Annotated in this window: 43 protein-coding genes, 6 pseudogenes and 1 riboswitch (1 of these 50 running past the window's edge); of the genes and pseudogenes, 44 read left to right on the top strand and 5 right to left on the bottom strand. The window is 35.9% G+C overall.

What is annotated here, in order from left to right; genetic code table 11:
* The 32 genes from C564_RS0105570 to C564_RS0105410 all read left to right on the top strand — a co-directional run.
* A protein-coding gene (locus tag C564_RS0105570; RefSeq protein WP_003203719.1) for a ribonuclease J crosses the window boundary here: on the top strand, positions 1–1,634 show its 3' portion. Its footprint begins 37 nt before the window's first position; only the last 1,634 of its 1,671 coding nucleotides appear in the window; its start codon lies beyond the left edge, outside the window; the stop codon is at positions 1,632–1,634.
* A 101-nt stretch (positions 1,635–1,735) separates the two neighbouring features.
* On the top strand, positions 1,736–2,485 hold the full coding sequence (locus C564_RS0105565) for a ClpP family protease (RefSeq protein WP_003203721.1): 750 nt from the start codon (positions 1,736–1,738) through the stop codon (positions 2,483–2,485).
* Positions 2,482–2,685, top strand: coding sequence for a YlzJ-like family protein (locus C564_RS0105560; RefSeq protein WP_018764693.1), 204 nt, complete (start codon positions 2,482–2,484; stop codon positions 2,683–2,685). Before C564_RS0105565 ends, C564_RS0105560 begins: the two co-directional genes overlap by 4 nt.
* 213 nt (positions 2,686–2,898) lie before the next feature.
* Positions 2,899–5,298 carry a DNA translocase FtsK gene (locus C564_RS0105555; protein WP_018764692.1) on the top strand — a complete coding sequence of 800 codons (2,400 nt, stop codon included), beginning with the start codon at positions 2,899–2,901 and terminating at the stop codon, positions 5,296–5,298.
* Positions 5,299–5,502: 204 nt separating this feature from the next.
* Positions 5,503–5,604: riboswitch (purine riboswitch) on the top strand.
* Positions 5,605–5,836: 232 nt separating this feature from the next.
* Positions 5,837–6,562, top strand: a complete 726-nt coding sequence (locus tag C564_RS0105550; RefSeq protein ID WP_000114183.1) for a GntR family transcriptional regulator — start codon at positions 5,837–5,839, stop codon at positions 6,560–6,562.
* Between the two features lie 88 nt (positions 6,563–6,650).
* Positions 6,651–7,727 carry a BMP family lipoprotein gene (locus tag C564_RS0105545; protein WP_018764691.1) on the top strand — a complete coding sequence of 359 codons (1,077 nt, stop codon included), beginning with the start codon at positions 6,651–6,653 and terminating at the stop codon, positions 7,725–7,727.
* A gap of 105 nt (positions 7,728–7,832) precedes the next feature.
* Positions 7,833–9,365, top strand: a complete 1,533-nt coding sequence (locus C564_RS0105540) for an ABC transporter ATP-binding protein (RefSeq protein WP_003199388.1) — start codon at positions 7,833–7,835, stop codon at positions 9,363–9,365.
* Complete coding sequence (locus C564_RS0105535; RefSeq protein WP_018764690.1) at positions 9,358–10,416, top strand: ABC transporter permease; 1,059 nt, start codon at positions 9,358–9,360, stop codon at positions 10,414–10,416. Before C564_RS0105540 ends, C564_RS0105535 begins: the two co-directional genes overlap by 8 nt.
* Positions 10,417–11,376 carry an ABC transporter permease gene (locus tag C564_RS0105530; protein ID WP_018764689.1) on the top strand — a complete coding sequence of 320 codons (960 nt, stop codon included), beginning with the start codon at positions 10,417–10,419 and terminating at the stop codon, positions 11,374–11,376. It begins immediately after the preceding gene.
* A 202-nt stretch (positions 11,377–11,578) separates the two neighbouring features.
* On the top strand, positions 11,579–12,853 hold the full coding sequence (yfmF, locus tag C564_RS0105525) for an EF-P 5-aminopentanol modification-associated protein YfmF (protein ID WP_018764688.1): 1,275 nt from the start codon (positions 11,579–11,581) through the stop codon (positions 12,851–12,853).
* Positions 12,854–14,140 (top strand): EF-P 5-aminopentanol modification-associated protein YfmH, encoded by a 1,287-nt coding sequence (gene yfmH, locus C564_RS0105520; RefSeq protein ID WP_003209671.1) that lies wholly within the window; start codon positions 12,854–12,856, stop codon positions 14,138–14,140.
* A 184-nt stretch (positions 14,141–14,324) separates the two neighbouring features.
* On the top strand, positions 14,325–15,038 hold the full coding sequence (ymfI, locus tag C564_RS0105515) for an elongation factor P 5-aminopentanone reductase (protein WP_006095666.1): 714 nt from the start codon (positions 14,325–14,327) through the stop codon (positions 15,036–15,038).
* A gap of 79 nt (positions 15,039–15,117) precedes the next feature.
* Complete coding sequence (locus C564_RS0105510) at positions 15,118–15,366, top strand: DUF3243 domain-containing protein (protein ID WP_003199403.1); 249 nt, start codon at positions 15,118–15,120, stop codon at positions 15,364–15,366.
* Positions 15,367–15,502: 136 nt separating this feature from the next.
* On the top strand, positions 15,503–16,288 hold the full coding sequence (locus C564_RS0105505; protein ID WP_016115921.1) for a DUF3388 domain-containing protein: 786 nt from the start codon (positions 15,503–15,505) through the stop codon (positions 16,286–16,288).
* Between the two features lie 12 nt (positions 16,289–16,300).
* A complete protein-coding gene (locus C564_RS0105500; RefSeq protein ID WP_081621448.1) occupies positions 16,301–17,212 on the top strand; it encodes a helix-turn-helix domain-containing protein in 912 nt (303 codons plus the stop codon).
* A gap of 64 nt (positions 17,213–17,276) precedes the next feature.
* On the top strand, positions 17,277–17,855 hold the full coding sequence (pgsA, locus tag C564_RS0105495) for a CDP-diacylglycerol--glycerol-3-phosphate 3-phosphatidyltransferase (protein ID WP_018764686.1): 579 nt from the start codon (positions 17,277–17,279) through the stop codon (positions 17,853–17,855).
* Positions 17,856–17,875: 20 nt separating this feature from the next.
* The gene (locus C564_RS0105490) at positions 17,876–19,114 is read left to right on the top strand and encodes a competence/damage-inducible protein A (RefSeq protein ID WP_018764685.1); all 1,239 of its coding nucleotides are present in this window, start codon (positions 17,876–17,878) and stop codon (positions 19,112–19,114) included.
* Positions 19,115–19,256: 142 nt separating this feature from the next.
* The gene (gene recA, locus C564_RS0105485; RefSeq protein ID WP_018764684.1) at positions 19,257–20,282 is read left to right on the top strand and encodes a recombinase RecA; all 1,026 of its coding nucleotides are present in this window, start codon (positions 19,257–19,259) and stop codon (positions 20,280–20,282) included.
* Positions 20,283–20,713: 431 nt separating this feature from the next.
* A complete protein-coding gene (rny, locus tag C564_RS0105480) occupies positions 20,714–22,282 on the top strand; it encodes a ribonuclease Y (RefSeq protein ID WP_016115916.1) in 1,569 nt (522 codons plus the stop codon).
* A 182-nt stretch (positions 22,283–22,464) separates the two neighbouring features.
* Positions 22,465–23,259, top strand: a complete 795-nt coding sequence (locus tag C564_RS0105475) for a TIGR00282 family metallophosphoesterase (protein ID WP_003199419.1) — start codon at positions 22,465–22,467, stop codon at positions 23,257–23,259.
* 149 nt (positions 23,260–23,408) lie between these two features.
* On the top strand, positions 23,409–23,669 hold the full coding sequence (gene spoVS, locus C564_RS0105470; protein WP_000404341.1) for a stage V sporulation protein SpoVS: 261 nt from the start codon (positions 23,409–23,411) through the stop codon (positions 23,667–23,669).
* Between the two features lie 23 nt (positions 23,670–23,692).
* Positions 23,693–24,655 (top strand): dipeptidase, encoded by a 963-nt coding sequence (locus C564_RS0105465; protein ID WP_026008473.1) that lies wholly within the window; start codon positions 23,693–23,695, stop codon positions 24,653–24,655.
* Between the two features lie 257 nt (positions 24,656–24,912).
* Positions 24,913–26,670: a 2-oxoacid:acceptor oxidoreductase subunit alpha gene (locus C564_RS0105455; RefSeq protein WP_018764681.1), complete on the top strand. Its 1,758-nt coding sequence runs from the start codon at positions 24,913–24,915 to the stop codon at positions 26,668–26,670.
* Positions 26,657–27,523, top strand: a complete 867-nt coding sequence (locus C564_RS0105450) for a 2-oxoacid:ferredoxin oxidoreductase subunit beta (protein ID WP_018764680.1) — start codon at positions 26,657–26,659, stop codon at positions 27,521–27,523. Before C564_RS0105455 ends, C564_RS0105450 begins: the two co-directional genes overlap by 14 nt.
* Positions 27,524–27,972: 449 nt before the next feature.
* The gene (miaB, locus tag C564_RS0105445) at positions 27,973–29,502 is read left to right on the top strand and encodes a tRNA (N6-isopentenyl adenosine(37)-C2)-methylthiotransferase MiaB (protein WP_003199427.1); all 1,530 of its coding nucleotides are present in this window, start codon (positions 27,973–27,975) and stop codon (positions 29,500–29,502) included.
* 3 nt (positions 29,503–29,505) lie between these two features.
* Complete coding sequence (locus tag C564_RS0105440) at positions 29,506–29,937, top strand: RicAFT regulatory complex protein RicA family protein (RefSeq protein ID WP_018764679.1); 432 nt, start codon at positions 29,506–29,508, stop codon at positions 29,935–29,937.
* A gap of 129 nt (positions 29,938–30,066) precedes the next feature.
* Positions 30,067–30,609, top strand: coding sequence for an outer spore coat protein CotE (cotE, locus tag C564_RS0105435; RefSeq protein ID WP_003199431.1), 543 nt, complete (start codon positions 30,067–30,069; stop codon positions 30,607–30,609).
* A 178-nt stretch (positions 30,610–30,787) separates the two neighbouring features.
* Positions 30,788–33,460 carry a DNA mismatch repair protein MutS gene (gene mutS / locus C564_RS0105430; RefSeq protein WP_018764678.1) on the top strand — a complete coding sequence of 891 codons (2,673 nt, stop codon included), beginning with the start codon at positions 30,788–30,790 and terminating at the stop codon, positions 33,458–33,460.
* An 8-nt stretch (positions 33,461–33,468) separates the two neighbouring features.
* A complete protein-coding gene (gene mutL, locus C564_RS0105425) occupies positions 33,469–35,400 on the top strand; it encodes a DNA mismatch repair endonuclease MutL (protein ID WP_018764677.1) in 1,932 nt (643 codons plus the stop codon).
* Between the two features lie 809 nt (positions 35,401–36,209).
* Positions 36,210–38,825 carry a phosphoenolpyruvate synthase gene (gene ppsA, locus C564_RS0105420; RefSeq protein WP_018764676.1) on the top strand — a complete coding sequence of 872 codons (2,616 nt, stop codon included), beginning with the start codon at positions 36,210–36,212 and terminating at the stop codon, positions 38,823–38,825.
* 600 nt (positions 38,826–39,425) lie between these two features.
* Positions 39,426–39,662, top strand: coding sequence for a DUF5105 domain-containing protein (locus C564_RS0105415; RefSeq protein ID WP_018764675.1), 237 nt, complete (start codon positions 39,426–39,428; stop codon positions 39,660–39,662).
* A 392-nt stretch (positions 39,663–40,054) separates the two neighbouring features.
* Positions 40,055–40,306 (top strand): SunI/YnzG family protein, encoded by a 252-nt coding sequence (locus C564_RS0105410; RefSeq protein WP_003203088.1) that lies wholly within the window; start codon positions 40,055–40,057, stop codon positions 40,304–40,306.
* Between the two features lie 261 nt (positions 40,307–40,567).
* Here the strand turns inward: C564_RS0105410 and C564_RS0105405 are convergent, their stop codons facing one another.
* Positions 40,568–40,765 (bottom strand): aspartyl-phosphate phosphatase Spo0E family protein, encoded by a 198-nt coding sequence (locus tag C564_RS0105405; protein WP_003203089.1) that lies wholly within the window; start codon positions 40,763–40,765, stop codon positions 40,568–40,570.
* Between the two features lie 293 nt (positions 40,766–41,058).
* Between C564_RS0105405 and C564_RS34415 the strand changes: the two are divergent.
* Together C564_RS34415 and C564_RS0105395 are read left to right on the top strand one after the other, a co-directional pair.
* A pseudogene (locus C564_RS34415) lies at positions 41,059–41,719 on the top strand (IS6 family transposase).
* Between the two features lie 256 nt (positions 41,720–41,975).
* Positions 41,976–42,605: a hypothetical protein gene (locus C564_RS0105395; protein ID WP_003203095.1), complete on the top strand. Its 630-nt coding sequence runs from the start codon at positions 41,976–41,978 to the stop codon at positions 42,603–42,605.
* A gap of 174 nt (positions 42,606–42,779) precedes the next feature.
* Here C564_RS0105395 and C564_RS33315 read toward each other — a convergent pair.
* Positions 42,780–43,337 (bottom strand): annotated as a pseudogene (locus C564_RS33315) (transposase); the annotation flags it as partial.
* A gap of 208 nt (positions 43,338–43,545) precedes the next feature.
* Positions 43,546–44,451, bottom strand: a complete 906-nt coding sequence (locus C564_RS0105385; protein ID WP_018764673.1) for a DMT family transporter — start codon at positions 44,449–44,451, stop codon at positions 43,546–43,548.
* A gap of 110 nt (positions 44,452–44,561) precedes the next feature.
* Here C564_RS0105385 and pdxR point away from each other — a divergent pair, with 110 nt between their 5' ends.
* Positions 44,562–45,953, top strand: coding sequence for a MocR-like pyridoxine biosynthesis transcription factor PdxR (gene pdxR / locus C564_RS0105380; protein ID WP_026008472.1), 1,392 nt, complete (start codon positions 44,562–44,564; stop codon positions 45,951–45,953).
* A gap of 305 nt (positions 45,954–46,258) precedes the next feature.
* Here the strand turns inward: pdxR and C564_RS34410 are convergent, their stop codons facing one another.
* Together C564_RS34410 and C564_RS31725 are read right to left on the bottom strand one after the other, a co-directional pair.
* Positions 46,259–46,360 carry a YjcZ family sporulation protein gene (locus C564_RS34410; RefSeq protein WP_018764670.1) on the bottom strand — a complete coding sequence of 34 codons (102 nt, stop codon included), beginning with the start codon at positions 46,358–46,360 and terminating at the stop codon, positions 46,259–46,261.
* A 284-nt stretch (positions 46,361–46,644) separates the two neighbouring features.
* The gene (locus tag C564_RS31725) at positions 46,645–46,965 is read right to left on the bottom strand and encodes a DUF4352 domain-containing protein (RefSeq protein ID WP_081621447.1); all 321 of its coding nucleotides are present in this window, start codon (positions 46,963–46,965) and stop codon (positions 46,645–46,647) included.
* Positions 46,966–47,102: 137 nt separating this feature from the next.
* On the opposite strand from C564_RS31725, the gene C564_RS0105360 reads away from it, so the two are divergent.
* The 9 genes and pseudogenes from C564_RS0105360 to C564_RS38380 all read left to right on the top strand — a co-directional run.
* A complete protein-coding gene (locus C564_RS0105360; RefSeq protein ID WP_018764668.1) occupies positions 47,103–47,828 on the top strand; it encodes a metallophosphoesterase family protein in 726 nt (241 codons plus the stop codon).
* A 1,219-nt stretch (positions 47,829–49,047) separates the two neighbouring features.
* Entirely contained in the window at positions 49,048–49,557 is a 510-nt protein-coding gene (locus tag C564_RS0105345) for a GNAT family N-acetyltransferase (protein WP_018764665.1), read from the top strand.
* Positions 49,523–49,687: an IS3 family transposase gene (locus C564_RS34405; RefSeq protein WP_081621452.1), complete on the top strand. Its 165-nt coding sequence runs from the start codon at positions 49,523–49,525 to the stop codon at positions 49,685–49,687. The genes C564_RS0105345 and C564_RS34405 overlap by 35 nt, the downstream gene beginning before the upstream one ends.
* Positions 49,638–50,162: pseudogene (locus C564_RS38385) on the top strand (glucan-binding protein); the annotation flags it as partial. The gene C564_RS34405 and the pseudogene C564_RS38385, both read left to right, overlap by 50 nt.
* Positions 50,163–50,621: 459 nt before the next feature.
* Positions 50,622–51,302, top strand: a complete 681-nt coding sequence (locus C564_RS0105330; protein ID WP_018764662.1) for a helix-turn-helix transcriptional regulator — start codon at positions 50,622–50,624, stop codon at positions 51,300–51,302.
* A gap of 62 nt (positions 51,303–51,364) precedes the next feature.
* The gene (locus C564_RS0105320) at positions 51,365–52,645 is read left to right on the top strand and encodes an L-cysteine desulfidase family protein (protein ID WP_018764660.1); all 1,281 of its coding nucleotides are present in this window, start codon (positions 51,365–51,367) and stop codon (positions 52,643–52,645) included.
* A gap of 448 nt (positions 52,646–53,093) precedes the next feature.
* Positions 53,094–53,627 (top strand): annotated as a pseudogene (locus C564_RS34400) (sensor histidine kinase); the annotation flags it as partial.
* A 754-nt stretch (positions 53,628–54,381) separates the two neighbouring features.
* Positions 54,382–56,608 (top strand): annotated as a pseudogene (locus C564_RS33305) (N-acetylmuramoyl-L-alanine amidase family protein).
* An 845-nt stretch (positions 56,609–57,453) separates the two neighbouring features.
* Positions 57,454–57,579: pseudogene (locus C564_RS38380) on the top strand (ABC transporter ATP-binding protein); the annotation flags it as partial.
* Positions 57,580–57,671 lie beyond the last annotated feature (92 nt).

Genomic DNA, 57,671 nt, shown 5'->3' with positions numbered 1-57,671 from the left:
CTCTTGGTGGAGTAGGTGAAATCGGGAAAAATATGTATTGTGTGGAAATTGATTCCGAAATTTTTATTGTGGATGCAGGATTGATGTTCCCGGGAGACGAAATGTTTGGAATTGATATTGTTATCCCTGACATTACATATTTAGTAGAAAATCAAGAGCGAGTAAAAGGTTTATTTATTACACATGGTCATGAAGATCATATTGGTGGAATTGTTTATGTGCTGCGCAAACTTTCCATCCCGGTGTATGCAACAAAGTTAACGGTAGGTCTTATACAAGAAAAACTCGGTGAAGCAGGAATGCTAGGCCGTGTAGACTTAAAAACAATTGATTCGAATTCGGCTGTAGAATTTAATACGACAACGGTTTCATTCTTTGGAACAACACACAGTATCCCAGATTCTGTTGGTGTGTGCTTCCATACATCACAAGGATCCATTGTATATACAGGAGATTTTAAATTTGACCAAACACCAATTGGCAACAGTGGGGCAGATCTTGGAAAGATGGCGCAAATTGGAAATGAAGGCGTTCTTTGTCTGTTATCAGATAGTACAAATGCTGAACGTCCTGGTTACACGGGGTCTGAAAAAGAAGTTGGTATAGAAATTTCAAAAGTATTTTATAATGCAGAAGGACGTATCATCGTTGCTTCTTTCGCATCTAATGTACATCGTATTCAACAAGTATTTGATGCAGCTGCTGAAACAGGCCGTAAAGTGGCCGTTGTAGGTCGTAGTATGGTAAAAGTGGTAGATATTGCAAGGCGTCTTGGATATTTAGACGTTCCAGATGGTATGGTTATTTCATTGCAAGAGGTAGATAATTTCCCGGAGAAGAAGGTAGCGATTTTAACAACTGGTAGTCAAGGGGAACCGATGGCAGCTCTTTCAAGAATGGCAAAGCAAGCTCATAAACAAATTTCAATCCGTAAAGGAGACACAGTTATCATTGCAGCTTCTCCAATTCCGGGAAATGAAATATCAGTATCTAAAATTATTGATTTATTATTTAGGGCTGGTGCAGAAGTTGTTTATTATGGAGAAAGAAAAGTTCATGTTTCGGGTCATGGTAGTCAAGAAGAATTGAAATTGATGCTGAATTTAATGAAACCGAAATATTTTATACCCGTACACGGCGAATTTCGTATGCAAAAAGCACATGCGTATTTGGCGGAAGATGTTGGTGTCTTGAAAGAAAACATTTTTATTGTAGAAAAGGGCGATGTAATTGCTTTTGAGGGCGAAGAGGCAAAGCAAGCTGGTAAGGTACAAGCGGGTAATGTTCTTATTGATGGATTAGGTGTAGGCGATGTCGGAAATATTGTCTTGCGTGATCGTAAGATGTTATCACAAGACGGAATTTTAGTCGTTGTTGTAACGCTTGGAAAAGATGAGAAAAAGATCATCTCTGGACCAGAAATTATTTCGCGTGGTTTTGTGTATGTTCGTGAATCTGAAGCGTTAATCGAAAGGTCTACAGATATTGTACGTACAATTGTTGAACAGTCCATTAAAGAGTATTCTATTGAATGGTCCATGCTAAAACAAAATATTCGTGAATTATTAGGACAGTTTCTGTATGAGGAAACGAAGAGAAAACCGATGATTTTACCAATTATCATGGAAGTATAAGAAAAACCACCTTTATCGGTGGTTTTTTCTTTTTTATCTCTATCGCATGAAATTTACAACTTAAGAAATAATAGTTGTATAAGAGTGAAAGGGGATGCGACATGACAGAACGTGATGGTTTAACAAATGAGGAAAAAGAAGCAGAACCGAAAGAGGATTCAAAAGAGGCGTCAGTAATAGAAAAAATCCAACAACTTGGTCAAACGAATGTTCCGCAAATGAATGAATCACGTATTCACTGCTTAACGATTGTTGGACAAGTAGAAGGACATGTGCAGCTTCCACCGCAAAATAAAACGACGAAATATGAACATGTAATTCCACAAATTGTGGCAATTGAGCAAAATCCAAAAATTGAAGGGTTACTTTTATTGCTAAATACTGTTGGTGGTGATGTTGAAGCTGGGTTGGCAATCTCTGAAATGGTAGCTTCATTATCGAAGCCAACTGTATCTTTGGTTTTAGGTGGAGGGCACTCGATAGGTGTGCCAATTGCAGTGTCAACAGATTATTCGTTTATTGCTGAAACTGCAACGATGACGATTCATCCAGTTCGTCTGACGGGTCTTGTTATTGGTGTGCCGCAAACATTTGAGTATTTGGATAAAATGCAAGAACGTGTAATTCGATTTGTAACAAAACACTCAAAAGTGACGGAAGATCGTTTTAAAGAGCTTATGTTTGCGAAGGGAAATTTAACACGAGATATTGGAACAAATGTAATTGGAATAGATGCAGTAAAGTATGGCCTTATAGATGATGTCGGTGGTATCGGGGATGCGATTCGAAAGTTGAATGAATTAATAGACATGCGAACAGATGGAAATCAAGACGGGAAGTTGCTGCAATGATTTTGTATACAATTATGCCAGAGCAACTTATTTATCAGGCTGATTATTCACAGTATGAACAACAAAAAATAGTGAATGTAAATGGAGTAGAGATGATTGTATCTGAAGAGGGTAGTCAATATTATTCCGTTGTTCGTGTGCTAAGTACAAATCCATCCCACTACTTACAGTATGAACCAGGCCAGAAAATAACCTTTTAGCAAAAAGCAGGATTTTGTGTAGAAGCTATGGTATAATATAAAAAACAAGACGGTTGAGCAGCCATGATTAGGCTGCTTTCTTCTGTTTATTTGACATTTTACAAGAAGTGTAAAATGTCAAATGAACAGATCTAGAAGATGTGATGAACAACATGTAGAGAATACTTTCAATGAATGAAAGTCGTACTTAATTTTTGGACTTGGGGTGAAGAAATGGCAAAACAAAAGCAAAGAGGGACGAAATCAAAAGCAAGACGTACGATAAAGCCAACTTTGTATTACGAAATCGTCGGATTGACTCTTTTTGCACTTTCAATCATTACAATTTTACAGCTAGGTATTGTAGGGAAATCGTTTGTTTTCTTCTTTCGCTTTTTCTTTGGTGAATGGTACATAATGGGTGTGCTTGGTGTGATTGCATTATCGATTGCATTTGTTATAAAGCGCGCATGGCCAAACCTTTTAAATAAACGGTTAATCGGTGTCTATTTAATTGTATTAGCAATAGTAATGTTTAGTCATATTACATTATTTAATTTGCTTTCAAAAGAAGGAACCGTAGAAAATACATCTGTGATTGTCAGTACAAAAGATTTATTTTTTTATGAGATGAAGAAAGGTGTAGTAGAGTCCGTTCACTTAGGCGGGGGGATGGTTGGTGCCCTTATGTTTGCTACATGCTACTTTTTGTTTGATGAAGTAGGAGCCTACATTATAGGTATCATTCTTGTTATTCTTGGTATACTTTGCATTACAAACAAACACATTGGGGAAGTGTTAGCCCCGGTTGGACGAATACTCAGAAGTCAATTTCAGGGGATGCAAGGGGATTACAAGGATTGGAGATCGAAACGTACTGCTGAACAAACAGAAAAGAAAAAAACGACAAGGCGTACGCGTAGTGAACGTTTTGATAGCGAAGAAGAAATTACTGAGCCGTTAGAAGAGATAGAAATTGGACCGCCAATTATTTCGAATTTTACAGAGAACTATCCAGTTAGTGAAGAAAAAGATAAGGAAAGTGAAGATGAGATTGCAAATGAGTTGATTGCGCCGCCTTCTATGGCAGAGGAAGAGATTCCATCTGCATCAAAAGAACGAACACAAAAGAAACGAGGAGAAAAAATTGTTGAATCTCTGGAAGGAGAAACAAAAGCTCTTCCAATGCAATTTTCAAATGTGGAAAACAAAGATTACAAGCTTCCTTCTATCGATATATTGAAGTTCCCAAAAAATAAACAGGTTACAAATGAAAATGAGAAAATTTATGAAAATGCTCGTAAGTTGGAACGTACTTTTCAAAGTTTTGGTGTAAAGGCAAAAGTAACGAAAGTGCATAAAGGACCTGCAGTTACGAAATATGAAGTGTATCCTGATATGGGAGTAAAGGTAAGTAAAATTGTTAGTTTGAGTGATGATTTAGCACTCGCATTAGCTGCGAAAGATATTCGTATTGAGGCCCCTATTCCTGGGAAATCCGCGGTAGGGATTGAAGTTCCAAATTCAGAGGTTTCTATGGTAACGCTTAGAGAAGTACTTGATTCGAAAGCGAATAATCATCCGGAAGAAAAGTTATTAATTGGTCTTGGGCGTGATATTACTGGTGAAGCAGTATTAGCACGTTTAAATAAGATGCCCCATCTATTAGTAGCTGGAGCGACTGGTAGTGGAAAGAGTGTATGTATTAATGGTATTATTGTTAGTATTTTAATGCGTGCCAAACCACATGAAGTCAAATTAATGATGATTGATCCGAAAATGGTAGAGTTGAACGTATATAATGGTGTTCCGCACTTATTAACACCTGTTGTAACGGATCCGAAAAAAGCATCACAGGCTTTGAAAAAAGTTGTGAGTGAGATGGAGCGTCGCTATGAATTATTTGCTCATAGTGGAACACGTAACATTGAAGGATATAATGAATACATTAGACATCATAATGAACAATCAGAAGCAAAACAGCCTGAGCTTCCATACATTGTTGTTATCGTGGACGAGTTGGCCGATTTAATGATGGTTGCTTCTTCAGATGTAGAAGATGCAATTATGCGCCTAGCACAGATGGCACGTGCTGCTGGTATTCATTTAATTATCGCGACGCAGCGCCCATCTGTTGATGTTATTACAGGTGTTATCAAAGCAAATATTCCATCACGTATTGCGTTTGCTGTGTCTTCACAAACTGACTCTCGAACGATTCTTGATGGCGGAGGCGCTGAAAAATTATTAGGACGAGGGGATATGCTGTTCATACCAATTGGAGCATCGAAACCAGTTCGTGTACAAGGTGCATTTTTATCAGATGATGAAGTGGAAAGAGTTGTGGAATATGTTGTTGGACAACAAAAAGCGCAATATCAAGAGGACATGATTCCACAGGATGTATCAGAAACAAGACAAGAAGTAGAAGATGAATTATATGATGAAGCGGTTCAGCTTGTTGTAGAAATGCAAACGGCTTCTGTTTCTATGTTACAACGTAGATTCCGAGTGGGATATACACGTGCGGCGCGTTTAATTGATGCGATGGAGATGAATGGTGTAGTTGGACCCTATGAAGGTAGTAAGCCGAGAGAAGTTTTGATTAAAGATATACAAGAAAAAAGTTCTTAATAAAAAAGCCCAATTGTTTACAATTGGGCTTTTTTATATGGAGTTTTTGTTATATACTAGAACTATCACGGAAGAAAGGGCTTTCATTTATGATAGTTCTTTAGAATACGAATGCTTTCAATATTATTTTTGGAAAATGTTCGATATTACTTGCAAAAAAATGTTGAATTATGTTGACACATATGGGAGCAGGTGGTACGATTACTTCGAAAAGAATCACTGCCTCATATAATCTTGGAGATAAGGTCCATAAGTTTCTACCTGGCAACCATGAATTGCTAGACTATGAGGGGAAAAGTGTGTAACAAAGGATGTAAGGGATCTTTGTATCTAACTTTTTCTCTATATGAGGAATGTTGGGGTGCAAAGTTTTTTTTATGAAATAAAGATAGAAAATTTCATTTTGAAAAATTATTAACATTTATTCGACAACTTTTATTTTATCGTATCGTTATGTAAGGTATGTCATGTATTGGTTGAAAATCGAGAACAGAAGTCTTACATCAGAGGTCGAATAATTGGAATGCGGGGGAGTCTTATGTCAGTTAAATCCGATAGTCGACACTTATATTTACGGGTGATCGATCATATTAAAGAGAAAATCAAAAGCGGGGCATATAAAGAAAAACAAAAATTGCCTTCAGAGTTTGATTTAGCAAAAGAACTTGGCGTAAGTAGAGCGACTTTACGGGAAGCATTGCGTATTTTAGAAGAGGAAAATGTTGTTATTCGCAGACATGGCGTTGGTACTTTTGTGAATGCAAAACCGCTGTTTTCTTCTGGAATTGAACAACTTTCTAGTATTACAGATATGATTTCTAGTGTGGGGAAAACACCGGGAACAATCTTTTTATCATCATCTACTACGAGTCTAACAGAAGAGGAAAAAGAAAAGTTTAATAGTGATGAAGGCTTTGAGGCTGTGATGATTGAGCGTGTTCGTACAGCAGATGGGGAACCTGTTGTCTATTGCATTGACAAGTTGGCAAAAGAAGTATTACCAGATTTGTCTGATTATAATGAGGAATCGCTACTTACTGTTATTCATAATAACACGCATAAACGCATTACATACGCGGTTGCTCATATTGAACCAATTGGTTATCATCCGAAAATATCACCAATTTTACAATGCGAACCAGAAACAGCGCTGCTGATTCTAAAGCAAATGCACTATGATCAAAATGATGAGCCGATCTTATATTCTATTAATTATTTTAGAGCAGATAAATTTAGCTTCCACGTATTACGAAAACGTATGTAATTCGTTCCTTTTTAGGGAGGTGACAGCAAGAAGAAGGGGACACTAGCATATTAATAGATACATATATCATTTAGGAGGGGTTTCTAGTATGAAGAAAAAAACAGGTCTTTTATTATCATTAACGTTAGCGGCGAGTACAGTGTTAGGTGCATGTGGTAACTCGGATAAAGCAAGTGGAGATAAAAAAGATGGAAAGAGCATTAAAGTAGGTATGGTTACAGACGTTGGGGGCGTTGATGATAAATCATTTAACCAATCTTCTTGGGAAGGTTTACAAAAATTCGGTAAAGATAATGGGCTAAAAGAGAAGACGAACTATCGTTACCTTCAGTCTGAAAAAGAAGCAGATTATATTCCGAACTTAAAGAAATTTGCAAAAGATAAATATGATTTATCTTTTGGTATTGGTTATAAATTAGAAAAAGCAATTGAAGAAGTTGCGAAAGAAAATCCAAAGCAACAGTTTGCGATTGTAGATACTGTAGTAAAACAACCGAACGTAACAAGTATTACATTTAAGGATCATGAAGGATCATTCCTTGTAGGTGCAGTAGCAGCGATGTCAACAAAAACAAATAAAGTTGGGTTTGTTGGTGGAATGAAGAGTGATTTAATTAGTAAGTTTGAGAATGGATTTAAAGCTGGTGCTAAAGCTGTTAACCCAAATATTGAGATTGTATCTGAATATGCAGAAGCATTTGATAAACCTGAAAAAGGTGCTGCACTTGCATCAGCAATGTACGGACAAGGAGTAGACGTAATTTATCATGCTGCTGGTGGTACTGGTAACGGCGTGTTTACTGAAGCGAAAAACCGTAAGAAGAAAGGTGAAAATGTTTGGGTAATCGGTGTTGACCGTGACCAAAATCAAGAAGGTATGCCTGAAAACGTAACGCTAACTTCTATGGTAAAACGCGTTGATGTTGCGGTTGAAAAAGTAGCACAAGAAGCAAAAGATGGTAAGTTAAAAGGCGGAAAAGTAGAAGCGTTTGGTTTGAAAGATGAAGGTGTTGGCATTGCGAAAACAACTGATAATGTGAAAAAAGTAAATCCAGAAATTTTACCAAAAGTAGAAGAGTTTGAAAAGAAAATTACTGCTGGTGAAATTAAAGTACCTGCTACTGATAAAGAGTACAAAGAATACGAAACTGCTCTTAAGAAATAATAGAGAAATAGCAAAGGTTAGTTCTTAGAACTAACCTTTGTATATATAAAATTACTTTTAATAGAGTGTAATTGGGGACTGTTCCCTGCTAAAAGGAGGAACAAAATGGAATACGTAATTGAGATGAATAATATTACAAAAGTATTCCCAGGCATTGTAGCGAACGATAATATTACGCTGCAAGTAAAACAGGGAGAAATACATGCTTTACTCGGAGAAAATGGTGCAGGGAAGTCAACGTTAATGAACGTTCTTTTTGGATTATATCAGCCAGAACAAGGAGAAATTAAAATTAAAGGGAATCCTGTAAAGATTACAAACCCTAATATTGCAAATGACTTCGGGATTGGTATGGTTCATCAACATTTTATGCTTGTTCATAATTTTACAGTTACAGAGAATATTATTCTTGGAAATGAACCGAAGAGAAAAGGGAAAATTGCTATTGATGAAGCTGCAAAAGAGATTCAACAATTATCAGAACAATATGGTTTAGCTGTAGATCCGTATGCGAAAATTGAAGATATTTCAGTTGGTATGCAGCAACGTGTTGAAATTTTAAAAACGCTGTATCGCGGAGCAGAGATTTTAATATTTGATGAACCGACGGCAGTATTAACTCCTCAAGAAATTCATGAGCTTATTCAAATTATGAAAAAGCTTGTGCGAGAAGGGAAATCTATCATTCTTATTACACATAAGTTAAAAGAAATTATGGAAGTTTGTGATCGTTGTACGATTATTCGTAAAGGAAAAGGAATCGGAACGGTTGACGTTGCAAATACAGATGAACATAAACTTGCAGAATTAATGGTCGGACGTCAAGTGAATTTTAAAACAGAAAAAATAGATGCCAGACCTAAGGAAGATGTACTTTCTATTGCAAATCTTGTTGTTCATGATGTGCGCCAATTGCCTGCTGTAAAAGGCCTTGACTTAACTGTTCGTGCAGGAGAAATCGTCGGTATTGCAGGGATTGATGGGAATGGACAAAGTGAATTAATAGAGGCAATTACTGGTTTACGAAAAGTTGAGTCAGGTTCTATTGCAATTAATGGAAAAGAAATCACAAACTGGCCTGTTAGACGAATTACGGAAGAAGGAGTCGGTCATATTCCAGAAGACCGTCATAAACATGGACTCGTTCTTGATTTTTCCGTTAGAGATAATATTGTTTTACAAACATATTATAAGAATCCATTTTCAAATAAAGGAATTTTAAATTTTAGTAAAATAACGAAAAAGGCAAAAGAGCTGATTGAGCAGTTTGATGTACGTACACCTAGCGAGCAAACAGTAGCTCGTGCATTATCTGGCGGGAACCAGCAAAAGGCAATTATTGCACGTGAAGTAGATCGTGATCCAGATTTATTAATCGCAGCGCAGCCGACACGTGGTTTAGATGTAGGTGCGATTGAATTTATTCATAAGAAATTAATTGAACAGAGAGATAAAGGAAAAGCGGTGCTTCTTCTTTCTTTAGAACTCGATGAAATTTTAAATGTGAGTGACCGCGTTGCTGTTATTTATGAAGGGAAAATTGTCGCGATTGTTAATGCAAAAGAAACAAATGAAAAACAATTAGGTCTTTTAATGGCTGGTGGAACAGGGGAAGCGAAGGTGAGTACAAATGGCTAAAAAGTTTTTAACGGAGCGAACGATTAATATTTTAGTTCCTGTATTATCCGTTATATTTGGGTTGCTTGTTGGTGCCATTGTTATGTTAGTTAGTGGGTATGATCCAATTGTTGGATATAGTGCACTTTGGACTGGTATGTTCGGAAGTCCCAGTGCAATTGGAGAGACGCTTCGTACAATGATTCCGCTTATTCTTGCGGGGTTATCGGTAGCTTTTGCGTTTCGTACAGGTTTATTTAATATCGGGGTAGAAGGACAATTGTTAGTTGGTTGGCTTGCTGCTGTTTGGTTTGGTTATGCAGTATCATTACCTGCCTTTCTTCATATTCCATTGTCTATTTTAGTGGCAGCTATAGTTGGTGGACTATGGGGATTTATTCCGGGATATTTGAAAGGGAAATTTAAGGTTAATGAAGTTATTGTAACGATTATGATGAACTACATTGCATTATATGTTACATATGACATCATTAAACGCTTTTTACATGAAGGCAATGACAAAACATATGATATTCAGCCGAGTGCGTCATTAGCTTCAGATTGGCTAGCTTCTTTAACAGATGGCTCTCGTCTTCACTGGGGAATTGTTGTCGCAATTCTTGTTACGATTCTTATGTGGTTCTTATTAGATAGAACAACTTTAGGTTATGAATTGAAATCAGTTGGGTTTAACCAACAAGCGTCTCAATATGCTGGTATGAAAGTGTCTCGTAATGTTGTGTTATCTATGACAATTGCGGGTGCATTTGCTGGTATTGGTGGCGCGATGGAAGGGCTTGGAACATTCCAAAGTATGACAGCGATGGCTACATTTACCGGAATTGGATTTGACGGGATTGCGGTAGCGCTTCTTGGAGGGAATAATCCATTTGGTATTATACTTGCTGCGTTATTATTTGGAGGTTTAAAAAGTGCAGCGCCGCAAATGAACTTTGAGGCAGATGTACCATCTGAGTTAATTAATGTAATTATTGCATGTATTATTTTCTTTGTTGCTTGTAGTTATATTTTACGCTGGACACTTACGCGCATAAGCAAGGAGGGGAAATAAATGAGCTTTCTAGATGTTTTAGCCATTCTTGTGACGGGTACGTTATACACGGCAGCACCTCTAATCTTTACAGCGTTAGGTGGCGTATTTAGTGAGCGTTCTGGTGTTGTAAATATCGCATTGGAAGGATTAATGTTATTTGGTGCATTTGTTGGTGTTGTTACCACGCTATTAATGGGGGATACTTGGGGGGCTATGACTCCTTGGATTGCACTTATATTTGCAGCAATTGGTAGCGGATTATTTGCACTTCTTCATGCAGTTGCATCGATTACATTCCGTGCGGATCAAGTTGTTAGTGGAGTAGCAATTAACTTTTTATCTCTTGGTTTAACTGTTTTTGCGATTAAGAAAATCTTTGGTAAAGGACAAACTGATTTTATTCACTACCGTATTGAGAAAATTGATGTTCCAGGACTGTCGGATATTCCGGTTATTGGAAAAGTATTTTTCTCAAATGTACCATTAACATCGTATATTGCCATTATTTTAGCATTTGTTGTTTGGTATATTATTTATAAAACACCGTTTGGTCTTCGTCTTCGTGCGGTTGGTGAACATCCGATGGCTGCGGATACAATGGGGATTAATGTATATAAAATGCGTTATATTGCTGTTTGTATTTCAGGGATGTTTGCTGGAGTAGGCGGTGCAACCTTTGCACTGTCAATCTCAAACAACTTCTCAGGTGCAACGATTACGGGACAAGGTTTCTTAGCGTTAGCTGCTATGATCTTTGGGAAATGGAACCCAATTGGTGCACTAGGAGCTGCTTTATTCTTTGGATTTGCACAATCACTAGGGGTAACTGGTGGTACAATCCCTGTATTAAAAGAAATTCCGAGTGTTTTCTTAGCGATATTACCATATGTGTTCACAATTTTAGCGCTTGTTGGTTTTGTAGGACGTTCAGAAGCTCCAAAGGCACTTGGAACACCGTATGAAAAAGGAAAAAGATAAGCGTTTTACAAGTATGGAAAAAGCTCGCACATTAGTGCGGGCTTTTTTACATAGAATATGTTTAATACAGAAAATTACTTTCTCTTTTTAATTAGTAAACTGTTTGAGGGAAAAGTATGTAAGGGAGAAAAGTTGATTTTTCGTTTCTAAAAACTGTATATTGAAGAGGAATATTCCTACATACGTAAAGGAGGGCTATAAAATGAAACTGATGGAACAGCAAATGCATGAACTAGGTGGTTTACGTGTACATATGATTCCGACAGATAAATATAAAACAAATACATTTGTATTTCGCCTTAAAGCACCTTTAAATGAAGAAACGGTGACAGAGCGTGCTTTATTACCATATGTATTGCAAAGTGCAACAGAAAAACTGCCATCTGTAATTCGTCTTCGCCAATATTTAGAGGAGTTGTACGGTTCTTCTCTGGCGGTAGATGTAAGTAAAAAAGGGGAAGATCATATCATCTCTATTTATGTGGATATTGCCAACGAAACATATTTACAAGATGCACCGCCGTTGTTTGAAAAAGCACTGTCTATACTGTCTGATATTGTATTACACCCAGCAACTGAAGGGAGCGGTTTTTTATCATCAATTGTAGAAAGTGAAAAAAGAGCGCTCGTGCAACGAATTGAAGCTACATATGATGATAAAATGCGCTATGCGAATGAACGATTAATAGAAGAAATGTGTAAAGTAGAACCATATCGTTTAAGTGCAAATGGTCAAAAAGAGCGCGTTGCCTCCATTACAAATGAAACTTTATACCGCTATTATCAAAAGGTGTTAGCGGAAGATGAAATGGATCTATATATCATTGGTGACATAGATGAAGATGCGGTTGACTTAGTAGGTAAATACTTTTCAATCGCGCCTCGTACAGCAAAAGACAAAAATGTCATTCTTCATAAGCGAAATAATGAAGAACAAGAAATTGTTGAAAAACAAGAATTAAAGCAAAGTAAATTAAATATCGGATATCGCACATATATTACGTACCGTGATGAGGATTATTTTGCGCTACAGCTGTTTAACGGGTTATTTGGTGGATTCTCACATTCGAAATTATTTGTGAATGTACGTGAAAAAAACAGTTTAGCCTATTATGCAGCGTCGCGTTTTGAAAGTCATAAAGGTCTTCTCTTTGTTATGTCGGGAATTGAAGCGAAAAATTATGAAAAAGCAGTCGAGATTATTAAAGAGCAAATGAAAGCAATGCAAAACGGTGACTTTTCTGAAGAAGAAATTCATCAAACAAAGAGTGTAATTCAAAACCAAATTTTAGAGGCAATTGATACACCGCGTGGTTTCGTAGAAATGCTTTATCATGGCGTCATTGCAGAACGTACCCGTCCAGTAGAGGAATGGTTAACTGGAATTGAACGTGTTACAAAAGAGAAAATTGTAAAGGTTGCCAATAATATTGAGCTAGATACGATTTACTTTTTACACGGAACGGAGGGAGAATAGATGGAGAAAATTTCTTATGAACAATTAAAAGAAACACTTTATTATGAAAAGCTTCCAAATGGGTTAGATGTATATATATTGCCGAAGCAAGGATTTAATAAAACTTTTGCGACGTTTACAACAAAATATGGTTCCATTGATAACACGTTTGTTCCACTTGGAAAAGAAGAAATGGTTCGAGTGCCAGATGGGATTGCTCATTTTCTTGAGCACAAATTGTTTGAAAAAGAAGATCATGATGCGTTTCAGTTGTTTAGTAAACAAGGTGCTTCTGCGAATGCGTTTACATCATTTACGAGAACAGCGTACTTGTTTTCATGTACATCAAATGTAGAACAAAATTTAAATACATTATTAAATTTTGTTCAGGAACCTTATTTCTCTGAAAAAACAGTTGAAAAGGAAAAGGGAATTATTGGTCAAGAGATTCAAATGTATCAAGATAACCCGGATTGGCGTTTGTATTTTGGCTTAATCGATAGTTTATTTGTCAAACACCCAATTAAAATCGATATTGCAGGAACAATTGAGTCCATTAGTAAAATTACAAAAGACTTATTGTATGAGTGCTACGAGACATTTTATCATCCTAGCAATATGTTGTTATTTGTTGTAGGAGCAATTGACCCAGAAAAAACAATGAACTTAGTACGTGAAAATCAGGCGAAAAAAGATTATAAAAATCAACCAGAAATCGTACGTTCGTTTGAAGATGAACCAGAATCAGTAAATGAAAAGAAAAAAATTATTTCTATGCCTGTTCAAACACCGAAATGTTTAATAGGCATAAAGGCGACTGGGCTTAAAGAAAAAGGGCAAGAGCTTTTAAAACAAGAGATCGCGCTTACATTACTTTTAGATTATTTATTTGGGAAAGGATCAGTTCATTATGAGTCTTTATATAATGAAGGACTTATTGATGACTCATTCTCTTATGATTATACAGAAGAAGGTAACTTTGGTTTTGCGATGGTTGGTGGTGATACGAAGCAACCTGATGAGCTAGCTGAACGTTTAAAAGGTGTTTTACTACAGACTAATTATAATGAATTAGATGAGAATGCGTTAGAGCGTGTAAAGAAAAAGAAAATTGGCGGCTTTTTACGATCGCTTAACTCACCTGAATATATTGCAAATCAATTCACAAGGTATGCGTTTAATGAATCTAGTTTGTTTGATGCTCTGTCCGTTTTAGAGGGATTAACTGTTCAAGATTTACAAGAAGCAGCCAAAGTATTTTTATCTGAAGAAAGAATGAGTATTTGCCAAGTCTTGCCGAAGAAATAAAATGAAACATGAATAAGTGGGGCTTAAGCCTTACGATTTAGAACTTTACGGACAGTTTATCCCCCACCTAACCTTTTGGCTATTGCTGAATTGTAAGGTGGGGGTATTATTTGTTTGTGAATACATGATAAGATTAGTGTTTTGAAAGAGTTTCTCTGTAGAGGAAAGATAAGAGAGGATACATATGACAAAGTTTGCATTAGTGACTGGAGGAAGCGGAGGAATTGGCTCTGCAATTTCGAAACAATTAGTTGAAGATGGTTATACGGTGTATGTCCATTACAACAAAAGTGAAGAGAAAATAAAAAAATTAGAACAGCAACTTGGTGCAATTATTCCAGTTCAAGCGAATTTAGCAGCGGTAGATGGCGTGCAAAAGCTCTGGGCGCAAATTCATTATCCGATTGATGTTATTGTGTATGCAGCTGGAAAAAGTATATTTGGTTTGGCGACAGATGTGACAAATGAGCAATTGAATGAGATGGTGGAATTGCAGGTGAAGAGTGTTTATAACCTTCTTTCACTTGCGCTTCCATCGATGATCCGCCTGCGAAGTGGAAATATCGTTGTTATTTCATCTATATGGGGACAAGTAGGAGCGTCTTGTGAGGTGCTGTATTCTATGGTAAAAGGTGCACAAAACTCTTATGTAAAGGCGCTCGCAAAAGAGGTTGCGCTAAGTGGTATACGTGTAAATGCAGTGGCACCAGGAGCCATAGAGACGGAAATGTTAAGTGTGTTTTCAGAAGAGGACAAGAAAGAGATCGCAGAAGAGATTCCAGCTGGAAGGATTGGATTTCCAGAGGAAGTCGCCAAAACTGTTTCTTTCCTTGTATCACCAGGGGCTTCCTATATAACAGGGCAAATTATTGGAGTAAACGGTGGCTGGCATTGTTAAAATAAAAATATGTACATAAAAAGTGAGAAATTGTACAAATTAAGTATGATTCTATTACTTAATAGTGAGGTGCTTAAACATGTCAGTATTAGAGAATTTTGACCAGTGGAAAAGCTTTTTAGGAGAACGTTTAGAACAGGCGCAAGGAAAAGGGCTTGATGGTGGTGCAGTTTCAGATATGGCATTCCGTGTAGGCGATTATTTGGCAAATGAAGTAGAGGCGCGAAATGATCAAGAAAAATTATTAGCTGAGCTTTGGAAAGTGGCTGATGAACAAGAACAACACATGATTGCTAACTTAATGGTAAAGTTTGTACAACATAAGTAAAAAAGAGAGGAGAAAATCCTCTCTTTTTTTTAGGTATTGAAAATACCGTGATTCATTATACATTTATCTTCCCTATTAACGTAAAATCATATAATATAGTACGTAGGTGTAAAGTAAGCAGGGGGAGTGACATTTGATGATTGAATGGTATTTTGAATATGAAATACATAAAAACCGACCTGGCTTGCTTGGTGACGTTTCTTCGTTAATCGGTATGCTTGGTATTAATATTGTCACAATTAATGGTGTAGACAACGCTCGGCGCGGGCTGTTGCTTATGTGTGATAGCCAAGAGCAAATCTCTAGACTTGAATCAATTTTGAATACGATGGATAATATAACGGTAACGAAATATCGTCCACCAAAGCTCAGAGATAGGTTGGCAGTTAGGCACGGTAGGTACATACAGCGAGACGCAGATGATAAGAAAACATTTCGTTTTGTTCGTGATGAATTGGGTTTACTCGTTGATTTTATGGCGGAACTAATGAAAAAAGAAGGACATAAACTCATCGGAATAAGAGGAATGCCTCGCGTTGGAAAAACGGAATCTATCGTTGCCGCAAGTGTTTGTGCAAATAAGCGTTGGCTATTTGTTTCGTCTACTCTTATTAAACAAACTGTACGCAGTCAACTGATTGAAGATGAGTATAGTGACGATAATATTTTTATATTAGATGGCATTGTTTCAACAAAGCGTGCGAATGAAAGGCATTGGCAACTCGTTCGTGAAATTATGAGGTTACCCGCAACTAAAGTTGTCGAACATCCAGATGTATTTGTGAGTCAATCAGAATATACACTTGATGATTTTGATTATATTATTGAATTGCGTAACGATTATGATGAAGAAATTCAATATAATTTAGTAGATGAAATTGAGCAAGGAGCGCAAAATAATTTCTCTATGTTTGACTTTTAAAGAAATATTGAGGTGTTAGTAGTGACGGAATTAGGACAAAAGCTGAAGGAAGCAAGAGAAGCGAAAGGCTTATCTATTGATCAGCTACATGAGGTAACGAAAATTCAAAAACGGTATTTAGTAACAATTGAAGAGGGCGATTATAGTATATTGCCTGGTGCATTTTATGCACGTGCATTTATTAAACAATATGCGGACGCGGTTGGTCTGAACGGAGAAGAGTTGATTGTAGAGTATCAAAGCGTAGTACCACAATCTGAATCTCATGATGTACCGCAAATATCAAAAGGTCAAAAAACACAAGAAACTATGCAAAAAGCAGCATCGCTTCCAATAGCAGATCATATGTCTAAAATATTGATTGCATTATTGGTAATTGCAGTAGGCGTAGCTGTGTGGTTTGTTTTCCAATGGCTAATTGGAAAAGATGAAGGACAAGTAAAACAAACGAAAAGTGAACAAATAGAAGTACAGAAGGCGAAAAATTCTCCGCTTGATGAAAAGAAAGAAGAAGTAAAAGCAGAAGAACCTAAAAAAGAAGAGCCAAAGAAAGAAGAACCACCAGCACAACAGCCGCCTGCTGGACAAGAAGAAGTGAAGCTTGTTGGAACAAGTGGTAAGGTATCTACTTTGGAAATTCATAATAATAAAGCACTGCAGTTAGAAATTACAGCGAAGGGTGCAAGTTATGTAGACATTAAAAATGAAGGTGGAAATGTCGTTTTTAATGGTACACTTCAAGAAGGTCAAACAGAAAAACATGATTTAACAACAGCAAAAGAAGTACTTCTCAACATTGGAAGTGCACCGAATGTTGAAATTAAACTGAATGGCCAAGTTGTTGCTTTCCCACTAGATCCAGAAAAGGAATATCACCAAAGATTAGTGATTAAAAATCTAGGGGTAGGACAACCTGCACAATAACAGTCATCGCTTCGATGACTTTTTTCCAATGAACAAATGTTTTTGACATGATGGAGGAATAGCTGTGAATTTACCAAATAAAATTACAATATCTCGAATCTGCTTAATTCCAATTTTTTTAGTAATTATGTTAGCTCCTTTTAACTGGGGAACATATACAGTTGGAAATGTAGATTTACCAATTCAACATTTAGTAGGAGCGATAGTTTTCATTGTTGCTTCAGCTACAGATTGGATTGATGGACATTATGCAAGAAAGTATAATCTCGTGACGAATCTAGGTAAGTTTCTTGATCCATTAGCTGATAAGTTACTTGTTTCAGCAGCGCTTATTACATTAGTAGAAATGCAATATGTTCCATCTTGGATTGTTATTGTAATCATTAGCCGTGAGTTTGCTGTAACAGGATTACGTCTTATATTGGCTGGAACTGGTGAGGTTGTTGCGGCGAATATGTTAGGGAAAATTAAAACATGGACACAAATTATTGCGATTTCAGCATATTTATTACATGATGTACCGTTAAATTTAATCCATATTCCGGTTGCGGATATTTTCATATGGATTGCACTTATCTTTACGGTTATTTCTGGCTGGGACTATTTCTGGAAAAATAGAGCTGCTTTTGTAAATTCAAAATAACAGCTTATGGGGGAGTCGGAATGAATGCCGAAATTATTGCGGTTGGAACAGAATTGTTACTCGGGCAAATTACAAATACAAATGCGAAGTTTTTATCTGAAAAGTTAGCTTCCATCGGAATTAATGTGTATTATCATACGGTTGTAGGTGATAATAATCATCGTTTACAAGAAGCAATTCAAATTGCTGAGAAGCGTGCAGATATACTTATTTTTACTGGTGGATTAGGACCGACAAAAGATGATTTAACGAAAGAAACAATTGCTTCAACCTTACAAGAAGAACTTGTTTATGATGAAGAGGCTTTAACGTCAATTGGCGAGTATTTTAAACGTACAGGACGCGAATTCACAGAAAATAATAAGAAACAAGCACTTGTTTTGAAAGGATCGACTGTATTTGCAAATGATCATGGTATGGCACCGGGTATGGGGCTAGCTAAGAACCAGAAGGTTTATATTTTATTACCGGGCCCGCCAAAAGAAATGAAACCGATGTATACAAGCTACGTAGAGCCGTTTTTACGTAACTTTACAACTGAAGAGCATATATATTCCCGTGTTCTTCGTTTTTTCGGCATTGGAGAATCCCAACTGGAAGTGAAAGTTCAAGACTTAATTGATGGGCAAACGAATCCAACAATTGCTCCGCTAGCTTCAGATGGAGAAGTAACGCTTCGTTTGACCGCTAAACACCATGATGTAAAGCATGCGGAAGTGTTAATTCAACATATAGAAGATTTGATTTTAGAACGAGTAGGGGAGTTTTTCTACGGATATAATCAAGATTTTCTTCATAATAAAGCGATTGATTTATTGAAGAAAAAAGCTTTAACTTTAGCGTGTGCAGAAAGTTTAACAGGCGGTCTGTTTGGAAATCAAGTAACAGAAAATGCCGGCGTATCTTCTGTTTTTAAAGGCGGCGTGATTTGCTATCATAACGATGTGAAACAACATGTTTTACAAGTGCCTGAAGAAACCTTACAAACAGTCGGTGCTGTTAGCGAACAATGTGCTCGTTATCTTGCTGAAAATGTAAAGACACTATTGAAGGCAGATATTGGGATTAGCTTTACTGGAGTGGCAGGACCGGGTGCTTCGGAAAATAAAGAGCCTGGTACTGTTTTTGTAGGTTTAGCGATAAAGAATGAACCAACGTTTGTTTTTCCTCTTAAATTAAGTGGAAGTCGTCAGCAAATTCGAGAACGCTCTGTGAAATATGGATTTTATCATTTATACAAAAAACTAGAAGAGATATGAGTTTCTTCTAGTTTTTTTGTGATGAAAAATGAAACTTTTTCCATGGAAAACAAAAAAACGAATAAACGTTCGATTTTTGTTGGCAAATTGATATGAAAATAGGTATAATAAGATTAGCAATTCAGTTAAGGAGGAATTTTGAATGAGTGATCGTCAAGCGGCATTAGATATGGCGTTAAAACAAATAGAGAAGCAATTTGGTAAAGGTTCCATTATGAAATTAGGAGAACAGGCAGAACGTAGAATTTCTACAATTCCAAGTGGTTCATTAGCACTTGATGTAGCTTTAGGTGTTGGTGGTTACCCGCGCGGACGTGTTATCGAAATTTATGGACCTGAAAGCTCAGGTAAAACAACGGTTTCCTTACATGCGATTGCAGAAGTGCAACGTCAAGGTGGACAAGCAGCATTTATTGATGCAGAACATGCGATGGATCCGGTATATGCACAAAAACTAGGCGTTAATATTGATGAATTACTATTATCACAGCCTGATACAGGAGAACAAGGTCTAGAAATTGCAGAAGCTTTAGTACGAAGCGGTGCAATTGATATTATCGTAATTGACTCTGTAGCGGCTCTTGTACCAAAAGCGGAAATCGAAGGAGAAATGGGTGACTCTCACGTCGGTTTACAAGCACGTCTAATGTCACAAGCACTTCGTAAGCTTTCCGGTGCGATTAACAAATCAAAAACAATTGCAATCTTTATTAACCAAATTCGTGAAAAAGTTGGGGTTATGTTCGGGAACCCAGAAACAACTCCAGGTGGTCGTGCGTTGAAATTCTATTCAACAGTTCGTCTTGAAGTGCGTCGCGCTGAGCAATTAAAGCAAGGTAATGATATTGTTGGTAACAAAACAAAAATAAAAGTAGTGAAAAATAAAGTAGCACCTCCTTTCCGTGTTGCTGAAGTTGATATTATGTACGGAGAAGGGATTTCAAGAGAAGGCGAAATTTTAGATATGGCTTCTGAACTTGATATCGTTCAAAAAAGTGGTGCTTGGTATTCTTATAATGAAGAACGTTTAGGACAAGGGCGCGAAAATGCAAAACAATTCTTAAAAGAAAATCCAGAATTAAGAGATGAAATTGCATTCTTTATTCGTGAACATCATGGTATTGGTGAAGATTCTGGAAACTTAGAAGAAGATGCTATTCTAGATTAACAAAAGACACGATTTCGTGTCTTTTGTTTTTTATTTCACAATAATATGTAGCAAGGCCTTTCATTCAGGCGTTCTCCCTTGTTAAAACTGATTAGGTAAGGGGTGTCATCTTTCGTGAATATAAACTTTTTTCGTTAAAAGGAGATTTATATGACAAAGGTAAAGAAAGTAAAAGTAGACAACGCTTGACAATGAAAATTGCGATAGATACAATGAGAATGTATATTTTTTCTTATATACGATACACTCTTCTCTAGAAGAGAAGTAACATTCGGAGTAGGTTCTATACCTTTTCGAAATAATAATATGACATTTTAATTGTGAAATGAAGAAAGTCCCTTAAAAAGCGGGGCGACGGTCTTTGCTGTACGTTGCAAATTAATGTACATGCCGACAGTCTTTTTTCATTCATGGCAAGGGGAGGTGAAATCATGAGTAGTAGTACATTAATTTGGATACTCATCTCCATTTTGCTTGCAACAGTCGGTGCAGTTGTTGGCTTTTTTGTTCGAAAGTCTATTGCAGAAGCGAAGATTAATGGTGCAGCAAACGAAGCGAGACGCATTTTAGAAGATGCAAATCGTGAAGCAGAGGCACTTAAGAAGGAAGCGCTTTTAGAAGCAAAGGATGAAATTCATACACTTCGTACAGAAGCTGAATTAGAAATTCGTGATCGTAGAAGCGAATTACAAAAACAAGAAAATCGTTTAATGCAAAAAGAAGAGAACCTTGATCGTAAAGACGAGACGCTCGATAAACGTGAGCAGATGTTAGAAAAGAAAGAGGAATCTCTTGTAGCGAGACAACAACAGATTGAAGAGTTGGAAAGCAAAGTGGGAGAGTTAGTTCAAAAGCAACAAACGGAATTAGAGCGCATTTCCAATCTGACACGCGAACAAGCGAAAGCAATCATTTTAGGGAAAGTGGAAAGTGAAATTTCTCATGAAATTGCCGTTATGGTAAAAGAAAGTGAAGTTCGTGCGAAAGAAGAGGCGGATAAGAAAGCAAAAGAGATTTTATCTCTTGCAATGCAAAGATGTGCAGCTGATCATGTTGCTGAAACAACCGTTTCGGTTGTAAATCTTCCAAATGACGAAATGAAGGGACGTATTATCGGGCGTGAAGGTCGTAATATTCGTACGTTAGAAACGTTAACAGGTATTGACCTTATTATTGATGATACGCCAGAAGCGGTAATCCTATCAGGGTTCGATCCAATTCGTCGTGAAACAGCTCGTATCGCTCTTGATAAGCTCGTACAGGATGGACGTATTCACCCAGCACGTATTGAGGAAATGGTCGAAAAATCGAGACGTGAAGTGGATGAGTATATTCGCGAAGTTGGGGAACAAACAACATTTGAAGTAGGTGTCCACGGATTACATCCAGATTTAATTAAAATCTTAGGTCGTTTGAAATACCGTACAAGTTATGGACAAAATGTGTTGAAACACTCTATGGAAGTAGCGTACTTAACAGGACTTATGGCAGCGGAGCTTGGCGAGGATGAAAAACTAGCAAGACGTGCAGGTCTATTGCATGATATCGGAAAAGCAATTGACCATGAAGTAGAAGGTAGTCACGTTGAAATTGGTGTTGAACTCGCAACGAAATATAAAGAGCATCCGGTTGTTATTAATAGTATCGCATCTCACCATGGTGATACAGAACCAACTTCCATCATTGCAGTTTTAGTTGCAGCAGCGGATGCGTTATCAGCTGCAAGACCAGGAGCTCGTAGTGAAACGCTTGAAAACTATATTCGTCGTCTTGAAAAGTTAGAAGAGATTTCAGAATCCTATGAAGGAGTAGAAAAATCTTTTGCAATTCAAGCAGGACGTGAAGTTCGCATCTTGGTAAAACCGGATACAATCGATGATTTAGAAGCCCATCGTTTAGCGCGTGATATTCGAAAACGTATTGAAAATGAACTGGATTATCCAGGACATATTAAAGTAACAGTTATTCGTGAAACACGTGCAGTGGAATACGCAAAATAAAGTGGTGAAACACCACTTTATTTTTTTGTGCTGGGATTGGGCAATATAAAATAAATCGTTTGCAAATTACTTTATTCGATTTCCATTCTAGTTGGCTAGAATGGAAGAAGAGTTTTAATGAGCAATTTGTTTTTCTTATTAGTGAATAATAAAATAAGTAGTACATAGAAAGGGTAAGACATATGAGAATTTTATTTGTTGGAGATGTAGTAGGATCCCCTGGAAGAGGTATGATTCAACAATACGTACCGGCGTTAAAGAAAAAATATACGCCTACTGTAACAATTATTAATGGAGAAAATGCTGCAGGTGGCCGTGGTATTACAGAGAAAATTTACCGAAACTTTTTAGAGTGTGGTGCACAAGCAGTTACGCTTGGAAATCATGCTTGGGATAACCGTGAAGTGTTTGAGTTTATTGATGATGCAAAATATCTTGCAAGACCAGCCAATTTTCCAGAGGGAACACCGGGAAAAGGACTTATTTTTGTAAATTGTAACGGTACCGAAGTAGCGGTAATTAATTTACAAGGACGTACGTTCCTTCCGCCAATTGATTGCCCGTTCCGAAAAGTAGATGAATTAATTAACATTGCGAAAAAACGTACAAATATTATCTTTATTGATTTTCATGCTGAGACAACAAGTGAAAAACAGGCGCTTGGTTGGTACGTAGATGGACGTGCTACGGCAGTCGTAGGGACACATACGCATGTTCCAACAGCAGATAATCGTATTTTGCCAAGCGGAACAGCTTATATTACAGATGTTGGAATGACTGGTCCGTATGATGGGATTTTAGGTATGGATCGTGAAGCTGTACTGAAGAAATTTTTAACGAATTTACCTGTACGTTTTGAAGTAACAAATGGAAGAACGCAACTAAGTGCAGTATTAATTGATGTGGATCCAAATACAGGAAAAGCGAAAAAAATTGAACGTATTTTAATCAATGATGATCAGCCATTTTTCGAATAAGATTATTTAAAAGTTAGAAAAAACATTATATTTTAACTTTTTAGAAAAATTACAGAAATTTAGCAGGAATACATGTCTCCCCTCGTGAATATAAGTTAAAGTGAAATCAATCGCTAATACTTTTTAAAGAAACGAGGAGGAAACGAGGAATGGAAATATTAAAAGTTAAAGCAACTTCGGTCCCTAACTCTGTAGCCGGTGCACTTGCTGGAGTTATTCGCGAACGCGGAACAGCAGAAATCCAAGCTATTGGCGCAGGTGCATTAAATCAAGCTGTGAAGGCAGTAGCAATTGCAAGAGGGTTTGTAGCGCCTAGTGGTTTGGATTTGATTTGTATCCCAGCTTTTACAGACATTATGATTGATGGTGAAGAACGTACAGCAATAAAATTAATTGTAGAACCTCGTTAAGTTTGAACAACCTGTTTGCTTTTATGCAAACAGGTTGTTTTTATGGGAAAGGGGAAATGAAAGTGAAAGTGTTTGATGCGCACTGTGATGTACTATGGCAACTATGGAGTGCAAAAGGAAAGAAGAATTTTCAAAATGATCCGTCTTTACATATTACATTTGAACAATTGGAGCAAAGAAAAGGAAGCGTACAATGCTTTGCGATATATGTACCTGAAATCGTACCATATGAACAACGTTTTGAAGCTACGTTAGCTATGATAGATATATTTTATAAGCAGGTTTTATCGTTACCAAACATGAAATTGATTCAGACAAAAAAAGATATAGCGCAGTTAGAAGCAAATGAAATTGGCGCGATTTTAACATTAGAAGGCGGCGAAGCAATTGGAAAAGAAATGATGAAATTGCGCACGCTCTATCGTTTAGGAGTCCGATCTATGGGACTCACGTGGAATCATGCGAATTTATTAGCTGATGGAGCACTGGAAACAAGAGGAGCGGGACTTACTGCGTTTGGTAAGAAGGTTGTAGAAGAGCTGAATTCGTTTCGTTTATGGACAGATGTGTCTCACTTAAATGAAAAAGGTTTTTGGGATGTGATGGAAATTGCTCAATATCCAATTGCGTCACATTCAAATTGTTATGGGCTTTGTCAGCACCCGCGTAATCTGAAAGATGAACAAGTACAAGCACTTATTCAAAAAGATGGTGTAATTGGTGTAACGTTCGTTCCGGAGTTTTTAACCAACCATAGGCCTGCTTATATGGATGACATATTACGGCATGTGGAGCGCATTTGTTCGCTCGGAGGAGAGCGCAATATAGGATTTGGTTCGGATTTTGATGGTATCACAGAAATGGTTGTCGGTGTGGAAGCGTATCGGCGTTATGAATATGTAATCAATGAACTGAGTAAGCGATACAGTGAAATAAATGTTCAAAGCTTTTTATATGATAATTTCATTAATCATATTTCTTTCTAGTTTCTTATTTTTATTGTTTTTTTATTTGAAAACAAAAAGTTAGAAAAATTAAAAAATTCGAATGAAATTCAGGCCAAATTATTGCATTTTTTTCATTGTAAGGCTAGAATTGTAGACGAATTAAGATTATGCGAAACATTCAGGGAAGTCTGAAGAGGTATAATTTGTGTCCATTGTAGTTTCTTTGCATAAAAAGTGCTACACTATTACTGTAAAAAAATACACTACAATGAATGCAGCCAAAAGGGGTGTAGGAGATGATTAGTCAACTTTCATGGAAAGTTGGAGGACAACAAGGTGAAGGAATTGAAAGTACAGGAGAAATCTTCTGTATTGCATTAAACCGCTTAGGGTATTACCTATACGGTTACCGCCACTTTTCATCACGAATTAAGGGTGGTCATACAAATAATAAAATTCGCGTAAGTACAACTGAAGTACGCGCAATATCAGATGATTTAGATATTTTAATTGCTTTTGATCAAGAAACAATTGATTTTAACTTCCACGAACTACGACCAGGTGGAATTGTTGTTGCAGATGCAAAATTTAATCCAACTATACCAGAAAGTTCAGATGTAAATCTATATGCAATACCGTTTACAGATATTGCCTCTGAATTAGGGACATCATTAATGAAAAACATGGTTGCCGTTGGGGCATCTAGTGCAGTATTAGGGTTAGATGAAACTGTATATTTAGAAGTTGTTGAAGAAATTTTCGGTCGCAAGGGAGAGCAAGTCGTTAAAAAGAATATGGAAGCAATCAAACGCGGCTCTCAATATATGAAAGAATTACTTGGTGAGAAAGTGAATATGATGCAGCTTGAAAAAGCTGATGGTCAAAAACGTATGTTTATGATCGGTAACGATGCAATTGCATTTGGCGCAGTAGCTGGTGGAGCGCGCTTTATGTCAGCATATCCGATTACACCTGCCTCTGAAATTATGGAATACTTAATTAAAAAATTACCAAAAGTAGGCGGAACAGTCATCCAAACAGAGGATGAGATTGCTGCTTGTACAATGGCAATTGGTGCGAACTATGCGGGTGTACGTACCCTAACAGCATCAGCAGGACCTGGTTTATCTTTAATGATGGAATCAATTGGTTTAGCTGGTATTACAGAAACGCCACTTGTAATCGTTGATACACAGCGTGGTGGTCCAAGTACTGGTTTACCAACAAAGCAAGAGCAATCTGATTTAATGGCGATGATTTACGGGACACACGGTGAAATTCCAAAAATCGTAATGGCGCCAAGTACTGTTGAAGAAGCGTTCTATGATATCGTAGAAGCATTTAACCTAGCGGAAGAATATCAAGTTCCTGTTATTTTCTTAACAGATTTACAGCTTTCTTTAGGAAAGCAAACAGTAGAACCATTGAAGTTAGACAGAGTAGAAATTCGCCGCGGTAAGCTTGATTTACAGGCAGAGTTACCAGATCGTGAAAATAAAGCTTACTTTAAACGTTATGAAGTGACAGAAGATGGTGTTTCACCACGTGTTTTACCTGGTATGAAAAATGGTGTTCACCATGTGACAGGTGTAGAACATGATGAAACTGGTAAACCATCTGAATCAGCACTGAATCGTAAAGCACAAATGGACAAACGTTTCCGTAAAATGGAGAATTTAAAGTTTAATACCCCTGTTTACAAAAATGCTAAGTATGATGAAGCTGATGTATTGTTAGTTGGCTTTAACTCTACTCGTGGTGCAATTGAAGAAGCAATGGAGCGTTTAGAGCAAGAAGGATTAAAAGTAAATCATGCTCATGTTCGTTTAATTCATCCGTTCCCAACTGATGAAATTCTTCCACTTGTAAAGGGTGCAAAACGCGTTGTTGTAGTAGAAAACAATGCAACTGGTCAGCTTGCTAACATTATGAAAATGAATCTTGGCATTGGTGAGAAAATTTCTAGTCTGTTAAAATATGACGGGAATCCATTCCTACCAAAAGAAATTTACAACGAATGCAAAAAAGGGGTTGTATTAAATGGCAACATTTAAGGACTTTCGGAACAGTGTAAAACCAAACTGGTGTCCAGGTTGCGGAGACTTCTCGGTGCAAGCTGCGATTCAACGTGCAGCAGCTAACGTTGGTTTAAACCCAGATGAATTAGCTGTTATTTCTGGAATTGGCTGTTCAGGTCGTATTTCAGGTTATATTAATTCATATGGTGTTCATAGTATTCATGGGCGTGCACTCCCAATTGCACAAGGTGTGAAAATGGCAAACCGTGATTTAACAGTTATCGCATCTGGTGGTGATGGAGATGGCTTTGCAATCGGTATGGGACATACGATTCATTCGATTCGTCGTAACATTGACATTACGTACATCGTTATGGATAACCAAATTTACGGTTTAACAAAAGGTCAAACTTCACCACGTAGCGAAGCGGGATTTAAAACGAAAAGTACACCGCAAGGTTCAATTGAACCAGCGTTATCTGTAATGGAAATGGCGTTAACAGCTGGTGCAACTTTTGTGGCACAAAGCTTCTCTAGTGACTTAAAAGAATTAACGCAGCTTATCGAAGCTGGTATTCAGCATAAAGGATTCTCTTTAATTAATGTATTTAGCCCATGTGTAACTTATAATAAAGTAAATACGTATGATTGGTTTAAAGAGAATTTAACAAAATTAAGCACAGTCGAAGGATACGATCCATCTAATCGTATGATTGCTATGCAAACATTAATGGAAAACAAAGGTTTAGTAACAGGCTTAATTTATCAAAATACAGAGCAGCCTTCTTACCAAGAACTTGTAAAGGGATATAGTGAAAAGCCTTTAGTGCAAGCTGATTTACAAATGGATCAAAAAATGTTTGATGAACTCGTTGCTGAATTTATGTAATCATAATAAAAAAGCTGCTTAATGGCAGCTTTTTTATTTACATGGTGAGTAAACAAAATGAGTTAACTTTTTAATATATTTTGTTTACTCGGAAAATTCAGAATGATAAAACGATAGTGTATCGTCTTGTCAGAAAAAATTGGTTTGTGCGCTGTAGTACGTGGGTATGATACTGTCTCTTTGTTGTTAAATTTGGCTAAACACTTTATACTATGATAGTGTGTATAGGAATAAAATAACATGTTATTTAAAAGGACAAGGTTAAAACAACAAAAAAGGGAATGTCTATTGGTGTCGGGAAGACTCCATTCTTACGGATGGTTAGATCGATTACTCGAGTTTCAAAGGGGCAAGTTATCTCTCAAACTATCCTAATCTTTAAGATGGGTCTGATTGTCATTAGAATGGACTACAGAGTGTGTATAGTTAAGGTTGAAAGGAGATTACCCATGAACGAGCAACAACGATTAGCAAGTCAACAAGCCAATTCTTCTATGAAAAAAGGAGAAAAAGATTACAGTAAATACTTTGAAAGTGTATATCAGCCGCCTTCTTTAAAAGATGCGAAAAAACGCGGAAAAGAAGAAGTTAAAATTGAACGTGATTTTGGTTTGCCAGAAGAGTTTCGTAACTTTGGTGCCGGAAGAAAGTTTTATATCCGTACTTATGGATGTCAAATGAATGAACATGATACAGAAGTAATGGCTGGTATTTTTACAACACTTGGATATGAACCAACATTTTCGACAGAAGATGCAGATGTGATTCTATTAAATACTTGTGCCATTCGTGAAAACGCTGAGAATAAAGTATTTGGTGAACTTGGTCATTTAAAACCATTAAAACAAAGAAACCCAGATCTTTTAATTGGTGTGTGTGGTTGTATGTCTCAAGAAGAATCTGTTGTAAATAAAATTATGCAAAAAAACCAGCATGTAGATATGGTATTTGGTACACATAATATTCATCGTTTGCCGTACATTTTAAAAGATGCGATGTTCTCAAAAGCGACAGTTGTTGAAGTATGGTCTAAAGAAGGGGATGTAATTGAAAACCTTCCGAAAGTACGTCGTGGTGATATTAAAGCATGGGTAAATATTATGTATGGATGCGACAAATTCTGTACATATTGCATAGTACCATATACACGTGGTAAAGAACGTAGTCGCCGCCCAGAAGATATTATTAATGAAATTCGTCATTTAGCGGCAAATGGATATAAAGAAATTACGTTGCTTGGTCAGAACGTAAACGCATACGGTAAAGACTTTGAAGATTTAGAATATGGTCTTGGCGATTTAATGGATGAACTTCGTAAGATTGATATAGCACGTGTTCGCTTTACGACAAGTCACCCACGTGATTTCGATGATCACTTAATTGAAGTACTTGGAAAAGGCGGTAATTTAGTTGAACATATCCACTTACCGGTGCAATCTGGAAGTACAGATATGTTGAAAATTATGGCACGTAAATATTCACGGGAACACTATTTAGAACTTGTACGTAAAATTAAAGAAGCGATTCCGAATGCAGTATTAACAACTGATATTATCGTTGGTTTCCCAAATGAAACAGACGAGCAGTTTGAAGAAACGATGTCGTTATATCGCGAAGTAGGGTTTGATAGTGCATTTACATTTATTTATTCTCCACGTGAAGGTACACCTGCTGCAAAAATGAAGGATAATGTACCGATGGAAGTAAAAAAAGAGCGTTTACAACGTTTAAATGCATTGGTTAATGAATATTCTATGGAAAAGAATAAACGATATAAAGGCCAAATCGTTGAAGTACTAGTTGATGGAGAAAGTAAGAATAATCCCGACGTGCTTGCAGGCTATACGCGTACCAATAAACTTGTAAACTTCGTAGCTCCAAAATATGCAATCGGTCAGCTTGTAAAAGTAAAAGTAACGGAAGCAAAAACTTGGTCTCTAAACGGGGAATTGGTTGAGGAGCCACTCGAGGTGAAATAATAGATGAAAGTTTATACAAAAGATGAAATTGTTGAGCAAGCGAAAGAATTAGCGAAAATGATTTCTGAAACAGAAGAAGTGGATTTCTTTAAACGTGCGGAAGCGCAAATTCATAAAAATGAAAATGTAAAACGTGCAATTGATGAAATTAAAGCGCTGCAAAAACAAGCCGTAAACTTACAGCATTATGGAAAATGGGAATCATTGAAAAAAGTAGAAGCGGAAATAGATGCTCTGCAAGATAAACTTGATAGCATTCCGGTTGTACAGGAATTTAAATCTTCACAAACATATGTAAATGATTTACTGCAGCTTGTAGCAAGTACCATTTCTAATAACGTAACGGATGAAATTTTAATTTCAACTGGTGGCAATGTGTTAAAAGGTGAAACGGGTGCTGAAGTAGAGAGTAAAAAAGGGAATTGTGATTGTTAAGGGAGATGTCTTATGGACATCTCTTTTTTGTTTTTATTTTGCTCTATAGTCTTTTGTCAAAAAAAGAATGACACATTCCGCTATTGTCACGCATATGATTAAGTGAATATTGATTGAGGAGGGTTCCGAATGTCCGAATTTAGAGAGATTATTACAAAGGCAGTAGTGGGCAAAGGACGTAAGTATACAAAGTCAACGCATACATGTGAATCAAATCATGAGCCGACAAGTATTCTCGGATGTTGGGTAATTAATCACACATATGAAGCAAGAAAGAATGGGAAGGCTGTAGAAATTGAAGGATATTACGATGTGAATACGTGGTACTCATTTGATGAAAACACAAAAACAGAAGTTGTAACAGAACGTGTTAGTTACACGGATGAAATCAATATTGGATATCGTGACAAAAATTTTTCAGGTGAAGATTTAGAAATTATTGCCCGCGTTATTCAACATCCAAATTGTTTAGAAGCAATTGTTTCACCAAATGATAACAAAATTGTTGTAACGGTAGAGCGTGAATTTGTAACAGAAGTTGTCGGTGAAACGAAAATTTGTGTAAATGTAAATCCAGATGGATGTCCAGAGGATGAGGATAGCTTTGAAGTAGATGATGATGAATTTGAAGAGTTAGATCCAAACTTTATTGTAGATGCAGAAGAAGAATAATAGAAAGCTAGGGAGAATTTCTTCCTAGCTTTTTACATAGTATTAGTCATACTGGATGGAACTATTTTGTATTGAAAATGTGCTATAATGAAGAGAGACTCCTATAAGTGGAGAGGAAATTGTCCGTGAAGTGCGGCATATAAATATAGCACATTTTTATGAAGTATGGAGGAAACAAATGGCACAGTACACCCCGATGATACAACAATATTTAAAGGTCAAGGCAGATTATCAAGATGCCTTTTTATTTTTCCGTTTAGGAGATTTTTATGAAATGTTCTTTGAGGATGCTATAAAGGCAGCGCATGAGCTTGAAATTACATTGACAAGCCGAGATGGTGGGAGTAGTGATCGTATACCGATGTGTGGTGTCCCATATCATGCAGCAAAAAACTATATTGAACAGCTTGTTGAAAAAGGATATAAGGTTGCGGTTTGTGAACAAGTAGAAGATCCTAAAACAGCAAAAGGTGTTGTAAGACGTGAAGTTGTTCAATTGATTACGCCAGGAACGATGATGGAAGGGCGCACAATTGATGAGAAAGAAAACAACTTCTTAGCGGCGTTAACTCATTTTGAAGATGGTTCTTATGCACTGGCTTGTAATGATTTAACAACAGGACAAAATACAGTGACACTATTAACGGGTACGGTAGAAGATGTTTTATTAGAGGTGTATGCAACAGGTTCAAAAGAAATTGTTGTAGATTCTACATTTTCAAAAGATGAGCTAAACAAGCTAACAGAAACATTGAAAATGACAATTTCATATGAAGATGCAACGAAGATTCCTGAAGGGTTGGAACACCTTGTTAAAAGTGTGACGCAAACGAAATTAGTTACAGCAGTAGGACGCTTATTGAATTATGTATTAAGAACGCAAAAACGTTCATTGGATCACTTGCAGCCGGTAGATATTTATTATACAAATCAATTTATGAAAATTGATGTACATTCAAAGCGTAATTTAGAGTTAACAGAAACACTTCGAACAAAAGAGAAAACAGGCTCTTTATTATGGCTATTAGATAAAACAAAAACAGCTATGGGTGGCCGTATGTTAAAACAGTGGATGGAACGTCCACTTATACAAAAAGACAACATTGAAGAACGTTTAGAAATGGTTGAAACGTTTGTGAATGACTATTTTTTACGTGAAGATTTAAAAGAAAAATTAAAAGAAGTGTATGATTTAGAGCGTTTAGCAGGAAAAGTCGCATATGGTAACGTAAATGCGCGTGATTTACTGCAATTAAGACGTTCACTTCTGCAAGTGCCAGCTATTTTAGAGGCCATTAGTTTATTAGACAATTCTTATGCAGCAAGGTTAATTCAAGGCGCTGATCCATGTGAAAGTTTAACAGAGTTACTAGGAAGAAGTATTCAAGAAAACCCACCGCTTTCTATAAAAGATGGGGATATTATAAAAGATGGCTATAATGACAAATTAGATCAATATCGCTATGTTAGTAAGAACGGAAAAACGTGGATTGCAGAGCTTGAAAAACGTGAGCGTGATATTACAGGTATTAAATCATTAAAGATTGGTTACAACCGTATTTTTGGCTATTATATTGAAGTGACAAAGGCAAATCTTTCTGCTCTTCCAGAGGGGCGCTATGAGCGTAAGCAGACACTTGCAAACGCAGAACGTTTCGTCACAGATGAATTAAAAGAAAAAGAAACATTGATTTTAGAGGCAGAAGAAAAAATTGTACAGCTAGAATATGATTTATTCACTGTACTTCGTGAAGAAGTAAAGGTGTTTATTCCTAAATTACAGCATCTAGCGAAAGTTATTAGTGAACTAGATGTACTGCAAAGCTTTGCAACAGTAAGTGAAGAAGAGCAATTTGTAAAACCAGTTTTAACAGATAAACGTGAAATCTTTATAAAAGATGGTCGCCATCCTGTTGTAGAAAAAGTATTGAACGGCAAATTGTATGTTCCAAATGACTGCATGATGCCTGAAAATATGGATGTCTTTTTAATTACGGGTCCAAATATGTCTGGTAAGAGTACGTATATGCGTCAATTAGCACTTATTACTGTTATGTCGCAAATCGGTTGTTTTGTACCAGCAACAGAAGCGGTGTTACCTGTCTTTGACCAAATCTTTACGAGAATAGGTGCAGCAGATGATTTAATTTCAGGTCAAAGTACATTTATGGTCGAAATGTTAGAAGCGAAAAATGCAATTGCGAATGCATCGGAAAGAAGTCTAATTCTATTTGATGAAATTGGACGCGGTACATCTACGTATGACGGTATGGCACTCGCACAAGCAATCATAGAACATATTCATGATCAAATTGGAGCGAAAACATTATTCTCAACACATTATCACGAACTAACTGTATTAGAAGAAAGCTTAGAGCAACTGAAAAATGTACACGTTTCAGCTATTGAAGAAAACGGAAAAGTTGTTTTCTTGCATAAGATTCAAGATGGTGCAGCAGATAAAAGTTATGGTATTCACGTTGCCCAGCTTGCTGAACTGCCAGATAGCTTAATTGCTCGTGCGAAAGAAGTGTTAGCGCAGCTAGAAGGACAAGAGGAAATCATCATTCCAAAACGAGTGGAAGTGAAAGTACAAGAAGAAATTGTCCAAGAACCAGTCGTTGTAAAAGAAAAATCAGAACCGCAGCTAGAAGAGAAAGAAGAACCTGCAGAATCACAGCTATCTTTCTTTACTACAGAACAGCCTGTGAAAAAAGAAGACAAGCCTATGTTTGATCAAAAAGAAACAGCTGTATTAACACAAATTAAAAAAATCGATTTACTTGATATGACTCCTCTAGAAGCCTTAAATGAACTGTATCGTTTGCAGAAAAAGTTAAAGAAAGGATGAGTAAGTAGATGGGGAAAATTCGCAAACTCGATGATCAACTCTCTAACTTAATTGCCGCAGGGGAAGTAGTCGAACGACCTGCTTCAGTTGTAAAAGAACTTGTCGAAAATTCCATCGATGCGAATAGTACATCTATTGAAATCCACTTAGAAGAAGCTGGATTATCAAAAATTCGCATCATTGATAATGGAGATGGCATTGCTGAAGAAGATTGTATTGTTGCTTTTGAGCGGCATGCAACAAGTAAAATTAAAGATGAAAATGATTTATTTCGCATCCGCACGCTCGGTTTCCGTGGTGAGGCATTGCCAAGTATCGCATCTGTTAGTGAATTAGAGTTAGTCACAAGTACAGGAGATGCACCAGGTACACATCTTATTATTAAGGGCGGAGACATTATAATGCAGGAAAAAACAGCGAGCCGTAAAGGGACAGATATTACGGTTCAAAATCTGTTTTTTAACACGCCAGCACGCCTTAAATATATGAAAACAATTCATACAGAGCTTGGGAATATTACAGACATTGTATATCGCATTGCTATGTCCCATCCAGAAGTATCTTTGAAATTGTTTCATAATGAGAAAAAACTGCTACACACTTCAGGGAATGGTGATGTGAGGCAAGTACTTGCTGCAATTTACAGCATTCAAGTTGCGAAAAAACTCATTCCGATTGAAGCGGAATCATTGGACTTTACCATTCGTGGATATGTAACGTTACCTGAAGTAACGAGAGCATCTCGTAATTACATATCTACGATTGTAAATGGCCGTTACGTTCGAAACTATGTCTTAATGAAAGCAATTCAGCAAGGGTATCACACATTACTTCCAGTGGGACGTTATCCAATCGGTTTTTTATCAATCGAGATGGATCCAATGTTAGTTGACGTGAACGTTCATCCAGCGAAATTAGAAGTGCGTTTTAGTAAAGAGCAGGAATTACTGCAATTGATTGAAAAAACATTGCAGGACGCCTTTAAAAAAATACAGCTCATTCCAGATGCTGGTGTTACATCAAAGAAAAAAGAAAAAGATGAAAGTGTACAAGAGCAATTTCATTTTGAACATACAAAACCGAAAGAAGTACCACTGCCAAACATCGTCTTACCGACTGGAATGGATGAGAAACAAGAAGAAATCCAAGCCAAACCACAAAACAAAAATTTACTTTGGCAACCACCGAAGCAGGAATGGCAGCCACCAGAATCTTTAGTAAAAGAAGAAAATAGTTGGCAACTTTCTAAATCAATGATTGGAAAATCTGTCCAGGACGGGAATGAATGGGATAACAGCGAGGAAGATTTTGAATTAGAAGAAGTAGCAGAAATCCAAGAAATCGAAATGAATGGAAACGACTTACCACCGCTTTATCCAATCGGGCAAATGCATGGAACCTATATTTTCGCCCAAAATGATAAAGGTTTATATATGATTGACCAGCATGCAGCGCAAGAGCGAATCAATTATGAATATTTCCGTGATAAAGTAGGACAAGTAACGAAAGAAGTGCAAGAATTGCTCGTACCATATCGTATTGATTTATCCCTCACTGAATTCTTACGTGTCGAAGAGCAATTAGAGGAATTGAAAAAGGTAGGATTATTCTTAGAACAATTTGGTCATCAATCCTTTATCGTTCGTTCGCATCCAATGTGGTTCCCAAAAGGACAGGAAATAGAAATCATCGATGAAATGATGCAGCAAGTTGTCAAACTAAAAAAAGTCGATATAAAAAAACTGCGTGAAGAAGCAGCCATTATGATGAGCTGTAAAGCATCGATCAAAGCAAATCAATATTTAACGAACGATCAAATATTTGCTTTGCTAGAAGAACTGCGTACAACAACAAATCCTTACACATGTCCGCATGGTAGACCTATACTTGTGCATCATTCGACGTATGAACTGGAGAAGATGTTTAAGCGGGTGATGTAGGAGAGTTGTCCAAAGGAAAAAAAGTCCGCTACTGGGAAGGGAAAAAGTTTGCTAATGGGTAATGAAAATTGTTTGTACTGTTTAAAGTTAGTATAAAGAATGAAAAATACCACTGAATTAATGAGTTTTTACGTTAATATACTGAAAAAATAATAATGTACGAAAAGAATTTTTTAATAGGCAAAAAAAGCATGACAATTTTATGTCATGCTTTTTGTTAATTATCCATGTATATATTAACTCAACTTGCATATTTTCTTTGGGCAGGCAGTTTACTTCTTCTTCTCCTTGGGACATAAAAATCAATTAGGTTTTTATTCAATTATAGGGCGCTTTAATGGGGTAACGAAAAAAAGCCCAATTTCTTAATATTAATACTAAGAAATTGGGCTTTTTAATATTGGAATTTCTTAACGTTGTAAATCCGTATTTTCCTGACTTACACTAAATGATTGGATATTTGGATATCATTTAGTGTAAGTCATTTGTCTTGTAAAATGGGGTTTTTTCTTCCTTTGAATTTGCAACAATTATGGTCGTGTAAATACATTGATAAAAATGAGAAACTGTGGTAAATTTATATAGATACACCAGTAATAGATTTTTGTGTAATTTATCCCTATTTTAATTATACATCATAAAATCCTTTTCAGTCAACCCCTATTTTTATTTTTTTAAAGGAGTGTTTGATATGAACATGGAACTTCGCGAGGAGCAAGAACGAGTGGACAGCGTAATTGGTTGATCAGATGAACAATTTTTGTCATATGATTCGTCTTGGTATTGAGCGATAAATGGGAGGGAAAGAAATGAAACCATATGTACTAGAGTTTCGTGAGATCGATAAAACGAGACAAATGGTGGTTGGTGGCAAAGGGATGAATTTGGGCGAATGTTCGAGGATTGAAGGAATACTTGTACCAGAGGGATTTTGTGTTACCACTGAGGCATATAAAAGAGTCGTTGGGAAAAATGAGGAGCTTCATCAATTACTGGATCAACTAGCAGTTCAAAAAGTGGACGAACGAGAAAGAATTAGTGAAATTAGCAGGAAGATTCGTGAGCTGATTGAGGGGATCGAGATCGAGAAGGGGATCGAAGAAGATATCGATCGATGTCTCTTAACTTTTGGCTTCGAGCATGCATATGCTGTTCGTTCAAGTGCTACAGCCGAGGATCTTCCATTTGCCTCCTTTGCTGGTCAACAGGACACCTATTTAAATATCATCGGAAAAGATGCAATATTGCGACACATCAGTAAATGTTGGGCTTCCCTATTTACTGATCGCGCAGTAATTTACCGAATCCAAAACGGATTTGATCACAGCCAGGTTTACCTATCCGTTATCATTCAACGGATGATTTTCCCACAGGCTTCAGGAATTTTATTTACTGCTGATCCGATTACTTCCAATCGAAAGCTACTATCGATCGATGCTAGCTTTGGACTAGGAGAGGCTCTTGTCTCCGGCTTGGTATCTGCGGATTGCTATAAGGTGCAAGAAGATAAAATCGTCGATAAGATGATAGCAACAAAAAAATTGGCCATCTATGGACTAAAAGAAGGCGGAACAGAGACACAGCAGATCGATCCTGATCGGCAAAAGACGCAAACACTTACTGAACAACAAATTTTACAGCTCGCACGCATAGGTAGAGAGATTGAAGCTTATTTTGGTTGCCCACAAGATATCGAATGGTGTCTGGCTGACGAGACATTTTATATCGTGCAAAGTCGTCCCATCACTACTTTATACCCTGTCCCTGAAGTAGATGATCAGGAAAATCACGTTTATGTATCTGTCGGTCACCAACAAATGATGATCGATCCCTTGAAACCATTGGGAATGTCTTTATTCCAGTTAACATCTTTTGGACCCAGGTTTAAAGCTGGTGGAAGGTTATTTGTTGATATCACGCATAATCTGGCTTCGCCTGTCAGTAGAAAAACGATAATAGATACCTTGGGGCAATCCGATCCGCTTATAAAAGACGCACTCATGACTATAATAGAGCGAGAAGATTTTATAAAATCGTCACCAGATGGTAAAAAAGTACCGAGTTCTAGTAAAAGCAATAAAGGTATATCGTCTTCGGGTTTTCAAGCACAAATCGAAAACGATCCGACAATCGTTTCTGATTTGATTCAGAGTAGTCAAACATCGATAGAAGAGTTAAAACAAGACATCCAAACGAAATCAGGATCAGATTTATTTGATTGTATTCTAGAAGATATCCAGAAATTAAAGACGATTTTATTTGACCCACAAAGTTTGGGTGTAATTATGGCTGCTATAGATGCTTCATCATGGATCAATGAGAAAATGAACAAGTGGTTAGGTGAAAAAAACGTAGCAGACACGCTTTCTCTATCTGCACCAAACAATATTACTTCAGAAATGGGTCTGGCGCTATTGGATGTTGCAGATGTGATTCGTCCTTATCCGGAAGTAATCAATTATTTACAACATGTAAAAGATGATAACTTTTTGGATGAACTGGTTAAGTTTGATGGTGGACAGGAAATCCAAGATGCTATCTATGCTTATCTCAACAAATACGGAATGCGATGTGCTGGAGAAATCGATATTACTAAAGCTCGTTGGAGTGAAAAACCAACTACACTTGTCCACATGATTCTCAATAACATCAAAGAATTTGATCCTAATTCTGGCAATCGGAAATTTGAGCAAGGGCGACAGGAAGCTTTGAAAAAAGAACAAGAGTTATTAGATCGATTGAAGCAATTACCGGATGGTAAACGAAAAGCCAAAGAGACAAAACGAATGATCAGCCTGATCCGGAATTTCATCGGTTATCGTGAATATCCAAAATACGGCATGATTAATCGCTACTTCATTTATAAGCAGGCTTTACTGAAAGAAGCCGAACAACTCGTGCAAGCCAGCGTTATTCACGAAAAAGAAGATATATACTATCTCACTTTTGAAGAACTTCACGAAGTCGTACGTACAAACAAACTGGATTACCAGATCATCAGCAAACGAAAAGACGAGTACAAATTATATGAAAAATTAACTCCCCCACGTGTTATCACGTCTGATGGTGAAATTATTGCGGGTGAGTACAAACGAGAAAATCTCCCAGCCGAAGCGATTTTAGGTCTGCCTGTTTCTTCCGGAGTTATAGAGGGACGAGCGCGTGTCATTTTAAACATGGAAGATGCTGATTTAGAAGATGGAGATATATTAGTCACCTCCTTTACTGACCCTGGCTGGACACCATTGTTTGTATCCATAAAAGGACTTGTCACCGAAGTTGGCGGACTGATGACCCATGGAGCAGTCATCGCACGTGAATATGGCTTACCTGCCGTTGTCGGTGTTGAAAATGCCACCAAGCTGATAAAAGATGGGCAACGTATTCGAGTAAATGGAACAGAAGGTTATATAGAAATACTATAATTCATTACATTTAAATCATAAAAGAAGAGCATTCGAATTAGGAGAATCATTGACATCATGGTGCTTTGCGGTCTATGGTAAGAACCCTGTCACTAGGACATATAAGGGGGCAGTAACTGAAGATCGATATTAATGTCTGTTAAGATTATCTTGAAATCGAGTCTTCTGTTAAAGAGCGCTATTGTTGCATAAGAAAGGACATTACATATTAGTCATATAAAATATGTAATGTCCTTTAATTTATCTATCTTTTTTTATTTTAGGTCTTGATAAAAGATCTTTCAAAATGGTTTCTTTTTGTGTATTGCATAGGGATTTAGTAGGGTCATTTTAATTAAACTTTATTCCAGCGCTATAGATAACGGCGCACCTTGAAATAAAATAGGGTTTGATGTTTTTGTGGTTTTTACATTTTAATAATTGTATATAAATAAAATATGCTATAGAACACCGAGATATAATGGTGTCATATTACTGTAATTCATAATTTATACAGAAAAGAGTTGAAGTAGAATATGTTATATTCCAAAAATTTAGTAGGTATGAGTTTGATAGTATCACTTACAATAGGTGGGCTTCTATGATAAAGATATAGACAAAATGAGTAAATTAACAGGTGAAGATGGAAAACAATTTAATGAAGCGATGGCGGAAAAGGTTAGAAAAGCAGTCCTATATAATTATGAAGGCGTATCTAGTATTACAGAAGAATCAGTAGATAACTATTTTAAAAATTTTAAAGAAGCAATACGGCAAAAAGTGAAATTTGAAACGAATGTTGTATATATAGATGGAGAGGGTATAAAGGATCTTCCAAGGATTTTATGGAAACCATAATATATTATTAAACTCTTTATAAAAAAGATACTATTAATTCGATATACAGGTTTACTCAGGTGAATTTTGAATTTTCTGTATTGTAAAATGAAGGTTTTCGAGTTGTTTTTGATCAAAGTTTATTTCAAAGCTACACTAAAAAGGTATGGTGGTTGTGTCCAAAGTGTACTTGAGTTTCGAAAACTTTGCAACAGAACCCTTTTTTCTAGGGTCTAAAACATTTTTTTTGAGACACCAGGGGTAATAATCCCTGGTTTTTTAATTAACAAATAGGAATCTTGGTGCTTTGTTTAAGAATAAAAAATTGTAGCTGTTTTTATAACTTTTTGATATAATTTCGTTACATTCATTTATAATGAAATTCAAATTTAATAGGTAGGTAATAGAGTTATATGCAAGATATTAAGGTAACAAAGACACATGAACAATTAACAATTGAATGGCAAACTGCAGAAATTAATATTCTGTTAGAGGACATTGTTGAGATTATTGAAGATAATGACTATGTTCCTGAAAAGAAAAAGTTAGTAAAGATAGGAACACAAAGTGGTGAATCAGATTGTATATTAATTAGAACTACAACTTTAGATTATGCATTATTTACACTTAATAAGATTTCATTTTTAAATAAAATTAGATTGTGAGCATCTTGTGAACTACTCACCTGCTATGCTAACGCTTAGAGAATGAACAAAAAAGAGCGGTTTCCGCTTCTTTTTTTGCTATTAGTTATGTTAATTTTCGTTGTTAATTTTTAACGAATGCAGTTCTTATTTAATGCTTGTACCTCCACCTCAACCGAACCAGTTAAAAAGATCTAGAAATATATTTATTTTATAAATATTTCATGAAAAAAATTCTGTATAGATTGATATGTAAATATAAGAGGTAAAATTATTGAATTTTTATTTTTTACATGTATTACTGTTTGCTTTTGTAATAATGTCACGTATTTCACTTTGTTTCATCATATGAATAATTAATTTATCTAGATCTTGGCTAAATTTTAGCACCCTAGGATGACAAAAACCATAGTGTTTAACAAGCTCAATTAATTCTTCTTTTCTTTTTTCAATTAAATAATGTAACTTTCTCATCTCCATATTCTTGCATAAACTCCTCTATCCCCATAATATTCCTTAGAAAATTATAGACTAATTTCTTGAATAAGGAAATAGCATAATTAAACATATTAAAACATTTTTATGAACTTTTAAAGGAAAGAGTTTGAAGCCTAACCTTTTAACTATAATTTGTAAAAAGAGAAAATATTGTTGGTTTGAAACATAGTTAAATTATTTGTAAAAAAGTTTCACTAAATGGCTACCAAGGGTTCTGTTGCAAAGTTTTCTAAATGAGACTACACTCTAGAAAAAAAGAGTAAGGAGAAACACAAATGCGATATTTTAAAGGAAAACAGTTCAAGAAAGATATTATTTTGGTAGCCGCCCTGTACTACTGTCGTTTTTCTTTAAGTTATCGTGATGTCTCTGAAATTTTAAAAGAACGTGGAATCTCAGTTCACCCAACAACTATCATGCGCTGGGTTCATGAATACGGAAACCTTATCTATCAAATTTGGAAGAAGAAAAATAAAAACGTCCAATTATCTTGGAAGCTAGATGAAACCTATATAAAAGTCAAAGGAAAATGGTGTTATTTATATCGTGCAATAGATAAAGACGGGCATACATTGGATATTCAACTTCGTAAAAACGGGATTATCGGGCTGCTTATACCTTTATGAAAAGATTAGTGAAAACATTTGGCGAACCAACGGCTCTAACAACAGACAAAGCGCGGCATTACTTTGCGCATTTAAGAAATTAAGAAAACAAGGTTTTTATTCAAATACAACTCATTGTACAATCAAACATTTGAACAATCTCGTCGAACAGGATCATAGGCATGTCAAGAGGCGTTTTGCCAAATCCGCAGGATTTCAAAACCTTCGGCATGCTTCACGTACGATAAAAGAAATCGAAACCATTCATGCTCTATATAAAAGAAACCGAAGTCTTGGCTCAGACTTCGGTTTTTCAACGTATAATGAATGACAGGAATTATTAATGGTTGCATAACCATTTAACGATGCAATCCTAGATTCTCTATGTTTTGGGTAACTTTGCAACAGAACCTTTTAACTTAATGGGCATGCCATAAAACCCCAATAATGTATTTTTTCCTAAAAATTAAAATAAAAAACAATGAATATTCCGTTTTTTATTTCTAAAGTTCTAAACATTTATATAATTCTAAAAATAACATATATTTTAGTTGTACCAAAAATCTAAGCAAAAAGGGGATGGTTGTATGTTCAAGAAGTTAGTAGTAGGAGCATTAGCAGCTGGTTTTGCATTAACTGGAGGATTGGGAACGGTATCAGCAAGTGCAGAAGAAGATTACACGATTAAATCGTTCGAGTATTTAACTGTAGATGAACAGAGTGTGGATTCCCTGGCCAAAGTGAATAACAAATCTAACGAAGACATAAAAATAACCATGGTTTTGCCTAAACAGAATAACAAGGGAGATTGGTTAGCGTATGGTTTTACGAGCAGAGAAACCTTGGAGGCTTTCATTAAAAAAGATAAGCAAAGATTTAAAAATGTAATACAGCCTCAACTTAAAAATGTAATAAAGCCTCTAGGTAGTGGTCCTGAAAGTACGGATTTCTATGAGCATATAAATAAAGGTGGACAGTATATTTATTGGAGCAGTGGGTTTACAAACTTATCTTCTGGCTGGAATGACAGAATTTCCTCCTTAAGTACGGCGTCACCTTCTGCAAGCTACTCAACGACGCTGTGGGAGCATACTTCATCTCAGGGATATGGTCAAGGAGTCATGTTTAGACATTATGAGTGGTATGGTAAAACTGCTAATATGGCTGCGGATTGGAATGATAGGGCTTCAGCAATTGAAATCACGATGAATCCATAATAAATAACGGGAAATTTCAATTGAACAGGTGAAGAAGTTTCAAAATCACTATCCTCTCATCGGTTTAGAAGAAATGGGAGAATAGTGATTTTTTAAGGGTATTAAATTTGGTCGAAAGAAAATTGAGATTGATAATAGATTTATATCCGTATATCAAGAATGGAAACAGCGTAAGTCAACCATTCCTACAAAAGCATTGGATATTTCACATGTTTGTCCTGGTTGAAGAGAGTTCATTAAAACCTCCATATCTATCTGGATATACTCTGTACCTTTCTTGATTCTGCCATCTTGAAAATAATCAGGGTTAGGATTTTTTTAATAAATACGTGTATTCGATTTGATACCTAAGATATAATAAGCCTTTTTATCTTGTATATGTTGAAGATCTTTCAAGTGAAAATAACCTAAATCCCGGATGCATAAATCTCCTGGGCATAAAGTATCTAAACAATCTGTACCAAAGATTTTATCATTATTTTCACCTGGATCCATTTGAAAATTGAGGAATTTTCCACTATGTAAATCATACTCTAGCTGAATTTTAATACAGGCTGTTTGTGCACATCCTCCTGAACTAGGATAAATAGGAGCCAAATCTCGTGCGCCATACTTACTTTTTCGTTTTACAAAACCTGTCTCTTGTGCAAGTTGTTGAAGAATATGTGGAGATAGATATCGCTGTAATTCTTCAGCGAACAAATAAAACTCATCTTGAATCGATAGATTCATACAAAAACGCCATCCTTTCTGTATATTTCTACAAAAAGAATAACGCTTTCTATGAATTATGGATACAAATCCCTCTTAGGTTGATAGTAATGTATGGTGACCCCTATAGTCTATATTCCATTTGTTTAAGTGTTCATGCATTCTTGGTCAACAACCTGAGAACCAAATAAATGAGCTCTATTTTCAAGTTCACAAGACTTATTCCTTCTTAATTAGCTCTTTTTAGAGGTAATTTCGCATTTTGCTTCCGAGTTCCAAACCCTAATGCGATGGCAGCACCAATACAGCTAGAAAAGCAACCAGCAAACAAATACAATGATGGATCTGACTCACCGATTAAAACGGAAGCTATTCCTCCAATTACCGGGAAAAGTGCAACCATATAGCCACTTTGAGCTCCTCCAATTTTTTCTACAAGCTTCAAATAGAATAACCATGCTACAAATGAAGCAACCAGGGTTAAATATAGCAACACAGATAAGTATGAAAACGATGTTGGAAATATAAATTCTTGTCCTTGAAATAATACAATTACTCCCATCAATATACTGCCCACTGTAAATCCAATGGCATTTGCATAGATAGGATTCACCTTGTGACTTGCATTTCGTGCCGAGCTGGCATCACCTACTGCTGTAAGAAGCGTACCTAAGATCGCAACCATAATTCCTTTTATGTCATTGGACCCTTGAAAGTTGTTCAAATTCGGATAGATGAGAATACATACGCCTAATACACCAAAAATCCCCCCAAACAAAACGCGTGAATGTAACTTTTCTTTTAAAAAAATCCGGAGAGTAATCGGGGTCAAAATCACCTTTAATGAAAAAATCAATGTTACGATTGCTGCAGAACTCAAAATTGTGGCGTAATAAAGGCATAAGTAGCTTAATGCAAAGTTACATACACCAAAAACTATTACAAATGGGATATCTTTTCTTGTTGGCCTCCCTCTTGGTCGAAGGAACCAAACAAGAACCAAAAATAAAAAGGCTGTCATAACTAAACGATAAGTTAAGGATAATTCCAAGCTGACAGGAGTTCCTTGAATTTTTACTGCAATAAAGTTGAGTCCCCATACAATCAAACAAAATATGTACATAAATATTGTCATAAGTTATCTCCCAAATCAAAATTTTTTCTAAATTCATTATTCATTTATACTGTCATTTCTAAAAGGTACAGTTTACAATAAACACAAATGACAGATGAGGTATTTCAATGATGAATGAACTAATATTTAATATCAATCGAGAAAGTAACACTCCTATGTACCAACAAGTTTATCAATACATACGTACCCAGATTTTATCTGGTAAATTAGAAAGGAATACAAAGTTGCCATCGATTAGACAACTTGCTCTCCAATTAGAGGTCAGCAGAAACACAACTCAGGTAGCCTATGAACAATTGCAATCGGAAGGATATATTCGAAGTGAGAACAAAAAGGGATTTTTTGTAGAGGCCACTATATCGGATGAGACGCTTAATTATGAACCCATTAGAGAACAGCATCATGAAAAAAATCAAACTGACATGAAAACTATTGACTTTAAGATTGGGACAGTGGATCAAGAGAACTTCCCTTTGAAAAAATGGAGAATGCTTACAAACAAAATCGTTAAAGACTCTAGCATGTTTTCATACGGAGAAAAACAAGGCGATATTAAATTAAGAAAGGTACTAGCAGATTACTTGTTTCAATCAAGAGGGGTTAATACTTCTGCTGAACAGATTATTATTGGCAGTAGCACACAACACTTGTTATTACTTTTGTCGCTGTTGCTAAAGCAAGACTATCATTATCTGGCAGTAGAAGACCCTGGCTATGATGTGGCAAGGGAACTATTTGCTCTTCAGTCATTTATCATTGATCCGATTCCGGTAAAAGAACAAGGCATTCAAGTCGATCGCCTTTTAAAGTCGCCTTCTAGACTTTTATATGTCACTCCTACTCATCACTTTCCATATGGAGTGACTATCCCCGTCAATGAAAGATTAAAGTTAATTCAATGGGCAAAAAGGGTGGAAGGATATATTATTGAGGATGATTACGATAGTGAATTTCGATACATCCATCAACCTGTACCGTCTCTTCAAAGTTTAGATTCTAATGATAGGGTGGTTTATTTAGGAACTTTTTCAAAAGCACTGCTACCTTCTATCCGTGTCAGTTATATGGTTTTACCTAGGAGGCTAGTAAGTGAATATAAAAAGATACTCCCTTTACTTGAGCAAACATCCTCATCTATTCATCAGCGAACACTGGCGACCTTTATGAATGAAGGATATTGGTACTCACACTTAAGGAAGATGAAAGCTTTGTATAAACGTAAAATGAATCTATTGAATAGGGAATTACTAAAACACTTTAAGAATTATGTTGAAATAAAAGGTGGTAGCTCCGGAATTTTCGTTATTATTGAAGTTAAAACAAAAATGAGTGAAAAAATGCTAATTGAAAGGGCATATGAATACGGAATTGCAGTTTATCCTTGCTCGAAATATTTCTCGAAATGTATACCACAATATCCACATATTCAACTTGGGTTGGGTAATTTATGTGAAGAAAAGATAATAAAAGGAGTATCTCAACTAGCAAAAATTTGGTTGTAATCTTGATTTTTTCCCTAAAAAAGTTTTTTCGTTTTTCCTATTAGAGGTAGCACCACATCGCTATCAAGCTAAGAAAATACAACTACCCCCAGAACGAGATTTTGTGCTAATTCGTAATAAAAAAGCTCATTTTTTCGTTTTGGGTGGATTTGTTTTCTTAAGTTGATGGGCATGGGGCGGTACGCCATTATGATGAAGATGTTCATCCAACTGAACAGTTTGCTCTTTCCCCAGCGCATTGTGTGGGGATTTTTTCATAAAGAAAAGACACTCCAATGAGTGCCTTTTCTTTACTAGTAAGTAAATCAGCAAAAGCAGCTAGCTCCAACTATGATTAATAATATAAAGAGCACAACGACTAAGGCGAATCCACCACCAAAACTACTGCAACTACCTCCAAAGCCCATAACAGTTCCTCCTTTTAGATAAGAGGGGAGAACATTGGGTCATTCTTGTGTTTTAACGGGTTTACATTACTTTATGTTTTATAATGATGAATGAGCAGGTCCTTTAAGAAATAAAGAAAAGACACCATAAGGTGCCTTTCTCCGACTTGAACCACTTTAATTTTAATAATATGTATTGGACTCCCATCCAATTACCATTTTACCATATTTATCTACATTTACTTTTGAGAAATATGATTCAAATCAGTATTTCATTCAAAAACCACTTTTTCGAGTTCTTTTGACTATTCAACTTTTAAATCAATCTCTTTATCCAACATATCACCATTAAATTGTAAAACTAATCCTTTAGCATATTTCGGTACATCGAATACAATTTTTCCTGACGAACTTGAATCTGGATTAAGAGTATCAAATTTAAATGTAGCATTATTCACAGCTTTAAGTGCTAATTGAGCTTCAGTAGAACTGTAATATTCTCTTCCTAGATCATCAATTAATTTAAAGTTTTTGCTATTTAGTGTAATAGGTTCCTCTTGACGATTCATAACGTAGACTTCTAAAGCTTTAAATATGCCCTGTGCTTTTACATCTTCATTACCTATAACATTTAGTGTCGGCTTTTTTCAATTAATGTGCAATAATAGTATGAATATTCATTCTATATAAGGTAAGGACAGAATTCTTTTCATATTTATGATGAAATAAAAGTGAAACTATAAATTCTGAAGGGGTGATTGGTATGAAAATTGCAATAATGGCTGATATTCATGGAAATAAAGATGCCTTACAAGCTGTACTAACAGATATTAATAACCGAGGGATTCAATCTATTTATAATTTGGGGGATAGCTTATATGGTCCTTTATTTCCACTGGAAACCTATGATCTTTTAATGAACCAAAATATTCAAAGTATTAAAGGGAATTGCGATCGAATTTTATTAGAGCCTAATACGTCTAATTTAACAGTTCAATATGTACAGAATTTATTAGAGGATGAGCATAAAACGTGGATTTCTAATTTACCTAATTTCTTACAAACCGATGATTTCTATTTTTGTCATGGAACACCGACAAGTGATGAAATATATTTGTTAGAGGAAATGAACTCTAGTGGATCAGTACTTAAAAAGACAGAAGATATTATGAAATTAGTAAGAGGTATTCCACAAAGGCTTATTTTTTGTGCACATACACATATACCAAGAGTCATTTATCTTCCAAATGATAAAATAATTATTAATCCAGGAAGTGTTGGGCTACCCGCTTATGAAGATGAATTACCAATCTATCATAAAATGGAATCAGGTTCACCATTTGCTAATTATACAATTGTTACAAAACAAGAAAATGATTGGATGATAGAGCAATTACATATTCCTTATAATCAAGATGGAGCAATTAACAAAAGTGAAATAAACGGTCGCTTAGATTGGGCTAGAGCAGTGAAAACAGGAAGAATTTAAAAATAAGAGAACTTTAGCAGAAGATGTGACATGTCGACTTAAAACAAAGTTGTACTGTTTATAAAAAAGTCATGACGTTTTGAAGAAAGTTAAACCGTTTATAAAAAAGATGTACCCAAATTAACTACACTCTGTTATTTCACTAAAGGTGCAGGATAGTTGTGCGAAATGTTTCTAGCTTAAATGGAGAATGGTCACATTACTCTGGTAAAGGCTAGACCGTTTCATCTTGATGAAACGGAAGGATTATATCGAAGAGTCGAATGATAGGGTAACGCCTTGAAAGGCTCTCTCTGCGTCGAATAGCACGACATTGAGTAAGAAGTTTCGTGTTATAAGCTCGGCAAATAGGCGTGAGAATTTACCGTAACAGTATCAGCTGGCGAAAACCTTACCCGAGGGGGCGGTGTAAATTATGATGCTTGAGTTGAACAAATATGGTGAGAATGCAATGCACCTTACAATAAGAAGTGGGGTTTCTGACGAACTTTCTAATGTACGGGTCTAGACCTGTAATACATAGAAATGTGTATCTCACCTTGTGTGAAGTTAGTAGTGGATGAGTAAAACTAGCTAATATGAAAATCCATGATACGTTACAGGCATATGAAGATTAACAGGCTCACAGGAAGCACCTACGTTTGTTCTATAATAGATATAATTCAACGTTGTAAGCTGATAACGTGGAGGGCTTACTCTCTTTGAAGCGTTGAGTTGGAAAGCATTTGTGAGATTAGCGAATGTATAACTTCTCTTTATATCAGTGAAAGTGGTGGCACAGTATCGATGAAATGTCCAATCCACATGGAGGGATAGCCACTAGACTAATGAAGGATTATTTGTTCATGCAAGGCAAATCTTTATCGATTAATAAGGTTTTTGTGAGACTAATAGAGGTTCACCTTTTGCGAAAGGCACCGACTTATTAATACGGAAGAATTGAGGCTCTGAAGATACACAGTATCAGAAGTGTCAATGAGCAAATAAATTTGGATTAGTTGGGGCGCCGTATGCGATGAAAGTGGCACGTACGGTGCTAACGAGGGGAAAAGGGAGCGATAACTTCAAACTCTTACCTATTCGTATGAATAAAAAAATAATATTGAAAATTGGTTATAGGGAGGAGAAATATCCGAATGGTTATTTTATGAAATTAGATAGGCAACACAGATACACCTAATTTTTATTAAGCTGCTAATTTAAAATAGAGGTGATTGTCTTGGATATTGATGTAAAAATTGAACAATTATTTTTAATTGAAGAACATCTTAATGAGCTTTCAGAACTTTTAATAAAGGTTGTAGAAGATGGGGCTTCGATTGGATTTTTACCACCAATGGGAAAAGTAGATGCAGAGAAGTACTGGGAAACCGTTCTTAGCCCCGAAGTGATTTTATTTGTAGCTAAATCAAACAATCAAATTGTTGGAAGTGTACAGTTACAATTATCGACGAAGCAGAATGGAAGCCATAGAGCTGAAATCGCAAAATTAATGACACACCCCAATTATCGACGTAATGGTATTGGTCGTTTACTTATGCAAAGGGCTGAAGAAATAGCAAAACAGAAGGATAGGTCATTATTAGTTCTTGATACAAGAGAAGGAGACCCTTCCAATAAACTATATACTTCATTAGGTTATATTCAAGCTGGGTGGATTCCTAACTATGCGAAATCTGAGAATGGTGAATTAGCTGCTACCATCTTCTACTATAAAAATAACAATTAATCTTCTTAAAACAGAGTTCGTTCGCGATCGTCATTTCGCAAGTTTAGAAGAATTGATTTTAGAATTGAACGACTACGTAAACTGGTGTAACAATATTAGAATCCATGGCAACTGGGTGGAATTTAATTAAGAATGAGTGGTACTACTTTAATAACGAGGGTATTAGCTATAATGGCTGGTTAAGCTATAACGGAAGCTGGTATTACTTTGTTGCTGGAAAGATGCAAACAGGCTGGGTACAAGATAAGGATAATTGGTACTATCTAAATGAAGATGGCACGATGAAAACTGGCTGAATACAAGATAAAGGGAATTGGTATTACTTAGATGAAGATGGACGTATGTCTTTAAAGCTAAAAACTATTAATGAAAAGACATATTACTTTGGTTATGAAGGGGTTATGTCTACAGGATGGATAAGTTTTGGTAAATCCGATGCTGATGCAGTATGGCGTTATTTCATAGAAGATGGTTCTATGGCTACGGATTGGAGAAAAATTGAAGGTAACTGGTATTACTTTGATAACTACTGATATATGGCTACTGGATGGAAGAATATCAATGGAAAATGGTATCAATTTGCCGATAATGGCGTTATGATATAATAAAAGGCCTTTTAAATTGAATATATGACACCAGATATCTATTTTAAGATATTTCTATAATGAGAAAAGACACCTGAGAGGGTGTCTGTTTGGGTGTTATCCCTTCTTATTAATCTAGAAGGAATAATGTTTTTAACGATAATGGGTAGTAAATCTTCTTAAGTTGATGGATGTGGCGAGACCCCTTTATAAATAAAATTTAGATATAAACGTTGAATTTTAAAATTAACCCCTTTGTTTTATATTTATTTTCCAGAATTCCCCTCATTCCTTGAATCGTTTCAGTACTCCTTAAAGGCTTGCTTGCAATGCGAATATCTAGGGATAGAAAAAAATGTTAAAAGGGTTCGAATTCTTTTGTGAGCGCTTACATATTATGATACTATTAAATTGTAATAATAAATTATAATGATAGTTTATTATTACAACTTAATACAGGAAGTATTGGAGTAATGAAGGATGAAGAACGAAACATTATTACAGCAATACTATCCGTTCGTTACATTTCTATCGAAGGTAATGGGAAGAAATTGTGAAGTCGTATTGCACGATTTATCAAGGCCGGAAAGCTCTGTCATTGCTATTGAGAATGGGCATATAACTGGTCATAAGATCGGGGACGCACCTACAAACTTAGTGTTAAAGGTACTTCAAGAAAAAACATATTTAACGCGTGATTTTATCGCTAATTACAAAGCAGTAAATAAGGATGGAAAGGTCTTTCGCTCCTCTAGCTTTTTCATTAAGAATGATAAGAAAGAGTTAGTGGGGATTCTATGTGTAAATGCTGATGTGGCACATTATGCAAAGGTAAAAGAGATGATGGATCAGTTTTTATCATTTTCTGATGAGATGGTTAATCTTGAAGCTAAACAAGCGGAAGAAGAGACACTTGCATTTGAGCAATTGCATGGAAAAGTGGAAGATGTTCTATCTACAATTATTATTCAAACGATGGAAACATTTGACGTGCCTCCGGAGAGGCTGTCAGCGAAAGAAAAGATGAATGTTGTACGTGATTTACATGACCAAGGAACATTTCTATTAAAAGGTAGAGTATGTGAGGTGGCGAAAATGTTAAAAACATCTGAGCCAACTATATACCGTTATTTACAGAAGATTAAAGATGAAAACAATTAATTTTTGCGAAAACTTATTCATCATTTCACATGATGGGTGGTTGAAAGATAGGGGGGCAATTTGTGAACAAGAATAGTATATTACGTGTGTTAGAGAAAGAATTAGTCGTTGCTTTAGGGTGTACAGAGCCAGTGTCGATTGCGTTAGCCGCAGCTACTGCAAGAGATTATATGAAGGGCGACATACAGTCAATTGAAGTACTTGCAAGTACAAATGTCATTAAAAATGCAATGGCGGTTGGTATACCAGGAATGAAGGCTACTGGAATTGACTTTGTTGCTGCTTTAGGGGTGTTAGCAGGAGATAGCAAAAAAGATTTAGAAGTGTTAGCCGGAATCTCAGAAGAAGATGAAGAACAAGCAATCTCTTTAGTAGAAGCGGGGAAAGTGTCTGTAGAATTAGCAGATACGTCTAAAAAGCTATACATTGAAGTGAAGTTTACGACAGACGAGGGATATGCAAGGGCCATTATTCAGGATAATCACACATTTATCGCATTAGTAGAAGCGAATGGGGAGCTTGTTTATAAGAATGGATGTGGAAATACACACTTTGCCACTTCTGAAGAAGAACGTGATGAACTAACGATTCCAGAAATATATGAATTTGTTACGACTGTAGATGTAAAGGAATTGGTACTTGTAAAAAAGAGTATTGAACTGAATCGTAATGTGGCATTAGATGGTTTGTCGAATGAATATGGCTTACAAGTTGGAAAAACATTAAAGGCAAATGTATTGAAAGGAATTTTATCAGATGATTTAACAACTCATGCGATGGCATTAGCAGCTGCTGGTTCAGATGCACGTATGGCCGGTTCGACAATGCCAGTAATGGCTAACTCAGGAAGTGGTAATCAAGGGATTGCCGTAACGATGCCTGTAGTAGCCGCAGGTGAGAAATTAAATGCTTCGGAAGAAGAGCTAATTCGTGCTGTTACGTTAAGTCATTTATTAGCGATTTACATTAAAAATCAGTTTGGACGTTTGTCTGCACTTTGTGGTGTAACAGTTGCTGGTGCAAGTGCATCGGCTGCTATTACGTATTTATTAGGTGGAGATATTGAAAAGATAAAGTATGCAATCCAAAATACACTTGGAAATGTGACAGGGATGATTTGTGACGGAGCAAAAGCAGGATGTGCGATGAAGGTAGCAACTTGTTCAAGTGCAGCTGTACAATCTGCACTGTTAGCCTCACAAGGAATGTGTATCTCTGCTACAGATGGATTTATCGAAGCAGATGTTGATAAAACAATTGAGAACTTTTGCCGATTAGGAAATGAAGGTTCATCGAATATGGATAAGATCATGCTAGAGATGATGATTAATAAAAGAAAATAGTAGTGATGTATCACTGTGGATGTTATTAATAATCAGTAGAGTCCATGTACATCCTACTGAATAAACCATAATCATACAGCAAATATTTCATTTGAAATTGTATTATCCGACCAATCCATCGGTGGAGTAGCAGCTGGTATGAAGGGCCACTACGAAAGAATTTTAAATTAATGTAATAAAAACCGTAGAAATTAATCATTTCTACGGTTTTATGTTTATCTAAATGTAGCTTTGACATAAAGTTTGAGCAAACAGGATTCCTCTTTAGGGGTCACAATACCATGCCCATCAACTTAAGAATATTCACGATCTTAAAAAGTAAAAACGTTATTCTTTCTAAGCAAGCTAGATTATTAGACAGGATACCGTTTTTTGTATTTATAGTTATTAAAATCTCTTAAGTTGATAGTGATATGGTGACCCCTATTATATCTCGCGTATCAAATCGAATACACGTATTGATTTTTCTAAGTTAGAACTTGGACAAGCAGATTTTTATCCAAGTTTCACACATATGGATCGTATTCTATTAGAAGTACTAGATTCACATTCTATTTTATTAGAAGAAAAACAGATCTATTTGCAATTACAAGTTTCTGATACATTGCCTAAGCTCTGGATTATGCCTTGTAAGATAGCACGGGTTATCAGTAATTTGTTACATAATGCAATTCGATATTCTCCAGTGTCTGGAACGATTGAGTTAATTGTAGAGGAAAATAAGTAGAAGCATCACGTTCAATTCATTGTACGTGATGAAGGAGAAGGCATTGCTTATAGTGATCAACTGCGCATATTTGAACGCTTTTTTAGAACAGATTCATCAAGAAGCTCACAATCTGGGGGATCTGGACTTGGATTAGCCATTGCACAATCATTAATTGAAATGCACAAAGGCGAAATTGGTGTACGAGATCGTTCAGGCGCTAAACAGGGGAGTGAATTTTGGTTTACTCTTCCCGTTACATCAGCAAAGAAATAAGATGATTGCAAGACTTTTGTAACATTTATGAAAGCAAATTGAAAGGGATATATAATAAGATGAATAAAGCAAAGTTGATTTTATTTTAACTCAGAAGTAAAAAGTATAAGCAATGTACAGTATAATCTTATGTTTTATAGTTTCATTTACCTCAACAAGTGCAATTAAAACATAGGATTTAAAATTAATTGGCTCAGATGTGCTAGAAAAATAAGCTTGAGCAATCCCTTTCCCCCTTATTTCCGAAATCACTTTGAAAAATGACATGGAATTCATATTCCATGTCATTTTTAGTGTAATGAATAAAATTTTTGTTTTATATATTATTATATTGTTATGTTATTTTGTTACCTCTTACCTATATAAATCCATTTTCATTTTTTTACATATAAGTTTTTGATATGCAGAAGAAGAGATGACTTGAACTCAAGTTCTTTCTTTGTTTTAACCCTCGCATGTGGCAGAAAAAGCTCTCAAACGCGCTCAGATGTCCTGATCCTCTTAAAAAAAGCGGGGTTTTTATGTTGTTCTTCTCCATAAGTACTTCTAATTTATTATATTTTCTCCCACTTATTAATGTTTAATATTTCTATTTATTACAGTTTGCGTAATATAACACAACTGTTGAAAGACTTTTGTAACCTTTATGAAAGGGAGATGAAAGATATTTAAAATAAAATGAATTTCCCGGTGCTTATTATTTTACAGTATTGTGTTTGAGAAATCTAAATCTTACTAAGGAAGGAAAACAAAAATGAAAAAAACATTTAAAATAAGTGGATTTGGAAAAAAAGTGATTCCTGCCACAGCGGCATTAGGTATTCTTTTTTCTGTAGCTCCTGTTGCAGAGAACCAGGCAAGCGCAAAAATAAGTGCGGGGCTTATAGCTAAAGTGCTGGACGTGACCATTACTTCATTAGGAGCAGCGAAAGATATTTATGAAGCAGTTGGCGAAGAGGTGTGGGGGGTGCTGACCTAACTAATTACGCGGGTCCATATGCAGAGAATGTATCTTACAGAGCTCCTAACTTTAAATCAGGGGAATTTAATCTTTCTGTGCATCATACGAAAGATGATGGGAATTTTACTAAATCGATTAAAGTTCTCTATCAAAATGGGAAAAGTGAGATTCACAACTTAAGATTGGGGCAGCAACTTCAGATTACAGAAGCAGGTACAATCGTAGATCTAGAGCCGTATGCAAAATCTGCTGCAGAACACAATCTTCTTTATATTACACAAGCACAATTGGATGAAGGTAGAACTGGCGTTGCGCTTAATCAAGAAATTACCTTATATGTAGAAAAAACATCTGGTCAAAACAGCATTCTTGTTAATGAATTTTACAAGAAAAAATTTGGAGCAAATTCTCTTGACGGTTTTAAAGGGTTAGGAGTGGACCGCTTTTCTTATTTAACAGAAGAACAAAAAAAGTTAGCAACATTGACTTCAAAACCAACAAATAGAGAAACTCTTTCTAATTATGTTACGAATAATCCTGAAGCTCTTGCAGATTTTAATAAACGATCAAGTAATATTTTAGCAGATACCGCTCAAATCCTAGAGACACCTATTACATCGGTATATAGCATACTAAATGATGGTAACCCTTATCAAATTATTCCTTATAAAAAGGGGACAAATAAAGTAATCGTTAAAAAAGGCTCGAAATATCTTTCGGGAAAAGAAGAAAATGCGCTTCAATATTCAGATGTGATTGGTGATGATGAAGTGCTTGAACTGGTCATGATTGACAATAAATCTCATGACAATAAAGTTCAGTTCCATTTGGTAAACAAGAATGGTGTACCTTTAATTGCTGGCCTTAGCTCTCAATTATTCCATAGTCCAGATAGTGGTAATGATGACCTTTCTTTTACTGCAAAAACTAACAATGAAGTTCACAACTGGTTAAAAGAATGGTATCCAGGTAAAAGAAATGAGATACCGAAGTATGAAAAGATAGAGTTCAAAGAGGATAGCAAAGATAGTTCCCTATGGACTGCATATGATTCTGGCAAATTGATAACGAATAATTGGGTGGAAAGAGATGGTTCCCGTTATTATGCAAATTCTTCAGGTGTTCTTTTAAAGGGCTGGAAGGAAATCAACGGGAATATGTATTATTTTAATCCAAATTCTAACCAAATGGTTGTAGGAAATGGTCGAGAGATTGAAGGGAAGTACTACGACTTTAATGATTCAGGTGTTCTGCAACGATCAGCGTGGAGAGATTTGCATTATTCTGATGCTTCTGGAGCGTTCATTAAAGAAGGTCTACGAGAAATCGAAGGTGAAATTTATTATTTCCAAAATTATGTGGCAAATACAAATGAAATACGCCTAGAAGATCAAAATGTTATTCTTCATTTTCTGACAAAGGTGTACTTGAGAAGGCTTCTGATTTGAATGGGAAAGCACTAGATACTATTACTCGTGTTAATCTTGACGGGAAACGACTAGTATTTGAGAGAGACGGCTCTATTAGAAAAACAGGAGTATCTAAAATCTTTTTACCTGGATTTGATACAGAGAAGCAGGCTGCAATCGTATATTACAGCGTAGAAGAAGGGGATTCCTATTCTGGTTGGAAGGAAATTGACGGAAAAAAATACCGCTTTAAAGATGGCATACACTATACTTTAGATGGTCATGAAACCATTGAAGGAAAAAGATATTATTTTAATAATGACGGACAAGCTATGATGACAGGGTTTGAAAAAGCAAATGGTAAGATATACTATTGTGATGATAAAGGCGTAAAGCAGACAGGGTGGCAAGAAATAGATGGTAAATGGTATCGCTTCGATGATTCTGGAGCAGCCAAGATAGGATGGTTCAATGGTGATTATGAAACGCATCATGGTCAATATGGATATTTTAGGTATTATGCTAAAGAGGATGGATCAATTCACCAAAATACCACTGTTCAAATAGATGGTAAAACATGGACGTTTGATGACAAGGGACACAGACGTTAATAATACCAAAAAGTTTATTTTTTACTTATGAAAGAAATCTTACAAAACTGTCATCTTTATGTAAGGTTATTAGATAGTACAACTATTATTTCAATGTAATAATAAAGGTATAAGAAATACATACATAGAAAAAATATAATAGACAGAGGTAATTATAAGATGATTTTAAAACTATCATTTATACTTTTTGGAGTACTCTTAGTATTATGGGGTATATATAGTACTAAAAAATATGAAACATTTTTAGACAAAATCACTGGAATAGGACAATTTTTAGCCGGAATTGCATGTATAATTATAGGGATTTTAAACTTTATAATTAAATAATTTATAATAGACAAAAAAAGATCCTTAATTAGAATCTTTTTTAATACCATAAATGAAAGTGAACTTTTGAATATTAGTTTACATTTACATATCATTATAAACTCCGTGATATAGTGACCCCACTTAGAAACAAGTGATTTTAACAACGTTAGGAGTGTTTCATGCAGCACAATGTCATTTATGTTGTATCGCAAGAAGAAAAATTACATTAGAAAAGAGCCGGAATTCACCCTGTTAAGAGTAAACCAAATCTTTAATATTTAAAGGACGAAAAAAAGAAACATAGAAGTGAAAAACTTCTGTGTTTCTTTTTGATTCATATATTTATTGGAAAATACTTTGAACTTTCAGGCACAGATACTCCTTCTACCCTATTATAGAAGCTATTTTGAACGTAAGGGATTTGTAAGGAATAGGTAAGGAAAAAGAGATTTTCATTGGGTATGATCAAAATATAAAGAAGCATGAAAGGCGGAACAGATATGACTTATATATGAAAAACAAACCAGTTAACAAGAGTGTTTCAAGGAAAAGAAGTAATTTCAGGGGTTAACATACATGTGAAAAAAGAGGGATTTACCGTTTGTTAGGACAGAATAGCGTTTGTAAAAATAATCATTATGAAGATGATTACAAATTTAATGTTGACCTTTTGTCATTGGTAGAGATGATAGCTGTGTGGTTAGTATGAAACAGCAAGCAACCACCTATCCAATATGAATAGAGGAGAGGAATA

The organism is Bacillus sp. 105MF, from assembly GCF_000374885.1.
GTDB classification, from domain to species: domain Bacteria; phylum Bacillota; class Bacilli; order Bacillales; family Bacillaceae_G; genus Bacillus_A; species Bacillus_A pseudomycoides.
The sequence above is the reverse complement of the archived record's forward strand: the minus strand, read 5'-3'. Positions and strand labels throughout refer to the sequence as shown.

Bases quoted from the DNA above. Each gene is read 5' to 3' on its own strand.
- ymfI (WP_006095666.1), top strand. From the start codon at position 14,325: ATGACAAAGTTTGCATTAGTGACTGGAGGAAGCGGAGGAATTGGCTCT.
- C564_RS0105540 (WP_003199388.1), top strand. From the start codon at position 7,833: ATGGAATACGTAATTGAGATGAATAATATTACAAAAGTATTCCCAGGC.
- mutL (WP_018764677.1), top strand. From the start codon at position 33,469: ATGGGGAAAATTCGCAAACTCGATGATCAACTCTCTAACTTAATTGCC.
- C564_RS0105475 (WP_003199419.1), top strand. From the start codon at position 22,465: ATGAGAATTTTATTTGTTGGAGATGTAGTAGGATCCCCTGGAAGAGGT.
- C564_RS0105550 (WP_000114183.1), top strand. From the start codon at position 5,837: ATGTCAGTTAAATCCGATAGTCGACACTTATATTTACGGGTGATCGAT.
- C564_RS0105360 (WP_018764668.1), top strand. From the start codon at position 47,103: ATGAAAATTGCAATAATGGCTGATATTCATGGAAATAAAGATGCCTTA.
- C564_RS0105490 (WP_018764685.1), top strand. From the start codon at position 17,876: ATGAATGCCGAAATTATTGCGGTTGGAACAGAATTGTTACTCGGGCAA.
- C564_RS0105405 (WP_003203089.1), bottom strand. From the start codon at position 40,765: ATGGAGATGAGAAAGTTACATTATTTAATTGAAAAAAGAAAAGAAGAA.
- C564_RS0105395 (WP_003203095.1), top strand. From the start codon at position 41,976: ATGTTCAAGAAGTTAGTAGTAGGAGCATTAGCAGCTGGTTTTGCATTA.
- C564_RS0105450 (WP_018764680.1), top strand. From the start codon at position 26,657: ATGGCAACATTTAAGGACTTTCGGAACAGTGTAAAACCAAACTGGTGT.
- C564_RS0105555 (WP_018764692.1), top strand. From the start codon at position 2,899: ATGGCAAAACAAAAGCAAAGAGGGACGAAATCAAAAGCAAGACGTACG.
- C564_RS0105415 (WP_018764675.1), top strand. From the start codon at position 39,426: ATGAGTAAATTAACAGGTGAAGATGGAAAACAATTTAATGAAGCGATG.
- pdxR (WP_026008472.1), top strand. From the start codon at position 44,562: ATGAATGAACTAATATTTAATATCAATCGAGAAAGTAACACTCCTATG.
- miaB (WP_003199427.1), top strand. From the start codon at position 27,973: ATGAACGAGCAACAACGATTAGCAAGTCAACAAGCCAATTCTTCTATG.
- cotE (WP_003199431.1), top strand. From the start codon at position 30,067: ATGTCCGAATTTAGAGAGATTATTACAAAGGCAGTAGTGGGCAAAGGA.
- C564_RS0105440 (WP_018764679.1), top strand. From the start codon at position 29,506: ATGAAAGTTTATACAAAAGATGAAATTGTTGAGCAAGCGAAAGAATTA.
- yfmH (WP_003209671.1), top strand. From the start codon at position 12,854: ATGGAGAAAATTTCTTATGAACAATTAAAAGAAACACTTTATTATGAA.
- spoVS (WP_000404341.1), top strand. From the start codon at position 23,409: ATGGAAATATTAAAAGTTAAAGCAACTTCGGTCCCTAACTCTGTAGCC.
- yfmF (WP_018764688.1), top strand. From the start codon at position 11,579: ATGAAACTGATGGAACAGCAAATGCATGAACTAGGTGGTTTACGTGTA.
- rny (WP_016115916.1), top strand. From the start codon at position 20,714: ATGAGTAGTAGTACATTAATTTGGATACTCATCTCCATTTTGCTTGCA.
- C564_RS0105530 (WP_018764689.1), top strand. From the start codon at position 10,417: ATGAGCTTTCTAGATGTTTTAGCCATTCTTGTGACGGGTACGTTATAC.
- recA (WP_018764684.1), top strand. From the start codon at position 19,257: ATGAGTGATCGTCAAGCGGCATTAGATATGGCGTTAAAACAAATAGAG.
- C564_RS34410 (WP_018764670.1), bottom strand. From the start codon at position 46,360: ATGGGCTTTGGAGGTAGTTGCAGTAGTTTTGGTGGTGGATTCGCCTTA.
- ppsA (WP_018764676.1), top strand. From the start codon at position 36,210: ATGAAACCATATGTACTAGAGTTTCGTGAGATCGATAAAACGAGACAA.
- C564_RS0105565 (WP_003203721.1), top strand. From the start codon at position 1,736: ATGACAGAACGTGATGGTTTAACAAATGAGGAAAAAGAAGCAGAACCG.
- C564_RS0105330 (WP_018764662.1), top strand. From the start codon at position 50,622: ATGAAGAACGAAACATTATTACAGCAATACTATCCGTTCGTTACATTT.
- C564_RS0105385 (WP_018764673.1), bottom strand. From the start codon at position 44,451: ATGACAATATTTATGTACATATTTTGTTTGATTGTATGGGGACTCAAC.
- C564_RS0105465 (WP_026008473.1), top strand. From the start codon at position 23,693: ATGCAAACAGGTTGTTTTTATGGGAAAGGGGAAATGAAAGTGAAAGTG.
- C564_RS0105410 (WP_003203088.1), top strand. From the start codon at position 40,055: ATGCAAGATATTAAGGTAACAAAGACACATGAACAATTAACAATTGAA.
- C564_RS0105545 (WP_018764691.1), top strand. From the start codon at position 6,651: ATGAAGAAAAAAACAGGTCTTTTATTATCATTAACGTTAGCGGCGAGT.
- C564_RS0105505 (WP_016115921.1), top strand. From the start codon at position 15,503: ATGATTGAATGGTATTTTGAATATGAAATACATAAAAACCGACCTGGC.
- C564_RS0105560 (WP_018764693.1), top strand. From the start codon at position 2,482: ATGATTTTGTATACAATTATGCCAGAGCAACTTATTTATCAGGCTGAT.
- C564_RS0105455 (WP_018764681.1), top strand. From the start codon at position 24,913: ATGATTAGTCAACTTTCATGGAAAGTTGGAGGACAACAAGGTGAAGGA.
- C564_RS0105510 (WP_003199403.1), top strand. From the start codon at position 15,118: ATGTCAGTATTAGAGAATTTTGACCAGTGGAAAAGCTTTTTAGGAGAA.
- C564_RS0105535 (WP_018764690.1), top strand. From the start codon at position 9,358: ATGGCTAAAAAGTTTTTAACGGAGCGAACGATTAATATTTTAGTTCCT.
- mutS (WP_018764678.1), top strand. From the start codon at position 30,788: ATGGCACAGTACACCCCGATGATACAACAATATTTAAAGGTCAAGGCA.